This window comes from Polynucleobacter finlandensis, assembly GCF_018881755.1.
GTDB classification, from domain to species: Bacteria; Pseudomonadota; Gammaproteobacteria; order Burkholderiales; family Burkholderiaceae; genus Polynucleobacter; species Polynucleobacter finlandensis.
This window is the reverse complement of record NZ_JACVPS010000003.1, coordinates 1-57,671: the sequence shown is the minus strand read 5'-3', so window position 1 is coordinate 57,671 and position 57,671 is coordinate 1. Positions and strand designations below refer to the sequence as shown.

Here is a 57,671-nt window from a genome sequence, read left to right as displayed (position 1 = left end):
ATATCCAGAACCATTACTTCAACCTCGGTTCCTAATGCGGTGGCTTTGCTTGGAGCAACGTTCTTGTTAGTCCAGTCCATTTCGGATACGTGTACCAAACCTTCAATGCCAGACTCGATTTCAACGAACGCACCGTAGTCAGTCAAGTTGGTTACTTTGCCGAATAAACGGGTGTTTGGTGGGTAACGACGTGCGATACCAACCCATGGATCATCGCCAAGCTGTTTCACACCGAGTGAAACACGATTCTTCTCTTGGTCGAACTTCAAAATCTTAGCAGTAACTTCTTGACCAACAGTCAACATCTCGCTTGGGTGACGCACACGACGCCATGCCAAATCGGTAATGTGCAAGAGGCCATCGATACCACCGAGGTCCACGAATGCGCCGTAGTCAGTGATGTTCTTAACGATACCTTGAACAACGCTACCTTCTTTAAGGTTAGACATCAACTTAGCGCGCTCTTCACCTTGGCTAGCTTCAACAACCGCACGACGTGACAACACTACGTTGTTACGCTTACGATCAAGCTTAATAACCTTGAACTCCATGGTCTTGCCCTCGTAAGGGCTAGTGTCTTTGATTGGACGTGTGTCAACGAGTGAGCCAGGCAAGAATGCGCGGATACCGTTCACCATCACTGTCAAGCCGCCTTTAACCTTACCAGTAACAGTACCAGTAACGATCTCGGCTTGCTCGAGCGCTTTTTCCAAGTTCATCCATGATGCCAAGCGTTTCGCTTTATCACGGGAGAGGATGGTGTCGCCATAGCCATTTTCAAGGGCATCAATAGCAACAGAAACGAAATCGCCAGGAGCTACTTCAATCTCGCCAGCATCGTTATGGAATTCTTCCACAGGAATAAACGCTTCAGACTTTAAGCCAGCGTTAACAACGACGAAGTTATGGTCGATGCGAAGGACTTCAGCCGAAATAACTTGGCCGGTCTTCATATTCGATCGGGTTAATGATTCTTCAAATAATTCTGCAAATGATTCAGACATTTATATATTCACTTTTTGCCGCCAGAAGACCTGACGGGTTAGGTTAAAAAAGTCTCAAGAAACACGCTAATTTGATCATCGCGTTGTAGAGTTCCTCAAAACACCAAAAACTACTGCTACTTCTACTGCTCTCAAGGTTTAAGCAATTTTTGATTGATACCAATCCAAAACCGTCTTAACTGCTTGATCTATCGATAAATCTGATGTTTCAAGCACTTGTGCGCCTTCTGCAACTAGCAAGGGTGCGGTGCCTCGACTACTATCGCGGGCATCGCGCTCCTGCAAATCTCGCAGTAAGTCGTCAAGTTTAGCAGGAATTCCCTTAGCTATCAATTGCTTATAACGACGCTCTGCCCTGGCAGCGGCAGTTGCAGTCAAAAAAACCTTCAAAACTGCGTCTGGGAATATGACGCTTGCCATATCTCTGCCATCAGCTACGAGGCCCGGAGCCTTGCGAAATCCACGCTGGAGGCCCACTAAAGCACGTCTTACCTCTGGATGAGCTGCTAAAGCCGAAGCCCTTAAACCAATCGCTTCAGTCCGAATACTTTCGGTTGCATCCTCCCCATTTAAGAGGATTTGCCCTTTTTCGAATGAAATCAATAACTTAGGCACTAAAAAACCTAACTCTGGACCATTTTTTACATCGATTCCCTCTTTCTCACTTGCCAGGGCTACCAGACGATAAAGTGCCCCGCTATCCAGATAATGAAAACCCAACTTCTCCGCCACTAAAGACGCAACCGTCCCTTTTCCAGAGGCGGTAGGTCCGTCAATCGCGATAACCGGGGCTAATGTCATTAAATTAACAAGTAAGTATTAACTGACTATCTTTGCAAATTCTGCAAAGTAAGTTGGGAAAGTTTTGGCAACACAGTTTGGATCATTAATCTTTAAAGTATTTGGGCCAAGGGCAGCCAAAGAAAAACACATTGCCATGCGATGGTCATCGTAGGTATCAATACCTTCAGAAGGCGAGCGCCAATCATCCAGCTTCTTGGGGGCGCTAACAACAATATAGTCCGCACCCTCCTCAACAATGGCTCCTACCTTCTTTAATTCTTTTGCCATCGCTGCAATACGATCGGTTTCTTTAACGCGCCAACTGGCAATGCCATTTAAGCGAGTCTCACCGTCAGCAAACAGAGCGGCGACTGCCAATGTCATTGCCGCATCCGGAATCTCTGTGCAATCAATCGTGATGCCATTCAGTTTGCCATCTGCATTCTTGACGCCTGACACTTCAATCCAATCTTCACCAGCGGTAATATCTGCACCCATCAGAGCGAGGGCATCTGCAAAAGCAACATCCCCCTGAATACTATCTTTACCAACGCCTAGAACGCGAACCGGTCCACCACCAATAGCGCCAAGCGCCAAGAAGTAGGATGCCGAAGACGCATCGCCTTCAACAGATAATTGACCAGGACTCTTATAGACTGCATCAGAAGTCTTCTTAGGAATCACGAAAGACTGCGCATCAGGACATGCAATATTCACGCCAAAGCGTGCCATTAATTTCAGTGTGATTTCAATATAAGGACGAGAAATGAGTTCGCCAATCACTTCAATACGCACTGGCTCTGTTGCGACTAAAGGCAAAGCCATTAACAATGCCGTGAGAAATTGACTAGATACATCTCCGCGGACCTTCACGACATCTTTAATCTGAATATTCGCTGAAGAAATTTGGATTGGTGGGTAGCCTTCTTGCAATTCGTAAGCAATATCGGCGCCAACCTGTCGCAAACCATCTACTAGGTCGCGAATGGGGCGTTCATGCATCCGCGCTACCCCTGATAAACGGTAGTTACCGCCCTGCATAGCTAATGCAGCCGTAAGGGGGCGAATAGCGGTACCAGCATTGCCCATAAAGAGATCAGCCTCGCGCACCGGGAACTGACCACCACAACCATTGACGATGCAAACATTATTTGGCTGGTCAATCACAGACAAGCCCAGGGTACGCAAAGCATTACGCATAACCTGCGTGTCATCAGCGTCCAATAAATTGGTGAGGGTAGTTTGACCTGATGAGAGTGCCGCCAAAAGTAGGGCACGATTAGAGATACTTTTAGATCCAGGTAAAACAATCGAGCCTTGAGCTCGAGTAAATGGTCCTATTTCAATACTGGGTAACGCACTGATTAAGACACTCATTAAAGTGCATCCAAATCTTGGCGCGCTTTACTCGCCTTATTGAATAATTTTTCTAAACCAGCACCATCGTTTTCAGAGATCAATTTGCGCATATGGTTCACGATCAAAATATACTGATCCAACTCTTTCAGAATAGCGGTGCGATTACCTAAGCAAATATCGCGCCACATCTCAGGGCTCGATGCAGCAATGCGTGTGAAATCTTTAAAGCCTGCACCCACATGACTGAGTTTTTGATCAACATCTTCTGAGTTAACTACGCTAGCCATTAAGGCATAAGAAAGAATATGGGGCAAATGAGAAACTGCCGCATAGATTGCATCATGTTGTACGTTTGAGATCTTTTTTACAACTGAGCCAACAGACTCCCAAAAACCAACAATCAGTGCAGTATCTTCTGGAGAGTTTTCTTGTATGGAGCAAACAATTGTTTGTTTACCCTGAAATAAATCCGCCTTAGCGGCACCAGCACCATGCTGAGCGCCACCAGCGATGGGATGGGCCGGCACAAACTGACACGCCTTCTTGCCCAACACTTCTTTAGCAGCCAAGATCACATCACCTTTGGTGCTGCCAGCGTCGGTAATCATGGTCTTCGATTCAAGATGCGGCTCAATAGCTTCAAATGCAGCTCGCATCTGAGCAACCGGCACACACAAAACAATCACATCGGATTGTTTAGCGGCGTCCACTAAATCCACTACGCCATCAATCGCGCCCATCTTTTGCGCTTGATCTAGATTTTCTTTACTACGGCCAACACCCAAGACCTTAGTCACTACACCAGCTTGTTTCAGAGCTAACCCCAAAGAGGCACCAATCAGTCCAACACCCACAATGGTGACGGTACCAAACTGAGCTTTAGTTGTAGTCATGATTTAGCCAAAATTTCACGGAAAGCATTGATGAAGGCAGCATTTTCTTCTGGCAGGCCAATGGAAATACGCAACCATTTTGGCAGGCCATAATTACCAACTGGCCGAACAATGATGCCGCGTTTGAGTAAGGCTAAATTGACTCTCACACCTGCCTCATCATCTTCGCCCACTTTAACCAAGACAAAGTTACCAGCCGATGGAAGATAAGTCAGCCCCATCTCAGTAAATGCCTGAGTTAACTGCAGATAACCAGCGCGATTGACCTCATAACCTTGTTGTAAAAACGCGCTGTCTTGAAATGCAGCAATTGCTGCAGCTTGAGCAAGGCTGTTGACATTAAAGGGTTGGCGAATGCGATTGAGTAAATCCGTTAACGCAGGTTGCGCAACGCCATAGCCTATCCGTAAACCGGCTAAACCGTAGGCCTTAGAAAAGCTACGCGACAAAATCATATTGGGGAAACGCTTCACCCAGGCAATGGCGTCATAGCGTTGCTCAGGCGCAAGATACTCGTTATAAGCCTCATCCAACACGACCACAACATTGGCTGGCACAGCTTGTAAGAATGATTCAATCTCGGCTGGCTGCAAATAACTGCCAGTAGGATTATTCGGGTTTGCCACAAAAACCAACTTCGCTTTATCACCAGAGGACTGAACCGCTTTGAGCATTGCTGGCAAATCGTGGCCGTAGCTTGCAGTAGGTGCTACTTCTATAGCGCGCGCACCAACTGCTTGCGAAGCTAGTGGGTATACGGCAAACGCATGGCGTGAAAAAATAATATCGTCACCCAGTTGCGCAACCGCACGAGCAGCTAACTCCAAAATGTCATTGCTGCCATTACCTAAAGTAATCCAATCAGCAGGGACATCTAGACGCTCAGACAATACCTTTTTTAGTTCAAAGCCATTGGAGTCTGGGTAGCGCCCTAAATCACCTGCGGCAGCCAGCATGGCGTCTTGCGCTGACTTTGGCATGCCTAGCGGATTTTCATTGGAAGCGAGCTTCACAATTTTGCTTTCATCCAAACCATACTCACGCGCCACCTCACTAATAGGGCGTCCACCGACATACGGTGCAATTGCTTGAATATGTTTTAAACCCAGTTTTGAAGTCATTACCAATAACGTACGTTATAAATTCGTTAAACCGCTGAGCGAGGATAAGAGCCCAACTTCTTATAGAAAGCAGCTGTATTTTTTAATTCTTCTAAAGCCTTGACCACCTTTGCATCATCAGCATGACCAGCAATATCAATATAAAAGTGATACTCCCAAGTGCCTTTACGAGCTGGGCGTGATTCAAAGCGATTCATGGATACACCATGCTTCGCTAAAGGCGCTAATAAACTATGTACCGCACCTGGTTGGTTATCCACTGATAACACCAAAGAGGTTTGGTCGTCACCTGTAGGCTGACATAAATAATCGCCAATCACCACAAAGCGTGTGCGATTGTGTGGGTCATCCTGAATCTGCAAGGCAACCGCTTGCAAACCGTAAGCTATTTGAGCGGGATCGCCGGCAATCGCGGCCAAACTAGGATCTGCTGCAGCCATGCGAGCAGCTTCAGCATTACTACTGACCGCTTGACGCTTTAACTGAGGCGCGTGCTGACTCAACCATTGCTGACATTGCGCCAAAGCTTGAGCGTGCGCACAAACAGTCGTAACACCATCTAAGTTGCCGCTCTTACTGAGTAAATGATGATGAATCGGCAATACAACCTCACCACTAATTTGCATTGGAGAATCCAAGAGCAAATCTAATGTACGCGAGATGGCACCTTCACTGGAGTTCTCTACAGGAACTACGCCAAATTGTGCGGCACCTTTTTCTACTGCCTTGAATACCTCATCAAGACTGACGCAAGGCAAGCCAGCAATGGAAGTTCCAAAATAGGTTTGGGCAGCTTGCTCGGAAAAGGTCCCAACTGGGCCTAAATAGGCAATCGTTTGGCGAGCTTCAAGCGCTCTACATGCCGACATAATCTCGCGCCAGATAGCAGCAATGCCATCAGGCAATAAAGGGCCCACATTAATGTCCTGCAGTCTTGTCACAACCTGACGCTCACGCTCAGGCCGAAATACTGGTGATGAGAACCCGCCTTTGACATGTCCAACGTCTTGAGCAGCTTTTGCCCGCTGACTTAAAAGCTCCAGAATCTGGGCATCTAAGGCATCAATTTTTTCTCGTAAGGGTGCGAGACGCTGTTCTTCCGTACTCATTAAGCCCGCCTTTCAAAGTCGCGCATAAATTCAATCAAGGCTTGTACGCCTTCTAAGGGCATTGCATTGTAAATACTGGCTCGCATTCCGCCAGCAGCCTTATGACCGCGCAAAGCAGCCAAACCAGCAGCATTCGATTGAGCCAAGAACTCTGCGTTTAAATTCTCATCCTTCAAGAAGAAGGTGACATTCATTCTAGAGCGATATTGCTTTGTCACGCGATTCTCATACAAGCTACTTTGATCAAGGAAGTTATAGAGCAAATCTGCTTTTGCTTGATTGCGCTTCTCAATCGCCTTGACGCCACCCTGCTTCAGTAGCCACTTGAATCCCAGCCCAGCCATATAGATCGAGAAAGTTGGCGGGGTATTAATCATGGACTGGGTATTTGCCTGTACGGACCAATCCCAAATTGTCGGAGTGATACCCATACTGTGGCCCAGCAAATCTTTGCGAACGATTACTATCGTCACGCCTGAGGGGCCAATATTTTTTTGGGCGCCCCCAAACCAAACGCCGCACTTCGTAATATCCATCTCTTTAGAGAGAATGTTGCTAGAGATATCGGCAACCAATGTTGTATTGCCAACATTGGGCACATCAGGAAACTCCACGCCACCAATCGTTTCATTGGCGCAGTAATGCACATACGCTGCATCATCAGAGAGTTGCCATGTTGATCGGGCGGGAATGGTGTTGAATTTTTCAGCGGCAGATGAAGCAGCAAGATTTGCTGTACCGTATTTCTGTGCCTCTTTAAAAGATTTCTCAGACCAAACGCCCGTCACAATGAAATCCGCTTTAGGGCCCTTCTTAGCCAAGGGCATTAAATTCATTGGAATAGCTGCATTCTGACCAATACCACCACCTTGTAGCAACAAGATCTCGTAAGTATCAGGAATGTTCATTAAAGTGCGCAGGTCTTGCAACACTTCTTCATAGACCGCCATGAACTCTTTGCTACGGTGACTAATCTCCATCACACTAGTGCCGAGCCCTTGCCAGTTGAGCATTTCATCGGCAGCCTGCTTCAACACCTCTTCAGGCAAGGTAGCAGGCCCCGCTGCGAAATTAAAGATGCGGCGGTCAAACGTCATGATGGCTTACTAGTCTTTAATCGATGCTAGCTTAGGCATCACCAGCAGCATCGGAATCAGAATCAAGCGCTGGATCAGCAGATACATCACCCTCTTCCGCATCATCACCTTCTTCATCCGAATCGCTTTCAGCAATACGCTGCAAACCGGATAAACGAGTGCCCTCATCAACGTTAATTAAAGTCACACCTTGTGTGGCGCGACCCATCTCACGAATCTCAGACACGCGTGTGCGCACTAATATTCCGCCAGTGGTGATCAACATAATTTGATCTTCAGGAGATACCAAAGCAGCAGCAACCACTTTACCGTTACGCTCAGATGTCTGAATCGCAATCATGCCTTTGGTACCACGTCCATGACGTGTGTATTCGCCAATTGGAGTACGTTTACCGAAGCCATTTTCAGTAGCCGTTAATACGCTCGTTGGAATTGGATTGCCTTCTGAATCCACAGTACTAGCCTCTGCGCCTTCAGTTGCTTCAGCAGGAGCGACCAACATAGCGATAACTTGTTGACCAGCGACCAAGTTCATACCGCGAACACCGCGGGCAGTACGACCCATAGGACGCACATCATTCTCATCAAAGCGAACTGCTTTACCAGCATCAGAGAACAGCATCACATCATGTTGACCGTCTGTTATCGCTGCGCCAACTAAGAAGTCATTCTCATTCAAGTCAACCGCAATGATGCCGGCTTTACGTGGATTAGAGAAATCAGACAAGCGCGTCTTCTTCACGGTACCTAAACTGGTTGCCATGAATACGTAATGATCATCTTGGTAGCCTTTAATTGGCAAAATCACAGTGATCTTTTCACCTTCAATTAGTGGGAACATATTGACGATCGGTTTGCCACGTGAGTTGCGACTACCTTGCGGCACTTCCCATACTTTCAACCAATACATGCGACCACGATCGGAGAAGCAAAGAATGATGTCGTGCGTATTGGCAACGAATAAAGTTTCAATCCAATCTTCATTCTTCGTTGCAGCAGCTTGCTTACCGCGGCCACCGCGTTTTTGCGCACGGTACTCACTCAATGGCTGGCTCTTCATATAGCCAGTATTGGAAAGTGTCACCACCATATCTTGCGGCGTGATCAAATCTTCAGTGAACAACTCAGTCGCATTCATTTCAATGAATGAACGGCGACCGCTATCACCACCTGCAATACCGAACTCAGCTTGCACTTCTTTAAGCTCAGTCTCAATCACAGAAGTAACGCGCTCTGGCTTGGCAAGTAAATCAAGCAGATCAAAAATCTCTGACATGACTTCTTTGTACTCATTCACAATCTTGTCTTGCTCAAGGCCAGTCAAGCGTTGCAGACGCATCTGCAGAATTTCTTGTGCTTGGCTATCGGATAAACGATACAAGCCAGTCGTCTGCATCCCGTACTCAGGCAACAAACCTTCAGGGCGATAGGCATTACGTCCACCAAGAGTATCCGTCTCAGCGCGCGCTAACATCTCACGCACCATTGAAGAATCCCATGGCTTGCCCATTAACTCTTGTTTAGCAACTACCGGATTAGCAGCAGCTTTAATAATGGCAATGAACTCATCAATATTGGCCAATGCAACTGCCAAACCTTCTAATACGTGACCACGCTCACGCGCTTTACGTAATTCAAAAATCGTACGACGCGTTACTACTTCGCGGCGATGCTGCAAGAAATACTCAAGCATCTGCTTCAAGTTCAGTAGGCGTGGTTGGTTATCAACCAGGGCCACCATATTCATACCGAAGTTATCTTGCAGTTGTGTGCTCTTATAGAGGTTGTTTAGAACCACCTCTGGAACTTCACCACGCTTGAGCTCAATCACAACGCGCATACCTGACTTGTCTGACTCGTCACGCAAATCAGAAATACCTTCTACTTTTTTCTCATTCACTAACTCAGCAATACGCTCAAGCAAGTTCTTTTTATTCACTTGATATGGCAGCTCATCAACGATGATGGCCTGGCGTGCACCTTTATCAAGATCTTCGAAGTGAGTCTTGGCACGCATCACCACACGGCCACGGCCAGTGCGATAGCCTTCGCGCACACCTTGAACGCCGTAAATGATTCCAGCCGTTGGAAAATCCGGTGCCGGAATGATTTCAATCAACTCATCGATCGTGCACTCTGGGTTATGCAGCACGTGTAAGCAGGCTGTAACCACCTCATCCAAGTTATGGGGGGGGATGTTGGTCGCCATACCCACCGCAATGCCTGAACTGCCGTTAATCAGCAAATTAGGCACTTTTGCAGGAAGAATCAGGGGCTCTTTCTCACTACCATCGTAATTTGGCCCAAAATCGACTGTTTCCTTGTCCAAATCAGCCAAAAGCTCATGGGCTATCTTGCGTAGGCGGATCTCGGTATACCGCATCGCAGCAGCGTTATCGCCGTCCACGGAGCCAAAGTTACCCTGTCCATCAACCAACATATAGCGCAAAGAGAAATCCTGTGCCATACGAACAATGGTGTCGTAGACCGCAGAATCGCCATGCGGATGGTATTTACCGATGACATCGCCAACTATACGGGCAGATTTTTTGTAAGCTCGGTTCCAATCGTTGTTTAATTCATACATCGCAAATAAGACCCTGCGATGAACCGGCTTCAGACCGTCACGCACGTCTGGCAGGGCTCTGCCGACGATGACGCTCATTGCGTAGTCCAAATAGGACCGCCGCATTTCGTCTTCGAGGGATATTGGTAGTGTTTCTTTAGCGGCTTGTTCCATTTGGAAATAATATCATTTTGATGACAGGTAGCCCCTATGCTAAGATTCTGTCAGTTTGTACGAAATTGAGATGTGTCGCTTTGCGGTCTTTTGCTTCAAAGTAGGGCGAATTACATTTAAGTTTGACTTTAATTAAAAAGAGATTTTTGAGGACTAAAAATGAACAAAACCCTAAAACTGTTGCTCGCTTCTGTTATTACCGTTTCTGCAACCGCAGCAATGGCATCTGATAACTGGCAAAACGGCGACGGCGCCCTAAACTGGAAAAATGGCGACGGCACATTGTGCTGGCGTGATAACAGCTGGACTCCAGCAACTGCTGCTAAAGGTTGTGACGGTGCATTGCAATCCGCTGCTCCTGCCGCTGCTGGTGTTAGCCAAAGCAAAATCACTTTGCAAGCTGACACACTCTATGACTTCAACAAGTCTGATTTGAAACCAGAAGGTAAAGCTACTCTGGACAAAATCGCTGCTGACTTGAGCAAGATCAAATTAGAAGTGATCATCGCTGTTGGTAACACTGATAGCGTTGGTACAGATGCATACAACATGGCTCTTGGCCAACGTCGTGCTCAGTCAGTTAAGTCTTACCTGACAAGCAAAGGTGTTGACGGTAGCCGTATTTACACAGAATCAAAAGGCAAGAGCAATCCAGTTGCAAGCAATGCAACTGCTGAAGGCCGCGCTAAAAACCGCCGTACCGACATCGAAGTTGTTGGTACAGCTGCTAAGTAATTCTTTTTACTTGTAAAAAAGCCCGCTTCTTGCGGGCTTTTTTATTTCCGCTATATTCGTAACAAGCCCAAAATACCAGTACTACCCGAGTAAACACATGAACGTCGACCAATCTGAAATTGATAAATTTAGCGCCCTAGCCCATCGCTGGTGGGATCCAGAGAGTGAATTTAAGCCACTACATGCCATCAATCCGCTGCGCCTATCTTGGATTAAATCCTTTGTAGATCTGAATGGCAAAAAAGTATTGGATGTGGGTTGTGGTGGCGGCATTCTCGCGGAATCTATTGCGCAATCAGGCGCAGATACCTGCGGCATTGATCTGTCTCAAAAAGCATTAAAAGTTGCTGAGCTACATGCTCTCGAGGTCGGAGCTACTCTGTCATACCGATCGATCGCAGTAGAAGCTTTAGCCGAAGAACAGCCAGAACAATATGACGTGGTCACTTGCATGGAAATGCTCGAACATGTTCCAGACCCAGCTTCTGTAGTACGTGCCTGCGCCAAACTCTGCAAACCAGGTGGCACGCTTTTCTTTAGCACTTTAAATCGCAGCCCGAAGTCCTACTTATTTGCCATTATTGGCGCTGAGTACCTACTTCGACTGCTCCCTAAAGGCACTCACGAATACGCAAAATTTATCAAGCCTTCTGAACTAGTGGGATTTACCCGTCAGGCTGCTCTAGAGATGATTGGCATGAAGGGTTTGAGCTACAACCCCTTAAGTCAGGTCTATAGCCTTGGTGATGATGTGGATGTGAACTACATGATTGCCGTAAGTAAATGAGTCAGAGTCAGCATCAAAGCCCTTATCACGGGGTCTTTTTTGATTTAGACGGCACATTAGCCGATACCGCACCTGATTTAGTGGCTGCCACCAATCAACTCCTGAGCGCTCGCAATCTTCCTTTGAAGCCTTATGAGCAATTGCGCCCTTGCGCCTCTGCAGGAGCCCGTGGATTGATTGGCGGTGCCTTTGGTATTGATACCAAGCATCCCGACTTCATTGCCTTGCGTGATGAATTTTTCGCCAACTATGAAAAAGCCTTATTTGTTCATAGCAAGTTATTTGAAGGTATGGAACACCTGCTAAATCAGCTCGAGAGCGCACAACTTCCTTGGGGAATTGTCACCAACAAAAGTGAGCGCTTTACGAACCCCTTGGTTGATCTCATGGGGCTGAGCCAAAGATCCATCTCAACTGTTTCTGGCGATACAACACCGCACTCAAAACCCCATCCAGAACCCATTCTGCATGCTGCCAGAATCGCCAATCTCGATCCAAACAAGTCCCTTTATGTTGGGGACGACATAAGAGACGTCATTGCTGGTAAGGCAGCGGGAATGAAGACTGTGGCAGCTGCATATGGCTACTGTGGATGTGAAGAGCCCCCAGAAGCCTGGGGAGCGGATTTCATCATCCACACCCCACAAGAATTACTCCAAATCATCTTCCCCAGTAGGGCTTAGTTAGCAATCCTCAAGATATTGAGCAATTTAAGGCCAGCGGCCTTAAAATAGACATTCCAGTGCATGAACTCCGGGGTCGACATGGTTTCGACGTGGATTACAAAGCATCAAGGGCATACCGAGGACCCGTTATCTCGTAAATCAATGGGAATGTAATAACTGCAAACGACGAACGTTTCGCACTAGCCGCTTAATTGCGGTTGCCCCTGAACTGATTCTCTCTTGGGTCAGCTAGCGAAAGCTAGATCAGGGTCATTTACAAGAGATAAGACCATTTCATGTCACGGGGAATGGTTCGAAAATTTAGTGAATCGCGAGCGTGGAACATGTCAGTCTGTGACTAGCTAGCTAAATTAAATGACACGACTAAGTATGTAGAACTTGCTGTAGAGGATTTGCGGACGCGGGTTCGATTCCCGCCGACTCCACCATTATTAGTAGTAGCATTACCTAGCAACAGCAACTAACCCCTTATAGAATAAAGACTTAAGGGGTTTTTTGTTGTCTATTGCAAACCTCAGTAAACCATGGGAAGAATACAAAATTAGGGGAATAAATAGGGGCATAAAGCAAATCTCTTTATAAATATTCCATATTGTTCCCCTAATGGACTATCCTGATGGGATGCTAACCGACCCGCTCTGTAAAAGCGCCTTATGCCCTGCCGATAAAAAACGTCATAGGCTTTATGACGCTGAGAACCTATACCTTGAGGTATTGCCTTCAGGTAACAAATCATGGTTCTGGAAGTACTGGTTTGAAGGTAAGGAAAAAAGAGCTGCTATTGGTAGCTATAGCAAAGTTTCCCTTAAAAATGCTCGAATCGAGAGGGATAGATTAAAGCAGCAACACCAAGCTGGACAGGACCCTAACTCAATAAAGAAACTCCTGAAACAGACCAGGAGCCTTCCCGATGACCCGACCTTCTCGACCGTGGCTCTCGCTTGGTATAAAAATAAAGAGGCAGGCTGGAGTATCGAGCACGCTAAACGAACGCTTAGGCAAATGGAGCGGGATTTATTCCCAGTGCTCGGCACTCGCCCTATAAAAGAGCTAACTGGGCTAGAAATACTTCAAGCGTTAAAGAAAGTGGAGGAACGCGGTGCAATTGAGACTGCAGACAGAGGATTAATGATTTGCAGGCAAGTCTATGACTTTGTTGCCCTTGATCAAATCCCTGATGTCACTCGTGGAATCAAAGCGAAATTACAAACTTATCGCGGTAAAAATTTTCCTGCAATAACTGACCCAAAGCGTTTTAGTGAACTACTAAAAGCAATCGACCTTTACCACGGTGGAATTGTTGTAAAGACTGCTTTGAAATTAGCGCCCATTCTTTTTCAGCGACCACAAAATCTACGCACCATGAGATGGTCACAAATTGATTTTGACGAACAACTCTGGACTATCCCAGCATCAGAGATGAAGCGCACACTAGAAGGTAAGGAAAATGGGCAGTCCCATTATGTTCCCCTCCCCACTCAAGCAATCAAATTGCTTAACGAACTAAAGCCCTATATCGGCAACAGCGAATATGTTTTCAGGGGCGAAAGGCAAGCAAGTAAGCCAATTAGTGACAACAGTGTTCGTAGCGCTCTTTACTCCTTGGGCTTTGGTGAATCGCAAAGCTGGCACGGGTTTAGGGCTAGCGCCAGAACAATGCTAGCCGAACAACTAAACGAGCCGATAGAGCACCTGGAAGCCCAATTAGCACATGCGGTAAAGGATGCCAATGGGACATCCTACAACCGTGCAATCTACATTAAACAAAGGGGTCCAATCATGCAGCGTTGGGCGGACTATCTTGACGAACTTAAAGGCAAATAAATACTGTGGATGATATTGCCACCCAATCACTGAAGCTGGCTCTCAAGCAAGTAGAGTTGCAGCCTAAGCTACCCAAGCTGAAGCTAGCAAATAATATCCTGCATTTTGGGGATGGGTTTAATGACATGTACGTAAAGAGTTACCACAAGTTACAAGCAATTGATGTCGTTGATCTAATAGTTAATATTGCATTAACAGAGCTTCAGATCACAGAGTTCCAATCCCGTATTTGGTGGGATCTCTCCCTTAAGGCTGGTGCTGTTGAAAATACCAAATCAACACAGGAATCAATCTCTGGAGCTAAGTGGTGGATTGATTCTGGCTCAAAGACCCAAGCCTTTTATGAGCATCTTGCCGATGGGATAACCACCAAGAGAATAAAAGACCAACTCCCTCAGATTAAAGATTCAGACATCATCGAGGTCATGCTCGATGCCTTTGCTCTATGCAATTTAGTGCAGATTGATCAGTCTATCGGCAGGGGGGAATCTAAATATTTGGTAGAGCAATTTTATGATGTGATGGAATCTCGCAGCTTAGCTAACTATTGCTTTGGGTGGGAATCAATGGTGCGCGAGAACAGCGAGTCAGCTAAGAGGAAAGCAAGCTTACGCTATCGTAAGGATCCCAAGCAATTAGACAAAGTAAATGTCAAAGAATGCTGGGATCTATGGCAAGCCGATCCAAGGCGCTACAAGAATAAAACTACTTTTGCTAATGACATGTTGGGGAAATTTGAGTCTCTTACTAGTGAAAAGGTCATCACCGATTGGTGTAGAGAATGGGGCAGGCAAATATAAGAATGTCAGTTTGCTAGCAGGGTGCGCATCTTGCTGGCACACACCTTCTCGCCAAGGCTCAATAGAAATAAATTACTTCTAAGCCTTGATTGCCCATCTTGAGCAACCGGCGCATTAGGAGTAATAAAAATGACTAGGATTAACAACGGATCACCAGTAATTCCTTTGCCAGAAACTTTACCAGCAGATGGATTGAGTCGCTGGAGTGATTTAAAAAATATCATTCCCGTTAGCCGAGAAAAATGGCGTCAACTAGAAAAGGTTGGCAAAGCCCCTAAGATTATTCGTATGGGTATTCGCTGTTCCTTTCAGAACAATCGTGAGATTCATCGCTGGTTAGCCGATCCTTTGAACTATCAAGTCGAGGGATAAATCATGAAGACCCACGATGCCACAAAACTACACCGCCAAGTCGCACTTAAGCCCGTTCCCTACTTCCCACTCTATGCAGCCAACATCATCGCCGATCGAAGTTATAGGCTCATGAGTTTGGTGGAAAGAGGTTTATTACTGAGCCTTTATCTTGAGTGCTGGGTTAATACCAATGCGCCCCGCAATTCCGCCAATCTAGCCAAAATTCTTGGTATTCAGGATAAGGAGGTTGAGAGTGGGTTAACTAACAATGTGCTGCACTATTTTAAGGAGACAAATAATCAGTTGCACAGCCTAGAGTTAGATGAATATCGCGCAGGCTTTCTAGCCAAGCGTGAAGCACAGTCCCTTGGTGGTATTGAAGGCGCATTACGTAAGGCAACAAAAGCTGAAGCTAAAGCGAAGGCTTTGGCTATAAAGGGTGAAGCGAGTATTGAACAGCAAAAACAATCCCAAGGTCTACCTAAAGGTGTACCTGAAGGTTCTTTAAATTCTATTAAGTCAACTTCTATTAATTCAAATTCTTTAAAGTCAAATGCACTTGTAGTAAAGGAAGTATCAGTGGATGAAGAGGATCCGTTTATCAAAGCATGTTTTAGTAGTGACGTATCAAGCGAATACTTACATCAATCTAAAGGACGCTAATGCATGAATGAGATTTCTTTGAAGACGTTCAGGAAGGATCATTTGTCAACTAGTAATGCAAAAGGACATTCCAGAGTCTTATAAATAGACTCTGGAGCACTCTTAGTACGAGTCACTGATCGAGGTAGCCTAAATAATTAAAGAGCTCTCGATGAGTGCAAAGCCCTTTAGAATCGATTTAAATAATGATGCGAAATAGGGTTTAATAAACACATCGGTACGCGCGCGCACGAAATGATTTAATAAGTCTGTGGTGCATTTACTACTGCCGGGTATTGCCTTTTGGAAAATGCAAATCAAAGTAATGCAATACGTACTTAACAAACCTATATAGACAATGACTTAGCGGGCTTGCGAATGATGCGTGTAAGACGCGTTATGTAAAGTAAGAGCAGTAAATACTCTTAAAACAGGGGGTAACACGCGAGTCACACCCCCATGCGGACCAAAAAACAAAAGACCCCGGGGGCATGAGGACTCCATACACATACCTACTCACGCGCACTAGCTTACTTTAGGTATCTCATACTGACGCAGGAGCTTCTGAAGCTCTGATTTCTTTAGCGCATGCAATACCAAGATGAGCTCAGCCATCTCATCATCTTCACAGTACAGGTAGCACAGGGGTAAATTAAGTATCTCAGCTAATTTTTGAGCTGTTGCTAGTGCTGGCTCATGGATACCAGTCTCGTAGCGGCTGATTCGAGCGCTACTGGAGCCCTCATCTAAGCCAATGAGTACACCTAGCTTATCTTGAGGAAGATTCGCCCTCAACCTAGCCTCACGCAAGCGCGTGCCGATCAGGTTATTGGTAGTTTCAGTCTCTTTGCTGGGCATTCTACGAAGATCGCAGAATCACCTTGCTTAGTCTCTACGTAAAACGTAGTATTGAAAAGTGAGCCTTTAATTCAAGGCGATAGCTAGGCGACCAGTAATACCTGTTAGCGCAAAAGTTAAGCGTCAAAGCGGGATTCTTATGCAATAGCTCTAAATAGATAGGACTTCATAGTGCCCAATCCAGTTGATGAGAAAGTTGTTGTAATAAGAAATATCCCTATGCAAGGTTCTTATCTTTGGGTTTATATTTTTGCTATCGCAATGATCTTTCTGACATTTGTATCTAGCATAGCCACACAATCGAAAGTGCTCATTGGACCCGTTATTTGGGGCTATGTTGCGTATTTGATGCATAAGCAGAAAAATGCGAGTCTTGTTACATTCTTTAAAGCCCTGCTAATAATTACCGGAGTTGGTGGGGCTGCCTTCATTCTTATATTTTTCAACAAATATGGCTTTGAAGAAAATAGCGCTGGTGATCTTCCCACAATTGAATATATTTTGATGACGATATTCGGTCTAGCGGTCTTTTATTCATTCATGAAATTCTTTCAGAGACAAATAAAGTCCGCGGAAGATGGGCATAAGAAGCGCGAAGAGATAACATCGAACGCTAATTACTCAAAGCCATTAATACTAACAAGACAGTGGTCTCAGCGTCTGAAGAAGTTGATCACTGGGAAACCACTGCTTGCATGCGTAACTATGGTTTGCATAACAGTAGCATTCATTTCCTGGCTGCAAATCTATATGACACCATTACAGATCTGTTTGAGAGGTGAAGAGGAGCGCAATATAGCCAAGGAAAAGATGCATCCCTTAGGTAATACAGAAAAGTGGGCGGTTCGGGAAGGCTTCATTGAAGGACCCTCAAAAATAAGCCTTAGAAAATGTCTTGAATTAACATCTTCTTATAAACAGGGCAACTAACATTCTGTACGATCTTATAAATGCCCTTCTCTGAAAAATTAAACCAATCCTCCATCTATCCATTTAATGGGATCTGGGAAGCCATCTTGGCTATGCAGAACCCTCGCTACAGAAATGATCATCTTGATAGACAAAAGGTAAAGGCTAGACTTGAAATAACTAGTCCCTATAAACTGAGATGAAGTCTATGAATAATCCATTTGAAGAGCAACCAACTCAAAAGCAAATCAATGCTTCACATATTGATTACGGTAATAAGGGGATAACTATTGTTTGTGGTGCTAACTGTGGCTGCAGAGAGCCTCGTAGCGAGACTTCTAACGTCAAGCCAATCCTATGGCTAAAGTTATTCAAGAGGCTCGCCAAGCCCTTCTCTAGGAGCTTGGCTAGTAGACTCAATGATTAGATTAATTAATTAGTGCTTCATAAAATCTCTTGATTTCAGGCTCACAACGTACATCATTTTGCTTGATGGGTCGCTTCAATCTAATTCCATTCAAAGTTCTGCATCTGCTTAAAGCAACATATACCTGCCCAGAAGCAAATGCACCAGCAGATAGATCTACATTTACTTGATCCATCGTTTTACCTTGGCTTTTATGGATGGTGACAGCCCAAGCAAGCATCAAGGGGATTTGCTGATAACTACCTATGACTACTGGACTAATTTTCCCAGTAGTAGCATCCAACTCATATTTGTAAGACTCCCACTTATGGCTAGTTACATCAACAATATGCGACCCAGACTGAGTCTTAATTTCAACCCGCACCATTTCACCAATAAATTCCCTAACAAACCCAATCGTTCCATTAACCCAACGTTTTGGCATCGCTTTATCGTTAGCTGTAAACATGACATGAGCACCTACCTTTAATGTCAAATTCATCGGTGATGGTAGATTTCGCTCATCTACATTAAATTTACCGTCTAGTAAGCCAATAAACATAGTCGGCGAACCTGAAATCGCCTCTAGCTCAGACTCATTGATTGAGTCGGCTTTAGCATTGGTAGTCGTCAGCGTTATTGCATACGAGCTGTCGGAGGCGTATTTTTCATAACACTCCCTATTTAGAATCTCAATTGCTTCATCAATATCTTCATTAACTCGAATATGGTTAAGAATGTCTACAAATTGCTTATCCTTTTGACGAAAGATCTTTTGCAGCTCAATCATCGTCATTTCTTTGCCAGTTAAAGCCATAGCATTAAAGAAATGGGCTTGTTCATAGCCTCTATCTCTTAGCAATGCCATCTCGATGGTGTTGATTACAGGCGGTAACTGGAAGAGATCGCCCACAAACATGACCTGAACACCACCAAAAGGCTTTCCTTGCTGAGGACCGTTGATACGAAGAAACAAATCAATGGCATCTACGATGTCAGCCCTCACCATTGATATCTCATCAATAATAAGTAGGCGTATGCCTTCATACATTCGCCTATCTTTAACGGTCTTGATGTCCTCCTCAGGGAAAATGATTCTTGGTGGCAAGCGAAAAAAGGAATGGATTGTTACTCCCCTCACCTGCAGTGCGGCAACTCCAGTAGGAGCAACTACTACTACGTTACCCGCAACTTTTTCCCTTAAATACCCAATTAAAGTAGTTTTTCCTGTTCCAGCTTTACCACTGACAAAGATAAACGGATCATGCGCATCTATAGCCTTGATTACCTCTAAGTAATCAGGCGTAACCTCTATCTCTTCATAGTTTTGAGCGGGAAATACGCTGCTAGCAACATAAGACTTAGTCGGAGTCCTCGCTGACGCCTTCCTCAACTCATCTACATTAGCCTTCTTTGAGCCAACAAATTCCTCAAGTTTCTTTAGGAAGCTCATTGCTTATAAGGGGCTATATATTCAGCCTAGGAAGGCTATTAACAATCTTCATTGTTTCCAAGCTAACCGTAATTACACGTTGAAATAGTTTTAATGGATAAGCTGGATCGTGAATTGTTTCATTAGCCCATTCATTAGCATCATTGACGATACCGCTATCTTTATTTGTAGAGATAGATTGACGTTCCATTACCCACTCCAATGCAGGCTTGCCATTAACTACATAGTCATAAGCCTCAAGTGGTATATCTAAAATGGTGATTTTTGGGTTATATGCAACACGAGACTTATCACCCCTTACTAGAAACTTCATCTGTGTAACTCGATAGTCTGACTCAGTCAATCCGTCCATTTGATTTTCAAAGCGGACCGGGTAGAGTGAAGCAGTCTCATAGTTAAGATGCAAGTCAGAAAGCCTCCTTCCAGCGTTACTGAGCAACCAAAAATCACTTGGGGATTTAACTGCAGGAATTCGTGGCAATTCCTTGCTTAAATTATCAGAATATTTTTCACGATAATCAGTGCTGTGCAAAATTCCATAAATGTAATAAAACAGATCTTCCTTGCTGATATTTTGATCGGGGTATCTTTCTAAAAAATGGTTTAAACCCGAATCACTAACGCCATCTCGAAGAGAAAACCTTCCATCTTCAGAAATCTCGCCCAACGTAGTTGATGAGAACAAATCACCATCAGTTGAAATATTATCTGGCAGGGGTTCGTATAACTTCAAAGGGAAGCACTGCCCATTAAATAAAACCTGTAGATCGGGAATTGAATTAGAAACTAGTGCACTAAATTGCTTAGCACCCTGACCCGTAACACAAATCACTAAATTTTTAGCATGAGAGTTTGGAAAAATCTTAGGAATTTGACCCATTCTGCTATTAAACAAATTATTAAAATATAGCCATTGCTTTTGAAATGGTCGATAAGTACTTAAGACAATATTTTGGGCAGTAAAATTACCGAGCTTATTTCTAGTTAAATCAGCAATCAAATTGCTTGACCAACTTATTTTAGTTTTGTCGGTATTAATAAAAGACTCCACAATTGGATAGCTCGCTTTATTCAACCCATTACATGCATCCTTATATCTCTCGACTTCAGAATTATAAAAATCGATCATCCGACCCATATTTTTTGAAAGCTGATTCTTCGAAAAGTTATATACCCAGGCATCACGATTTGTAGCCACACCAAGAGAGAAATTATCAAATATCGTTATAGAATTTTTATCTTTCTTGTCTCCCAAGCTGATATGCTCACTAAAACTATCATCTCTCTGACCTATCCAATCGCAGTGTTTATCGGGCGTGATTTGGACCCATTTATTAGCTTCAGATATTCCAGCTGTACTTTTAAATAAATCAATTTTCTCCAGCTTTTCTTCACGACTTAGATAGTCTCCAATGTCATGAAAGTATATTTTTCCATGCTCATTAGCTTCGGAGTTCTTGATTAAGATGGAGATTGAGATTGGCGTCCTACTACCACCACCAAAAATCTTTCCACCTTCTTTTCTTGAGAGCTCCCCAGATGTTCTTTGATTCCCTCTCAAATGAAATACGTAAATACTACTAAATTCTTCGGCTAAGCATTTTCTCAGCCCATCGCATGCATTAGCATCTAGCCATCCTGCATTACTTACAAATCCAATGACGCCACAATCACCAATCCGATCGCTAGCCCAACGCAATGCTCGGATGTAGCTGTCATATAACCCTTTCTGCAAAGTAGCACTTGAGCAATGTGCATAAGTATCCTTAATGCGCCCATCTAGTGACGGGTATTCAATATTTGCATTTCCATCATTCTCGCTGCGCTGACCGATAGAGTAAGGGGGATTCCCCATGATCACGCGAATATCTAATGCCTTCTGCTTTTTCAGACGTTCATTGTTATCACGTAATGATTCTGAGACTAGATCTTCTTTTTCATATAAAGCAAAAGTATCAGTCAAACAAATACCATCAAATGGAACGTAGTCACCCCCTTCGATAGAGTGGTATACCTGCTCAATGTTGATAGCTGCAATGTAATAAGCCAGTAGAACAATTTCATTTGCATGTATCTCGTTTTTATACTTATAGGCTAACTGCTCTCTATCAATTAGCCCACTTTGCAATAAGCGGGTAATAAAAGTTCCGGTTCCGGTAAATGGATCAAGAATATGTACATTCCTATCTCCAAGGGTTTGACCAAACTCATTCCTTAATGCGTCATTAATACTATGAATAATAAAATCAACCACTTCCACTGGGGTATAGACAATTCCCAACTTCTCTGTCATTTTGGGGAATGCATTTCTGAAAAACTTATCGTATAACTCAACTATGATTTTTTGCTTAGCTCCAAGATCATCAATGCCTTGTGCTCGCATCTTCACGCTGGCATAGAACTTCTCTAAGGTATCAACCTCTTTATCTAAATTATGTTCATTGAGTGCATTAAGAACATCCTGCATAGCCTTCGAGACTGGATTGTTTTGAGCAAAACTATAACCCTCAAATAAAGCATCAAACACCGGCTTAGTAATAATATGTTGTGCCAGCATTTCTATAGCCTCTTCGCGGCTGATGCTGTCATTAAGATCTTCTTTAAGATCCTTTAGGAACTTATTAAATGCTTTTATTTCTGCCTTATGCTCCGTATTCTCTAATATGGCAGTAATCCGGCTGACATGGGTCTGAGCAATCCTTGCTATATCCGATGCCCACTCATCCCAATACAACCTATTTCCACATTTTTTAACCACCTTAGCCATGATGGCTCGCTCTATTTCGGTAATTTCGATGGGGAGCTCTGCCTGCTTAGGATCTTCGTAATCCTTGGGAACGCCACCAATTACACCGCCCTTACCCTTCTTAAGCTTCGGTTTACCCTTACCAATATCGGCGCCAGGTTCAGTTATTTTCCTGGGAGGGATCTTGTCAGTGATGGCGATTACTTCCATCTTTGTTTTGTCTTGACCAGCAAGATCTAACTTATTAATCATTGCATCAAAGCGATCATCATGGGAACGCAAGGCTTGCAATACCTCCCAAACTACCTTGTAACTCTTGTTATCGTTTAAGGCTTCCTCAGGGGTCATGCCTCCGGGAATAACTACTGGAAGGATGACATAGCCAAGCTGCTTCTTACTATCTTTTGGCTTACGCATTACACGACCAACAGACTGCACTACATCAACCTGTGAATTTCTTGGAGTGAGAAACAAAACTGCATCCAAAGCTGGGACATCAACACCTTCAGATAGGCAGCGAACATTACTGAGAACACGGCAAGTATTTTCTGGAATCTCGGCTTTTAACCAATCGAGCTTTTCTTCTTTTTGAGAGGCATTCATACTGCCGTCTACGTGTGCAGCTTCGCAAATTAATTGACTAACTGCATCCTCATGGTCCGGGTTTTCTTTCATCAAAGCAGCGCGATATTCATCAACTACTTTTTGAAACATGCTTGCAATATTTTTACTACTAACTTTATGAGTTTTAGCGCCTTTATTGATTTCAATAACTTGGCAGAAAGCAACTGCTCTCTTCATGGGCTCTGGATCGAGCTCTAAATCTACCTTAGTATCCTGCTTAGAGAGCGCCCTCCAGCATCCAACGATCTTTGCTGCATCATCTACACGCAGGCTATTGTTTTCATCTGCTAATACCTTTTGTAGATTTTTACTAATGTGATCTTCGCTAATAGTAAGAACAATGACCTTGTAATCTACTAATATTCCACGCTTAACAGCCTCAGAGAACGAGAGTGTATGCAATGTCTTGCCATATTGATCTTCATTGTCCATGTCATACAGAACAACGCTGTCATTCTCAGCCTTAGCCTTTGCAGCAACGCCGTATACCCTTGGTGTAGCGGTCATATAGACACGCTTCCTAGACTTAATGAAGTCGGCGTTATGAATTTTTACAAACGCCGACTCATCATCACCGTCATATACAGCGCCAGTTGTTCTATGCGCCTCATCGCAAATGATTAAATCAAAGTCTGGTAAATCTTGCTTCTTTTGGGCGTCTGAAATGACTTGGATTGAATGATAGGTAGAGAAGATTACGTTTAGATGATCGCCATCTTTACGTTTATTAAATTCATGAGATAACGCTTTTGGGTTGGTAGTGGCTGGATAGCGTAGTTCGTGAACCAACATTTGGTAGTCATCGTCTTTATCGCGCTTTTTACCTACTTCACTATCAGAGCAAACGGCAAAGCTATGCATCGGCAAGGTAGATTCCTGGGTCCACTCAGTTAGAGTCTGTGACAGTAACGAAAGTGATGGAACAAGAAATAGGACATTTCCGCCTTTGCCAGCCACCTCTTCCGCCAGGCGTAAAGCAGTAAAAGTTTTACCAGTACCGCAAGCCATAATCAGCTTGCCCCTATCAGCAGTTTCTAATCCATAACTAACATTACTAATGGCGTTACGCTGGTAGTCTCTAAGCGTTTTTGCCTCTGTTAAGACAACTTCTTTTTTATTAAAAGTTTCAGCCCAGTCAATCTTGCTGTTTTCTAGATCACTAAGGGTTATCTTCTGCGTAGGAGTGTTTTGACCCTGCATGGCATCATCTACGTGATGACTGACATTATCTGTAGTCAAAATCAATAAACGCTGCGTAAAAGGCTTCTTACCGGATGCTGTAAAAAATGAATCTATGTGTCGCTTATAAAGCGTAGATTCAGAGTCGTAAAACTTTGCCTGAATAGCGTGATACTCATCGGTCTGTTTTGTTCTTGCAACCAAATCAATTCCGGTATCTGTGCCAGGATCAGGATTACCTTGCTCTATCCAATACTTGCGCCATTCTTCCCATAGCCAGACATTTTCATAAAGATCCTTGTATTTGGGCTCATTTTGAAAATAAAGCTTACTGAGGTTTTCAAAATAATTTCCCTTTTCACGCTCAGACTGCGAGGTGACACGGAATGAGTCTAAAACGTCTCTTAAAGCTGTCATATGTGGGTTTTTTGGTAATTTTTGTATTTCATTAGATTACCATGCGTACCAACCTAACTAGACGATGGAATTAAGAGATTTAAGGACTTTAAAACCTTAACTTCACCGCCTCTTTTATAGTTAGCGACCATGCAGTGCGGCATACAAGACTGGATTAACTTTTTGAAGTGCCATGTCATCTCCGTAAAGATCGCCCTGCCGTTGCATTTCTACACAAGCTTGTTTTGGTGATGAGAGCTTCATCATCCTTGTAACATCGAGCATGTCTTGCTCTAGTGCTGGCATTAAAATTGGTGAGCCAAACTTTATCCTCTCCTCAGCCGTTCCAAGTCTTGGCGTGTCTTTAATCCACTGAGCAGAGGCAATTTGGTATTCATCATCATTAACTTTTTTAAATGCCATTACAAAAGCTGGAATTGGCACACCCAACTTCTCACAATAACGAGCCCTAAAAATAGCATTCATTGAATAAAATCCAAGGAATTGGTCTGACGCTTTTTCAATTCTTGTTCTAACGCCATTGCCACTCTGTAGATCCTCACCGCCAGCCCTTATAGCGGCTGTAGCTGACGCTTCGCTCTTGGTTTGATTGGGGTTCTGCTTTAATTCTTTAGCGGTTTCGCCCTCAATACGAGCGTTAATGGAATTCAACATTTCTACTTTATTAGCGGTAGAGGGGTTTTGCTCTGAACCCTCGGCAGAAAAAGTTGACACTTGAGACTTGTAGGAGCTCTCTGTACCTCCCACTTTAAATTTGTCCCCAACCAATTCGAAGGCTAAAAATATGCCAAGGATTGCAATAATCCAAACTGCACGCTTAATAAGTTTATTGTCCATTTTTAGCTTTCTTTATTCTTATTCTATCGACTATATCCTCATGTGTTGGCTACAAACTCTATTCCTCAAAAGGCTCACGGGTGTAATGAACCACAGTCTTATCGGGATCTGTTTGGATCTTCGTCCTACGATGAGATAACTCCGACCTTACCGCCTCCTCAAGATCTTTAGCAAGCCTCACGGCATCTTCCTTTTGTTTAGCTAACTCAGATGCAGGAAGTACTTGCCCTGACCTTAGAAGAGTCCTGAGGTCTTGTTTATCAATTACTTCATGGGAAAGTCTTTCTCGAGTAACTTCAGGCTCAGGTACTTTGCCCGCCCTTCTTAGCCCCCTATCTTTTTCATCCTTACGGAACTCTTCTTGGGACTGCTTAAAATCCTCCGCTAACGAAGTAAGTCTTTTGGGGATTACTTTGGCAAAGAACTCTGCGTCACTCATCTTGGTCTTTGGATCTATTCTTATGCTGATGCATTGGGGAAGACTGAGTCTACCCCTTGATTTCGCTGTTAATGAGTTATTCATGGAAATGGATCTATTTTTTATAATAAATAGGTATATGCTTTCCTTAATAAACAGTAACTAGATTCAATCCTTTATTAATAAAAAGAGACGCTATGAATACATTTAAAAAGGTAGTTTTGATCTTTGGTGTGCTAATAAGCTCAATGAATGTCTATGCGGGCTGCGTAGGCTATTCCGGTCCTGGAGGACCCTGTTCCACTGGACCCGGTGGTGGTCTCTCTACTGGTCCTGGTGGCGGTTTATCAACCGGACCTGGTGGTGGCATGTCTACTGGTCCCGGCGGTGGCATGTCTACTGGACCCGGCGGTGGACTCTCTACAGGTCCTGGCGGTGGTCTCTCCACCGGACCTGGTGGTGGCATGTCTACTGGACCTGGTGGTGGCATGTCTACTGGACCTGGTGGTGGCATGTCTACTGGACCCGGCGGTGGATGCTCAAATGGTCCTAGCAACTGGAGAAACCCAAACTGTCAATAATATTTAGCTTGCACCAAAAAGAGCGCTAAACATCCTACTTACTTATCAAGAGAGTAAGTAGGTACATAAAGCACTTAGGGGAACAAATAGGGGAACATTGTAATTTAAGTAACGAATTTATTTCAATAAAATCATATAGTTACAATTTAGATTCAATTGACGCCGACTCCACCATTTTGAAGTATGTAACAGTCCAACGCCACCCACCAGGGTGGCGTTTTTCTTTACAAATAGTCACACTGATAGCCATCACATCAATTAAATTGGTAACTCATCCCTGCCTGAAAGTTTAACGGGGCACCGGGGAAGATTCCATCTGGACTTCTACTAGCAATGTATCTCTTATCAAATACATTATTCACAACCCCAAATACTTTCCAGTCTTTATTAATGGCATAGTTTGCACTCCAATTCACGGTAGCAAAAGCAGGTATCTGACCCAATGTGCCAATAGTATTTTGTGCTGCTGTATTAGCTGAATCTGCATATTGAGCTGAGACGTAATTTAGACTCAACAGAGTATTGAAATGATTCTTTTGGTAATTAATTCCAAAGTTTGAAGTAAGGTCAGGGGTATAAGGAATGCGATTCCCATCTCTACCCAAAGAGCTGGCACCAATAAATTTCGCTACTGGAATATAGGTAGCATTACCCTTAAGACTCCAGTTGGAGCTAAGCTCATAGCCCAAGGCCAACTCCATACCTTGGTGCAAGCTTTTACCTCCATTCGCTTTTGTAATTCCCGCCGCCAAACTTTGGTTCACAATCTGATTGCTAAAGTTCATACTAAAAACTGCGGTGTCGAATGAAAATTGGCCAGACCGGCCGCGTAAACCTAATTCCATATTGGTTGAACGCTCTGGATCTAATTGCTGATCAACCCCCTTATCATCAATTGCCGTCGATAGCTGTGCAGGTGCAAAGCCTTTATAAATGCTGCCATAGATCTGAGCCTGTGGCATCAACTGCCAAGTTGCGCCAATTTGCGGGACAGTTTCTATATTTTTAGCATTACCAGCCTTGCCGGTAATCACATTCGAGCGATTTTGGTTATAGCTCTCAACGCGTACTCCAGGGATCAAGTTGAAATTTTCACTCAGTAAGAATCGGTTTTCGGCATACATGGCAACCGAGTTTGCCTTGTTTTCCTCATGAAGGGAGAGGCGGCCGGAATGCGCAAAGGTTTGAGATGTCACCACTTGATTGGATTGAGATTCGGTATGTAAGCGAATGCCAAAATCAATCTCGTTTTCAACGCCAAGCGCATTGTAAGCGTGTGACAATCGAGAGTCTAATCCGAGCATTTGATACTCTCGATTGCGACCAGCTAAACAATCTACACCCGCATTACAAGCCCTATAAATAGTGGCATCTTGCGTGCGATTAACAATCGATTGCCTCCAATAGTCTCTTGTTATTCTGCTCCAATACACCAATGTATTCATCTTGGTATCGGCGCTGATCTCTAATGCATGATTTACATCTACTGCATTTCTTTGTGTGATGAAATCATCATTCGGAGCCGGATTACTGCTTGACTTATTGGCATATTGATTGGGTCGCAAGCCAACATAAGAGGTATTGATATTGTTATCGTAATGAGTGTATTTGAGGCTTAGCCACTGATCTCGAGAAATCTCAATACCGCCTTTGAGTAATATGTCGTACATCTTAAAGCCATTGTTTTGATATCCATTTGATTCCGATTGAATAATATTTAACCCACCTACCGCACCATTTGAGTCAGACCTTCCCCCAGCCTCAATTTCAGCCAAGTGATAACCATAGTTGCCAGCTTTCCCAGTGAGCTTAAAGCCCTGGGTTGGTGTTTTTGTCAGGTAATTAACCACGCCTCCAATATTTGCAGGGCCATACTTCAATCCCGACGCACCCTTTAAGACTTCAATCCCACTCATTCTCTCCGCTGGAGGGCTGTAATAAGCTGCATTCGAAATAAATAAACTGGGCTGTATCGGAGCGCCATCCTCCAACAATAAAACCTTCGAACTACGACTTGGATTTAATCCTCTAATACCAATATTCGGGATGGAGCCAAGCCCACCCTCATCGCCGCGAATATTAATACCTGGAATAGTTTTCAAAGCATCCTGTAATGATTGCGGCTGCAATATATCCAGCTGTTTTTGATCAATAACATCGACTGTGCCGGGAATTTTTGAAAGCGCATTGTCTTCACGCCCGACAATATCTATTCTTGGTAGCTCTATATCTTGCGCATTTGTTAAATTTGAAAAAGATACCCCATATAACAGCGCAGCTAATGAAACTGAGGCTAGCTTATTTTGACCATGCCAAACATCTTGATGCTTCATATACCATCTCCAGTGATAACAACAAAAAATCGCTGGCTATATGCATATGAAAATGCTCTTGCTGGCTAACAATTACTTAAAATTCATTTCGTCAAAATTAACTTTCTTAATTTAGTCACGCGCAATTGATATCGGTGACCATCATGCAATATAAATACCAATTTTCCGGGGCCTAAAAGGGTATCGCTCAAAACTGTCTTGGGCATTTCTGGGGCTGATTGATTCAATTTAGATTCAGAGCTCGAAATATTTTTCTCAATCATTCCTTAGCCTTGTAATGTAAATTGCACGGGAACTTGGAAACAGTCATTGGTAACTCGATTGCCATACCCAGAAATGGGCAAGAATTTCCACTGTGCAAGAGTATGAAGAGTTGATTCATCTAAACTCTTATGCCCTGAACCATGGAGAATGCTGAGCTTATCGACCGCCCCTGTTTGATTGATGCAAAGCTTGGCAGTCACGACACCTTCCTCTTTTAAGCGCCTACTGCTTAAGGGGTATTTTGGTCTTGGGTTATAAATTTGCTGCCTAGGATATTTACTGGAAGAACTAGAGCTCTTACTGGCGATCTCTAAAGACTGCTCAGAAGCAGTCTGTGCTGATGTAGTGGCTTGTAATTGTTTTTCAGGCCCTGAAATCGAAGGTTTTTGTACTCTTATGGATTTGCTAGCTCCTGCATCTATGATATTTGCAATCATGACCTCCTCAAAGATGGGGGTTCTCTCCTTGCTAAATGATGCCATGCCAAGCAACACAAGAATGTGCACACCAACTACCAAACTAACAATGGATGAATTACCAAGCTCTAAGCGAAAGCGCAAAATTTACCCTAAATGAAAATGGTTCTCATTTATTTTAAGGAAGGTGCTTTGTATTAACAACCCTTCTAGACTTACGTGTAGAAGGTATAGGGATATTCAGACGAATACTATTTCGAGCACAATCGCCAAAGTGATGTGACCTCGGCAGATCTAGCAGCATGCAAAGCATCTGTTTGATCAAAGACTTTTTTGTGTTGCGGCTTGGTATCTTCTCGCTTTTGAACTCGCAGTCCTGCTTGCTCAATCCATTCCAGTAACTCCACTCTTGTGCGTAGGCCAAGATGCTCTGCAAGATCTGACAGAATTAACCAGCCCTCACCATCGGGTAATAGATGCTCTTTAAGCCCCGCTAAAAAACCTTTCAGCATGCGGCTCTCTGGATCATAGACGGCGTGCTCTAGCGGTGAACTCGGTCTTGCTGGCAGCCAAGGTGGATTGCACACAATCAATGCAGCCCTACCCTCTGGAAACAAATCGGTTTTCTGGATTTCAATTTGCGAAGAGAGATCCAGTCTGTCGATATTGTCTTGGGCACAAGCAATCGCACGATCATCCACATCAGTGGCAATAATTTTTTGGATATCGCGCATTGCCAAAACAACCGATAGAGCACCGGTCCCCGTACCAATATCGAACGCAAGAGAATTTGTACTGACTGCTTTTGGCCAAGATGCATTGCAAACCAATTGAATGTATTCACCGCGCACGGGAGAAAAGACGCCGTAATGCGGATGCACACAGATTGGCTCATCTCCTCTTGCCAGAATCGGCACACCATTCTTACGCCACTCATGCGCACTAATGACCCCAAGTAATTCACGCAAGGAAATCACATAAGAATCGGCTTGCTCTCCATAAACATCAAGACAGGCTTGCTGGACATCTGGCGCCCGACGCAAGGAAATGGAATGATCCGTATTGACTTGAATCAGCAGCATTCCCAAAATGCGAGCACGCTGCGACTGGGCTAAACGATGCAGATTGAAAGTATCCAGCGGACTCTTAGTTTTCTCTTTATTCAGCTTATCAACCCTTTTAGATTTCTTAGTAGGTTTATCTACCCGCCTTACTAAGGCCTGCAAAAGTTGGCGGGCATTCTGAAAGTCGCCGCGATACAGTATTGCCGTACCCTCACACGCCAGACGGTAAGCGATATCAGCCGTTAAGGTGTCATCAGCAATCTGAATTTTTTTATGAGGGGCAATCCCATTTTCGGAGTGCCACTTGGCGGAACAGGCTTGTCCACCTTCATCCCAGTGAATCATTAAGAGACCACGAAGCGGTTGTTTTGATAATCGTGAATCGCCTGCTCTATCTCGGCACGGGTATTCATGACAAAAGGGCCATGTTGAACAATCGGTTCATGCAAAGGCAGCGCTGCCAACACAATCAATTGCGCGCCAGTAGCGCCAGCCTTCACCTTTAATTGATCGCCCTTACCAAGCACTATAGCAGCTTGCTTAGGAACGCTTTTTAGGGGCTCGCCCACTTCCAACTCGCCTTCGTAGACATAGAGAAACGCATTATGTGCCTCGGGCACAACATGCTCAAACTCTTCACCTGGGGGTAAATGCACATCTAAAAATAATGGGGCGGTAGTAATTCCCTGAATGGGACCTTGAATGATTTCGCCCTTACTTTCATAAGAGCCAGCAATCACTTTGACAGACCCGCCATTAGCCAAAGATAGCTTGGGAATATCTTCCACTTGAATATCTTGATAACCCGCTGCCTTCATCTTTTCTTTTGCAGGCAAATTAATCCACAGCTGAAAGCCACGCATCGCTCCGCTCACCTGCTGAGGCATCTCCGAGTGAATAATGCCGCGCCCTGCGGTCATCCACTGCACTCCACCCGTTTTTAAATGCCCTTGATTACCGAGGTGATCTTCATGCAACATGTGGCCTTCTAACATGTAGGTCACAGTTTCAAAGCCACGATGAGGGTGAGCTGGAAAGCCAGCAACATAGTCATTTGGATCATTAGATGAAAACTCATCCAACATTAAAAACGGATCTAATCGGACTTGCTGTTGCCCACCCAAACTTCGACGCAACTTAACTCCAGCGCCATCAGATGTAGCAATTCCAGGAATAACGGTTTGAACATTACGAATCATGTCTTGCTGACTATTTACCCTTAGGCTGGCGGATGATCTTCTGGATTAACATCCAAAGCGATCAAGAAACGCGACACCATGTTGTAAGCAGCAATTACCGTAACCAATTCAACCGTATCGGTACTTCCCAATGCTTTTTGTAAGCGCTTCATTAACTCTGGATCAACTTTGATACTGCGGGTCATCTGGAAGGTTAAATCTGCCGCATCATTTTCCACTTGTGAAAATAGATTTTTCGGGAAACTGGCTTGTCCAATTAAACGCAGGCCTTGAACTTGCTCTTCGGTACCGCCAGCCTTTTTAAAAGGAGGAGCATGGTGGAAGAACTCGTACTCGGCACCATTGAGAACGGCCACACCACACATAGCTAACTCACGCAGCTTAGGATCCAAGGATAAGTTATTGCGAATCTCACCAATAAAATGATTCCAGCCTTCTGCGATTGGCACACTATGCAAAAGCATGCGATCTAAATTAATAAACTGACCGCCACGACGTTGACGAATGGCGGCGACCAAATCAGCAGGCTCAGCCAAATCCATTGGCTGGTAAGGAATTAAACGTTCAGTCATAAATACTTTCTCAATGTCTCAGTGCGATAACTTGCTTATTGCGCTGTTTCTTTAATATTGTTCTCAATCACAAACTTACCCCACACAGCAATCTGTTTGCCAATGAAATCGCGCAATGCCTCAGGATTACCAGCAACAATTTCAATGCCTTGCGCCTTGAATTTATCAGCTACAGCCGGAGTCTTCAGGGCTTTTGTGATAGCGGCATTCATGGCATTCACGATAGCTGGGGGAGTCTTACCTGGTGCCAATACTGCCCACCATGCCGGCGCATTGAAACCCGGAAAACCACTTTCCGCAACCGTTGGGACATTAGGCAATCCTGGTGCTCTTTTGGTCGTGGTGACTGCCAAAGGAATAATGCTGCCGCTCTCAATATGCGGCTTCACCAAAAACTCTGAGCCAATAGCCAGCTCAACTTGTCCACCTAATGCATCCTGCATTAAAGGACCGCCGCCACGATACGGAATATGGTTCCAATCAAAACCTGCCTGCTTTGCTAAACGAGCCATTGCAAGATGTCCTAGGCTGCCAATACCAATCGAACCATAGCTAAACTGCTTACCGGTCTTAGATAGGTCTACTAACTGCTTAAAACTCGTAATTCCCGATTTTTTGCTAGCAACGAGCACCATTGGGGATGTACCAATTAAAGTCACAGGTGCAATATCTTTAATGGTGTCGTAGGGCAGTTTATCTTTGAGGCTTGGATTAACGCCGTGAGTATCAAACACTACTGCAAAGGTATAACCATCAGGATCGGACCGAGTCATTGCTGAAGTCCCGATCACGCCAGAAGCACCGCCAATGTTTTCCACAATGACGTTTTGCTTTAGCTCAGCTTGCAGAGTTGGGGCCAAAATGCGCGCCACCTGATCCACTGATCCACCGGGTGGGAATACAGCGATCAATCGTATGGGTTTTTGGGTGGGCCAAGTGCCGACTCCAGCAGTCTGGGCGCTTGCCACTCCAGATGCTCCAATCAGCAATAAACTAAACAATATGGCTTTTTTAGCCATTTTCAAGAAAATCTGCATGCCACGTCTCCTCTAGGTAAGACGACAAGATTACCACCCCTCGCAGACTGATGTTTGATAATAGAGGGTGTAGCCAATAGAGACTTAGCATGAAACCCATTTTGAACATCGCCGCGTATTTATTTGTCAGCCTTGATGGCTTAGCAGAGCTTCGCGCGAAGATGTTGGATCACTGCAATGCCCTCGAACTCAAGGGAACGATTTTGCTCACCGGCGAAGGAATCAATATGTTCCTGGCGGGCAAAGAAAAAGAGATGCGCAGCTTTTTAGAATGGCTTCGTGCAGATACTCGCTTCAAAATCATCGAAGTTAAAGAAAGTTGGTCCGATGAGCAGCCCTTTAAGAAAATGCTCATCAAACTCAAGAATGAAATTATTCGAATGAATCACCCTGCCATTCGTCCTGAAGAAGGACGTGCGAACTTCATTACCCCAAAGAAATTACAAGAGTGGCTGGATCGAGGTACTGATGACCTAGGTCGCCCGGTTGTCATGGTGGATACACGCAACGCCTTTGAGGTGGATTACGGCACCTTCGAAAACGCCCTGCACTTCAATATTGAAAAATTTACACAATTTCCTGAGGCGATTAAGGCTAAAAAAGAGGAGCTTGCAGGTAAGACCTTAGTTAGCTTCTGTACCGGCGGTATTCGTTGTGAAAAGTCCGGCCTGTATATGCGGGAAATTGGTATGCAACATAGCTACCAATTAGAAGGTGGAATCTTGAAGTACTTTGAAGAGGTTGGCTCCGCGCATTACCAAGGCAGTTGCTTTGTCTTTGATGAGCGCGAAGCCTTAGAGCCCACCCTAGACTCCATACCGATAGAGCACTCTATTCGTAAGAAGCTCAAAACCGGCTAAGGGAGTTAGGGCCGCATTAAATCGACTTACCGACCAAGGTAAAGTGCTCCACAAATGGCGGTTTAGCGAAGAATGGCCCTACAATGGCGCGCCAGTCTGCAAAGGCTGCAGAGCCCCGAAAGTCAACAGTGTGATTTTCCAGAGTATCCCAGTAAATAAATAGTAGGTAACGGGCCGGGCTTTCAATGCTGTGATTAACCTTAAAACCCTGAAACCCCTTGGATTTAGCTATCACCGTCTCCACCCCACGCAAAATAGCCTCTTCAAACTCCTTCTGCTTGCTAGGGTCGATCTCAATATCGCAATGTTCCAAAATCATGGGTTTTCCTTTATCAAAAAAAATCTGTCATAAATAGTAAAATTCACCTGTATTACAAGATTAATCTAAAAACAATAACCCGGGCCAGAGACATGTCTAATACCCCCAATCGGCAAACGCCGATTTTTTTGTCCTATTTCCTTGCCGTAAGCCTGAGCCTGATGACTGGCCTTGTTAGCGCACAATCTTCGTCCAATTATCCTAGCAAACCCATTAAGTTAATTGCTCCCGTCGCTGCTGGCGGAGGCTTAGATAACCTTGCTCGCAAAGTAGCTGACCGGCTATCCAAAAACTTAGGTCAAACGATTATTGTGGATAACATGGGTGGTGGCGGTGGTGCCATAGCGTCCCAAGTAACCGCCAAATCTGCGCCCGATGGCTATACCCTGATGATTGCCTATGTTGGCACGCATGGCACTAACCCGGCGGTTCGTAAACTGACTTACGACGCTATCAAAGACTTCACGCCCGTCGGTATGATCGGTGCAACGCCAAATGTCTTAATCATCAATCCAGCCTTACCCATTAAAAATCTTAAAGAATTTATTGATTACGCTAAGAAGAATCCTGCCAAGTTAACTTATGGAACCTCAGGTCCTGGCACACTCACCCATCTAGGTATGGAGCAGTTCAAGATGGCCTCTGGAATCTTCATGGTTCATGTTCCCTATCGTGGTATCGCACCAGCATTTACCGATCTCCTTGGAGGACAAACTGATGCCATGCTTCCAACTTTATTTGCTGCCATCCCTTATTTGAAAACAGGTCGCGTGCATGCATTAGCGGTTACCGGTCAGAAACGCAGTTCTGCTGAACCCAATATCCCTACTTTTAAAGAATTGGGATATGCCGGTTTTGATGGGCAACAGTGGTATGGTATTTCAGGCCCTGCAAATATGCCAGAGGCCATTGTGACTAAGCTCAATACCGAACTCAATAAAGTGCTAGCCAGTCCAGAGTTCAGCCAAGAAATGTCAAGTGAAGCAATGACCTTGATGCCGATGACGCCTCAACAATTTGGGACCTACATCAAAGAAGATATTGCACGCTGGACTAAGGTCGCGAAAAGCCGCCAAATTGAAATCGAATAAAACATTCACTTACTAGAAACAGGAAATCACATGTCTCAAGCTATTGCCGCAGCAGCAGATCTTAATGCCCCTCCCGTTACCAAGATCTTGGCTGAATTCGTTACCTTGCACCCAAGTCAAGGGTGGACCCCTGAAGTTGACCATGAGGCGCACCGCACCTTCTTAAACTGGCTCGGCTGTGCAATTGGCGCCGCGAATCATGAGAGCGTGGAATCTTCTTTGGCAGCCATTCGTGAATTCCAGCCAGCACCTCAAGCCAGCATTCTCGGCCGCAAAGATCGTGTTGATATGGGTGGCGCAGCTCTGATTAACGGCATCAGCTCACACACTTTTGACTTTGATGACACTCACCTTAAAACCGTGATTCATCCTGCCGGACCTGTAGCTTCAGCTATTTTGGCTTTAGGCGAACATCTCAATGCCAACGGTCGTCAAATCATCGACTCACTGATTCTGGGTATTGATGTAGCTTGCCGCGTTGGCAATGCTATGTACCCAGACCACTACCATCGCGGTTGGCATATTACTGGCTCTACCGGCATGCTCGGTTCAGCCGCCGCCTGTTCTCGCCTGATGGGTCTTGATCTACAAAAAACCACGATGGCTCTGGGTATTGCTGCATCTCAACCCGTCGGCATGCGCGAGCAATTTGGCACGATGACAAAACCATTTCACCCAGGTGGCGCAGCCCGTGCAGGACAACTCTCTGCACTCTTAGCCAAGCACGGCTTTACTGCCAGCCCTAAAGCATTAGAGGCAGGTCGGGGTTATATGCAAACGGTTTCCACCAAGTGTGACTGGTCAGAAATTGATCGCGCCCTGGGTAAATCATTTGAGATTTCATTAAACACCTACAAGCCATTTGCTTGCGGTATTGTGATTCACCCTGCGATCGATGCTTGCGCCCAATTACGCGCCCAAGGCGTTAAGGCAGATGATGTTGAGCGCATCGAATTACGCGTACATCCACTCGTACTCGAGTTAACCGGGAAGAAAACGCCTAAAGATGGTCTGGAAGGTAAGTTCAGCGTGTATCACGGCTGTGCTGTTGGTTTGATTTTTGGTCAAGCAGGTGAAGGCGAATACGCTGATGACATCGTCAATCGTGCTGATGTTGTGGCTTTGCGTGCCAAAGTCAACGCAACTACCGATACTGCAATTAGCGAAGCTTCAGTCGATGTAAAAGCAATTCTCAAGGATGGTAAAGAAGTGCATGTGTTCGTGAAGAATGCCATTGGCTCCGTTGAGAACCCAATGAGTGACACAAACTTAGAACAAAAGTTCACCAGCCTAGCCGAACCCATCATTGGCACAGAAAAAACCCGTCAACTGATTTCTGCTTTGTGGAAATTGGGTAGCGCCTCGGATCTTAAACACATTTTGAGCCTTTGCACTCCAGACTAATTTCACTAGAAAGTATTCAGTACCATGGCCCAATTACCAAACATCGTCATCCTTGGTGACTACGAACGCGCCCTGCGTCGTTTCTCCAAATGGGAAAAGCTCGAGCAACAAGCCAATCTCAAGATTCATCATGAGCCCTTGCGTGACGAGGCTTTATACGAAGCCGTAAAAGATGCGGATGCTATCGCCATCGTGCGTGATCGCTCACCATTTAACGAGGCCATGATTGCGCGCTTACCTAAATTGAAGTTCTTGATGTTTACCGGCGAACGCAATGGCACATTAGAAGCCAGTGCACTCGTCTCTAGAAATATCCCTATGGCGTGCACCCATGGTGGCCCATCAAAAGAAACCACTGCCGAGTTAACGTGGGCATTGATTCTGGGTGCATCAAAGCGCTTGATAGAAGAAAATAAACTCATTGCATCTGGTGGCTGGCGCGATGAGCTATCCCTCCTGCCGATGCTCTCTGGGCAACGCCTTGGCGTAATGGGTCTAGGTGCTATTGGAAGTCGCGTTGCCCGTGTTGGTAACGCCTTTGGCATGGAAGTAGTCACCTGGAGTCCACGCATGACTCCAGAGCGGGCCGCTCTTGAAAATGCAAAGTCCGTTAGCCTAGATGAATTACTCAGCACATCTAAAGTAGTCACCATGCATTTGGTAGCCGGACCAGGGACCAAAGGAATCATTAGTGCAGATCAACTGGCTTTAATGCGCCCCGACTCTATCCTTGTGAATACCTCACGTGCAGCGCTGATCGATATGCCAGATCTTCGCAAAGCACTCATCGCCGGACGTCCAGCCCAAGCAGCAGTAGACGTCTTTGATGTTGAACCACTGCCAGTAGACGATCCTTTACGCAATACGCCGAACTTATTAGTCACACCTCATTTAGGCTTTATTGCTGAACCGATTTTTGAGGCTTTCTCAAATGGCATTACTGAAACTTTAGAGGCGTGGCTCGATCAAAAGCCTGTCCCCCATCCATTTAAGCCGCAATAAGTAACTCTCTTGAGAACACTCACACCAAGTCAACTCTTTATTGCTTTTAGCAAAATCGGTATCTCTGGTTTCGGAGGCGTCTTACCATGGGCTAGGCGCACTATTGTTGAACAAGAGAAGTGGTTAAGCTCAGAAGAATTTAGTGCCATGCTTGGGATCTGCCAAGTTGTTCCAGGGCCAAACATTGTGAATCTAGCAATTTGTATTGGCACGCGATTTTCTGGAATACCTGGCGCCATCTGTGCGGCGCTAGGGCTCTTAATAGCTCCAAGCGCTGTTGTGATCTTGCTGGGAATACTTTATGAACACTATAGCTACATGCCAATAGTGCAAGGTATGCTGCGCGGGGTTTCAGCCGTGGGGATTGGACTCATTGCTGGAACGGGCTTCAAAATGATGCGTTCGGAATTTAGCTACCCACCTATGCTGGTTGTAGTGGTATTGACAATAGTTTCAGCAGGCTTTTTTCATCTAGGTCTAGGCTGGGTTGTTTTAATTGCTTCCCCATTCGCTTTGTATCTAGCGTGGCGAAAGGCCAATCTTTCATGAGCGCGCTGATCAGTCTTTTTCTAAAGCTCATGGCATTCTCAGCAGTTGCCTTTGGAGGAATCAACGCTTTATTGCCGGCTCTATACGATCTTTCTGTAAGCCAAGAGCATTGGTTAGATACCCAAACATTTGCAGACTACTTCGCCATTGCCCAAGCTGCTCCAGGACCTAACCTCATGACAATCACGCTGATAGGATGGCACGTCAGTGGGGTCATTGGAGCTGTGGTCGCAACTATCGCCATTTGCCTGCCATCCTCAATCATGATTTATTTTCTTCAGGGGTATATCGCAAATATCCGCAGCCCTCAAAAGAAAATGATGATTCAATTTGCAGCAGGTGCATTGGCTGTAGGCTTAGTACTCGGATCGGCCTGGCAAATTGCAATGCAAATTAATCACACATATGCAGCATATGCTTTAACATTTTTCACCATTACGATTATCTTGTTTACAAAATGGCATCCTTTGTATTTAATTGCCTTGGGTGCCCTATTGGGCTTACTAGGTTTTATTTAAGACGGAGTGTAGTTATGAATTTCAAATGGATTGCAGGTCACCTAGCCGTTTTCTGTATCACTCTATTAGGGATATCCAACGCTCACGCTCAAGCTAGCTATCCCAACAAACCGATTAATTTTATTGTTCCTTATGGCGCAGGTGGCGGAGCAGATTCGCGTAGTCGGCAGATTGCTCAAAAGATGAGTGTGATCTTGAATCAACCCATCATTGTGGATAACAAACCTGGGGCTGGCGGGAATATCGGTACAGAATTTATCTCCAGAGCGGCGCCAGATGGCTACACCATTGGCATGGGCAACTTTGCCCCGATGGCTGTAAATAAAACCCTCTTTGGTAATTTACGTTACGACCCAGAGGTCGACCTCACACCGATCGTTTTAATTGAAAAGGGTCCGCTAGTTTTGGTTGTCAATCCAGCATCGTCATACAAGACGGTGAAAGAGATTGTGGATGCCGCTAAGGCGAAGCCTGGTGTACTCACTTTCTCTTCTGGCGGCATTGGTGGCAGTCATCAACTCTCTGCAGAGTTATTCAAACAAAGTGCAGGGATCGATATGATTCATGTGCCATACAAGAGTGGTTCAGCAGGCCTGACAGATTTGATGGCGGGCAATGTCACGATGATGTTTGATCAAATGTACTCTGCAATGCCCAGCATTAAGGCTGACAAACTCCGCGCTATTGCCATCACTAGCAAGAAACGTTCGCCACTACTCCCCAATATTCCAAGTTTTGCTGAAGTGGGCTATCCCAAGGTAGAAGTGCTGAACTGGCAGGGATTAATTGCCCCTAAAGGGACGCCTAAAGCAATTATTGATAAGCTCAATGCCGCAGCAAATGAAGCGCTGAAAGATCCACAACTGCGAGAGCTCATGCTGTCTCAAGGCAATGAAATTGGTGGTGGCACGCCGGCTGATTTCGCAACACTCATCAAATCAGAATCTGCCAAGTGGAGTGCTGTTGTGAAGACAGCCAATATCAAGCCAGAATAATTTCTGGCATTGGTTTTTCTTACTTCAGGGCTTGGTAAGTCAAAATACCTAAAAAAGTAAGCGCCAGGGACCCAATCAGGTGAACCAGTGCTGTACCAAGCGCCCAAGTAATCTCACCACGCTGCATAAACGCAACTACCTCAGCAGAAAAACTTGAGAAGGTGGTGAGTCCCCCAAGAAATCCCGTAATCACCAATAAGCGCCACTCCGGAGAGAGGGTAGGATTATTGCCAAAGTACGCTACCGCAATACCAATCAAGTAACCGCCAACTAAATTTGATAGCAAAGTACCCATCGGAATCACTGATGCAAAACCCACAGTCAAGAGATTAAAGCCGGCACGCAGAAGTGCCCCTAAGCCGGCGCCAAAAAAGATTGCAAGGATAGATAGCCACATATGAATCACTCTATTGAATAGAAAAGCTCAACATGCCAATGGAACTCATTTCGATTCCGTCAACCAATACCTTGGCATGCTCACCCTCAGACTGTAAAGCAAGCATATACAAAGCGGGCCAGTAATGCTCTGGAGTAGGTATAGACAAATGCGCCGCATCACCAACCAACTCCCAATCAATCAATGTCTCATGGTGATTGGCATTCATTTCAGATACAAAAAAATCGTTGAACTCTGTAGCCCATGGAAAAGGCTGAGCGCCGTCTTGCCAATGAATGGTTCGCAGATTGTGTACAACATTGCCACTGGCTAATATCAGGATATTTTCATCGCGCAATGGGCGCAATTGTTTGGCTAATTCGTAGTGCTCGCGAGCAGACATGGAGCCATCTAAACTTAACTGCACAACAGGGACATCAGCATCAGGGTAAAGGTATTTGAGTACGGACCAAGCACCATGGTCGATACCCCACTCGTTCTCCTCCATCACCACTGGAACACTTAATAATTCTTTTACGCGCTCAGCTAACGCAGGACTCCCTGGCGCGGGGTACTCAATATCAAACAGGGCTTGTGGGAAGCCGCCAAAGTCATGAATTGTTTTTGGTTTGGGCATGGCGGTAACCCAAACGCCTCGGGTAACCCAATGCGCCGAGATAACCAAAATAGCATCTGGGCGCTTGAGCGATTTACCTAAATGAGTCCAAGCCGCTGTATAGCGATTGGGCTCGAGGGCATACATAGGACTGCCATGGCCAGCAAATACTGCAGGTTGGCGATGGCTAGTCATGAATAACTGGTATTAGCCGAATACGTAACCAGTGTGCGCTGCAACTAATGCAAACAAAATAGCTAAGCTAGTAGCAGCCGCCAACATCACGATCAATGTAATGATCTTTTTGTTGATTTCTGATTTCGGTTCGTTGTGCCATTCATTCATGCTAAATCCTCGTTAAACGCATTAATTAATCCCTGAATTATCCACTATCGGCCGCGGCCAGCCTTGCGCATCATGGCTTTTCCACCGCCAAAGCCTGCTTGAGGGCGTCCCCCTGGGCCTGAAGGGCCTTTTGGTGCTGCTGGACGTGCTGGCGGCTTAGCCACAACAGGTTTAGCCGGGTTTTTTGATTCAGGTTTCTTTTCGTCAGTCACAATTTGCTCCTATAGATATCATATTGCCATGATTACTGACTATTCTATCCAAGCTGTCGCCATTAATGCGATTCCCCTGATTTTTGCCATCACGATCCATGAGGCGGCCCACGGCTATGCGGCCCGTAAGTTTGGGGATAACACGGCCTATGCCCTAGGCAGGGTTAGCCTTAACCCCGCCAAACATATTGATCCGGTGGGGACCATTCTGATTCCGCTAGCACTCATTCTGACGGGATCCCCCTTTCTGGTCGGCTATGCCAAACCAGTACCAGTGAACTTTGGGCGCCTGCGTAATCCCAGAATCGACTCCATCTGGGTGGCACTTGCTGGACCAGGCTCCAATTTCGTGCAGGCACTTATTTGGCTCATTTTGCTGATCGTCCTAGTAGGCCTAGGAATAAACGAAAAATTTCTTATTTCCATGTCGCAAGCGGGTATTTCTTGGAATCTTGGCTTACTAGTCTTCAACCTATTCCCATTGCCCCCGCTAGATGGCGGACGCATTCTTGCAGGCTTATTACCTGCCCGCCAGTCCATTGCTTTAGGCAGACTAGAGCCCTGGGGATTCTTTATCGTGCTGGGCTTAGTCTTTACCGGTGTTATTGGGAGTTTGTGGATGACACCTTTGATGGCTTTCTTTGAATGGCTCATCTTGCTTCTGACCAGCCCTTTGCGCATGATTTTCTAGCGCCTGCAAGAAAGTTTGTTCTGGGATATGCTGACTCTAAGTAGCCCAAACAAACCCACGGAGACCATTCATGAAATTACGAAGCATCGTTTTAAGCGCAGCAGCATTGATCACTATGAGCGGCGCTGCATTTGCCCAATTTCAAAATGCAGAAAAAGCAACAGATTATCGTCAGAGCGTCATGACCGTCATTGGCACCCACTTTGGACGCATCGGCGCCGTAGTAAAAGGTGAGGCTCCATACAATAAAGATGAGGTTGCTAAGAACGCGGCCATCGTTGCGATGATGTCTACTTTGCCATGGCAAGCTTTTGGTCCAGGTACAGAAGGTGGCAAAGCAAAATCAGAAGTCTGGTCAGAGAGCGACAAATTCAAAAGTGCTGCAGAAAAAATGCAGTTAGCTGCAGCTAATCTCAATACAGCCGCGCAATCAGGCGACTTAGAGAGCATTAAAAAAGCATTTGGGGCTACTGGGCAAACCTGTAAGGGCTGCCATGATGACTTTAAGAAGAAGTAATCAAGTAACCAACCACTACCGCAATCACGCTTAGCAAGAACAAAGCTAAGCCACGTTGCAAACCTCCATCTTTGGAAGCTTGGCCCAAGTCAGTAGGTGAGTATTTAGCCTCCTCGCTTGGGTCAATTTCTTTATCGCCTACCAACATTGGCTTAATTAAATTTTCGCCTTTGATTTTTTGATAATAAAAAATAGCTGCGAGATGAAGTGCAATCAATCCATAAATCAAACCTGAATTCGCTTCGTGAATTTCAGAGAAAATGCTCACAGCAGCTTCCGATAGATATTTAGCTAGCGGACCCTGGAAGGCAATTTCATCATCAGAAAATAAACCCGTGATCGTCTGAATCAATAAGGCCAATATTAGCGCCAATACCGATAAAGCACCTAAGGGGTTATGCCCCAAGACGGCCTTAGATTTACCACTCAAATGATTTAATAAAGTCGTTTTGCTGGGAATGAAGTTTGCAAAACGCGCATGGGTCGATCCTACTAAGCCCCACACAATTCTGAAGAGCACTAAAGTAAAAATAGAGTAACCAAAATAGCCATGCCATTGCATTGCGTTTCCGCCAATATTGACGCTGATAATGCTGCCAATGATGCAGATGACCAAGAGCCAATGAAAGAGGCGGATGGGCAAGTCCCAGATTCGAATGATTTTCTTCATACCAATAGAATAAAACACAATCCCTTAAACTGAAGGGAATTCATGAAAACCAGCAAAGCCTTTCGAACCCTGTTGCTCTACCGCATTGGCGCAACTCTGAGCTATCAAATCATGATGGTCGCAGTTGGGTGGCATCTTTACGAGATTACTCACAGTGTTATTTCGCTTGGCCTCATTGGGCTTGCTGAGCTTGTTCCTTACTTTGCCTTGGCGCTTTACTCAGGGCATGCGGTTGATCACTACTCGCGCAAGCTGATTTCCGCAATTGCATCGACCATCCACATTCTGGTGGCTTTGTTTTTGACTGCGATTGCATTGGGCTGGCTATCTCCGCCAGTACCGTTGATCTACACAGCTGTTGGCTTGATTGGCGTCGCAAGAGCCCTACTGCGCCCCTCCTATCAAGCGCTCTTTGGGCAAATTATTCCGCGCGATCAGCTCACCAAATACATGGGTTATGCAAATGCCTCTTTTCAAATCTGTGTAGTTGCAGGCCCTGGACTGGGTGGCCTCATGATTGGCTTTACTAGTCTAACTTGGACCTATGCCCTAGCCGCCGTGTGCGGCCTCGTCAGCCTTTATGGCGTAACACTGATCAAAGCGCAGCAAGAGAAATCCTCAGATCAACCCACCCATTTCTTAAAAAGTTTCATGGAGGGATTTGACTACGTTAAAAAACATGATTTGATCCTGAGCACTATGGCGCTCGATATGTTTGCAGTGCTGTTCGGAGGTGCGGTATCCATTCTGCCCGCCTTTGTTAGCGAGGTCTTGCATGCCGGACCGGAAGTGCTGGGGATTCTGAGGGCTGCACCTGCTGCTGGATCGGTATTGATGGGTCTTTACTTGGCTAGTCACCCAATCCTCAGCGACTCAGGCAAATATCTCCTTCTGTCCGTTGCTGGGTTTGGTTTGGCGATAGTGGGATTTGGCTTATCCACAAACCTCTGGATTTGTGCATTCTTCCTGTTTATCTCGGGCTGCTGCGATTCGATCTCCGTAGTGGTTCGCAGCAGCATTGTGCAATTGACCACTCCAAATCACATGCGCGGTCGCATTAGCGCCATCAATGGGATTTTTATTGGCTCATCAAATGAATTGGGCGCCCTAGAGTCTGGCATTGCTGCCAGCCTCATGGGTCTTGTGCCATCCATTATTTTTGGTGGGATTGCAACCGTAGGTATCGTTTTGATTACCTATAAGTTGGCGCCTCATCTACGCAAATTTCACATCCAAGACATTACTTAATTTCTGGCAACTCTTTCTGAATGAGTTTCAAACCAGCGCGCAACAAACTGTCATAACGCTTACGCTCTGCCTTGATCGTCTCGGATGTCCAAGGGAAAAATCCTTCTCCGGTTTTCATACCCAGCTTACCGCTAGCCACTCTCTCACTCAAACACTTAGCAATATTAGGAGAGTTATTCAGTGATGGGTAAATACTTGCGCCCGCAGCGCCATGGACCTCAAGTCCCGCATGATCACGCTGCATCACAGGACCGGCAGCTAAGTATCGGAAGCCAAAACCAAAGCGCACCGCCTTATCAATATCTTCAAGACTTGCTATGCCAGCATCAACCATGGCAAATGCTTCACGAGATAAGGCATGTTGTAAGCGATTAGCCAAGAAACCTGGCAAGTCTTTCTTTACAGTGACGGGCACCATGCCGCACGCCGTCATCAAACGTGACAAGCTCTCACCGACCATGGGAGAGGTCTTCTCGCCATAAACTACTTCAACGCAAGGCACCAAATGCGCTGGCATAAAAAAGTGTAGGCCAATCATTCGTGCAGATGTTTTTAACCCCTTGGCAATTTCGCTGATCGGAAAGCTAGAGCTGTTGCTTGCTAACACAGTCTCAGGTTTAGCAAGCTGCTCGAGTTTTGCAAAGAGTTGTTGCTTGATATCGACCCGCTCAGGCACGCACTCAATTACTAAGTCAACATCAGACCAATCCACCTCTTCAAGCGTACCGGCAACCGATAACAAATGCGTACGATGTTCATACCCCAAATCGGCCAAGGTATTGGCAAAATAATCCGGTAACAGGGCACGTCGCTCCGTTGTGAGTTCAACCACTTGAACAGCACAGCCACCACGAGCGCATACAGCTGCCACGTCAGCACCCATGGTGCCGCCTCCTACAATCACTACCTTAGTTTCAGCTGGGGTAAACAACATCTCGATTTCTCCTAAAAGTGTAAAAGTGGATTACAAATCCACTTACAATGTGAACATTATTTCAATAAAAAAGTAAGTGAGACATGATCCCAGTCAATTCGGTACTGCAGGTCGGATATTTCCCCGACCTCATGCAGGCGGAAATTAATCGCCGCTTTAGCCCTACCTGCCTCTTAGATCCTAATGCACCGGCACCAGTAGGTAATTTCCAAGCCATTTTGGTACGCTCTAACACCAAGCTACCTGAAGCCCTGGTCAAACAAATCCCCAGCATGCGTCTGGTGACGACCTGCGGAGTAGGTTACGACAACCTACCCTTGGGCTACCTTAAGGAAGCAGGCATTAAAGCCACCAATACCCCTGGCGTCTTAAATGATGCAGTCTGCGAACTGGCTATTGGCATGATGTTCAGCCTCATACGTCGCCTACCCCAATCCCAAGAATTTCTGAAAAGCGGGGAGTGGTCTAAAGGACTCTTTCCCTTAACCACCACTTTGGCCGGCAAAAAGGTCGGTATTTTAGGCATGGGTCGTATCGGGCAAGATCTTGCAAAACGGCTCGAGCCCTTTAAGGTAGAAATCATCTACAGCGGCCCCTCTAAAAAACCAGTGCCATACCGCTTCATCGCCAATGTGAAAGATCTGGCAAAAGAATCTGACATTCTGTTCTTAGCTTGTCCTGCCAGCTCAGCCACCGACAAAATCATGAACACGGAAATTTTGGAGGCGCTTGGCCCCAGCTCTTTCTTGATTAATATTGCCCGCGGAAGTGTCGTAGATGAGCAGGCACTTTTATATGCACTGCAGCATAAAAGAATTGCTGGTGCTGCGCTTGATGTGTTCGACAATGAACCCAACCCGAATCCAGCCTTCCTAAGTCTAGATAATGTTCTACTAACGCCACATATTGGCAGCGCCACTTCGGAAACCCGAATAGCCATGACCAACTTAGCCGTAGATAATTTAGAAGCCTTCTTTAACCAACAGCCACTTCTTACTGAAGTACCAAATTAACCTGGAGTTAGCATGACCATCACTTTGCACCCTTCTACATTGCCAGCAGTTCTTTCCCCTGTACTGACGCCTTTTAATGCAGACGGCAGCCCTGATAACAAGGCTCTACTAAAACAATGTCAGTGGCTGGAAGCAAATGGCGTTGGCCAAGCAGTGTTTGGCACAAACTCAGAAGCGAACTCGATGTCTGCTCGCCAAAAAATCAGCACATTAACAGCGCTGATTGAGGGCGGACTCAATCCTGCTCATATGATGCCTGGCACTGGAGCGACATCAATCGATGGCACGGTCAACATGACCAGTCACGCAGTTAACCTCAAATGCGCTGGCGTATTAATGTTGCCGCCCTTCTATTACAAAGATATTACCGATGATGGTCTCTTTGCCTATTACTCTGAAGTCATTCAAAAAGTGGGTAATGCGGCATTACAGGTCTACATTTACAACATTCCGCCTGTTACCAAAATTACTTTGAGCCTCTCTTTGTTAGAGCGCTTGGTAAAAGAGTATCCAAATACAGTAGTAGGCATGAAAGATAGCTCCGGTGATTGGGCTTACACCGAATCCGTTATTAAACTCTTGGCTCCATCTGGCTTCCGTGTCTATGCTGGCAGTGAAACTTTCTTGATGCGCACTTTACGCGCTGGCGGTGTTGGTTGCATCTCTGCAACAGCAAACGTTAATCCAAAGGCTATTGCAGATCTAGCAGCAAATTGGCAGGCAGCTGATGCCGATCAAAAACAGGCTGACTTAGACAAAGTGCGCGCCGTGTTTGCCCAGTACCAAATGATTGCCGGCATGAAAACTGCTGTTGCGCATTTCAGCAAGAATTCTGAATGGCTTAGAGTGCGTCCGCCGCTCATGCAGTTGAATGCAGATCAACAAGCTAAATTATTAAGCGAACTTCAAAAAATCAACTTCAGCATGCCCGGCCTTTAATTAAGACTCAATCCAATAGGAGACACGAAAATGAAATTTATAAAAATGATTGCTCTATCGCTTGCCCTGCTGTGTGGTGGCGCGCAAGCCCAAAATATTTCTATTGCGACGGGTGGTACAGGCGGCGTTTACTACCCAATGGGCGGCGGCCTTGCATCAGTACTCTCCAGTAAAGTTCCTGGCATGTCTGCAACCGCCGAAGTGACTGGTGGTTCAGTGGACAACCTCAACCTCATTGGCACTGGAAAACCTTACGTTGGCTTTGTCATGGCTGATGCAGCAAAAGATGCTCAAGACGGACAAGATAAGTTTGCAGGTAGAAAGGTGGATCTTCGTACGCTGTTAGTACTCTATCCAAACCTCATGCACGTTGTTAGCGTTGAGGGTGCTGGCGTAAAAACAATGGCAGATCTCAAGGGCAAACGCATTAGTACTGGTGCTCCCGGTAGTGCAACTGAAGTAATGGCATTTCGTCTACTTGAGGCAGCTGGGCTCGATAAAGATAAAGATGTAAAGCGTGAGCGCTTAAGTGTTGCTGAATCTGTTAACGCTATTAAAGATCGCAAGATTGATGCGTTCTTCTGGGTAGGTGGATTACCAACAGCCGGCGTTACAGACTTAGCCAATACGCCCGGCACCAAAATTATTATGATCGACACCAATGAACAAGTTGCCAGCATGAATAAGAAGTACGGCAACCTCTACTTCACTACGGTGATTCCGAAGGCCACTTATAGCGGCATGACTAAAGATAACAAGGTATCTGCCGTAGCAAATATTTTGGTAGTAAGCGCGAGCATGCCTGATGACCAGGCCTACAAAATTGTGAAAGCTATTTTTGAGAATCAAGCAGAACTGGTTCGCACCCATCAGGAATACAGAAACGTTCACCTTGAGAATCAAAAGCAGCAATCAACACCGATTATCTTTCACCCTGGAGCCTTGAAATACTTCAAGGAAAAGAACATAAAAGTAAATTAACAAGGCTCGTAAGGGCTATGCAGCATCACCATAAAAAATAGAAAATTGGGCTGAGACATGAGTGAAAATGTAATTGATAACGAAACGCAAGCGCAATTAGACGCTTTCATTAAGCAGGAGGAGGGTGACTCTAATGACTACAAGGGAATGCTCGCTAAGTTCATTACTCTGGTGGCAGTTGGGATGTCTCTCTTTCATTTATATGCGGCTTATTCGATTGTCCCCACCCAAGAACTCAGAGTGATACACGTAGCGCTAGTGCTATTCCTCGTGTTCCTCAGCTTCCCGATTGCTGCCAGTTTCAAAAACCGCCTCATGTGGTGGGATGTATTGATTGCCATCGGCTCTGTTGCCATTGCGTATTACATTCTCAATGCTGGGGATGCATTATTTGATAGAAATACCTTTCCAAATCACATGGATGTCTTTGTAGGCATCTGCCTCATCCTCATGATTCTTGAAGCCGTGAGAAGAACAAATGGCATGATTTTGGTAGGTGTTACTGTTTTATTTCTGCTCTACGCCCTCTTCGGCAATTACCTGCCGGCACCCTGGACACATAAAGGTTATGACCTTGACCGTCTAGTTGGCTATATGTACATGACACTTGAGGGCATCTACGGTACCGCGGTAGATGTGTCTGCTACCTTGATCATTTTATTTACAATCTTTGGCGCCTTCTTGCAATTTACTGGTGCAGGTAAATTCTTTATCGACTTCTCTTTCGCTGCTATGGGTGGCAAGTCTTCTGGGGTTGGCAGAACCATCGTGCTGTCATCATTCTTATTGGGCGGCCCATCAGGATCCGGGGTAGCCACTACGGTTACCGTGGGTTCTGTGGCGGCTCCCATGCTTGAAAAAGTCGGTTACGAAAGAAATGCAGCAGGTGGCTTGTTGGCTGCAGGCGGCTTAGGTGCGATTATTTCACCTCCAGTACTTGGGGCGGCTGCATTCCTGATTGCAGACTTCTTGAAGATTTCGTATTTAGATGTACTTTTGATGGCCACCATTCCAACCATCCTTTTCTACCTCGGTTTATTTGTCATGGTTGAAATCGATGTTCGTAAATATGGGATGAAAAACATTCACTTCAAGGCAACCGAAACTGCATGGCAGCTCACTAAAAAATACTGGTTCCACTTTTTCTCATTGATCTCGATTGTGATTTTCATGTTGATGGGATTCTCTCCAACCATGTCTGTATTTTGGGCAACGATGGTTTCAGCTGCCTCCAGCATGTTGCGCGAAGATACGGCGATCATTCCTTGGGTATGGTTCAAGGGCAAGGAACCTCTTATCTCAGGTCTCTATAATTCTAACCTCACAAAAGCCTTGGCCAATGGTTCGACCAGCGTTCTCGCCATTGCAGCAACTTGTGCAGGTGCCGGCCTAATTGTGGGAACAGTAACCTTAACCGGTCTGGGTCTGAAGTTCAGCTCAATAGTTATTCAGTACGCAGGTGGCTCGCTCTTATTGACAACTATCTTTACAGCTCTAGTTGTGTGGGTTGTAGGTCTTGCGGTACCAGTCACTGCCTCTTACATTATTTGCGCAGTGATCGCAGCTCCAGCCCTCATTAATTTAGGTGTGCCAGCATTTGCAGCTCATATGTTCATCTTCTATTACGCTGTTCTTTCTGAGGTATCCCCTCCAACAGCACTCTCTCCGTTTGCGGCGGCGGCAATATGTAAAGGCAATCCCTATAAGACGACCTTGCAGACGTGGAAATATGTTGCACCCGCAATCTTGGTGCCATTCATGTTTGTGTTGGATCAATCGGGCACAGGACTCCTATTGATGGGCTCAATGGATGCCCTAGCTCAAGCAGATTGGATGCAAATTGCCTGGACTTCATTTACAGCGGTAGTTGGCATTATCTGTTTGGCAGGCGGGCTTCAGGGATGGTTTATTGAAAAAACCAAACTCTTTGAACGCGTCATCATGGTGATCGCCGGAGTAGCATTGGCTTATCCATCAACTGAAGCAGATCTACTTGGATTTATTGGGTTTGGCCTGGTGCTGATTACCCAAACCATTACTCACTTAAAGTCAAAACAAACTACTGCATAAGAATTAAGCAGTAGTTTGTTAGCCTCAATCAGTCCAACTTAATATTTGATTTCTCCATCACTCGCTTCCAGCGAGTGATGTCTGAGAAATATAAATCACTAAAGCGCGCTTGATTTAGTGGCGCAATTTGTACGCCGGCTTTAATGAAGCGGTCTTTCATTTCTGGGGTATCCAATACCTTAAGCACTCCAGCAGTTAGGGTGCTCATTACATCCTTAGGCGTTCCTGCAGGCACAAAAACGCCTTGCCACAAAGCCATATCGTATTCAGTAACCCCAGACTCCAAGATTGTTGGTAACTCAGGCGTACCACTAAAGCGATGCTTGCTAGTCACTGCCAGCGCGCGAACTTTGTCAGCCTTGTACAACGGATAACCCACTGGCATTCCAGCGAAATAGAAATCGATTTGACCGCCAAGTACATCAGTCGCCGCAGGAGAGCCGCCTTTGTAGGGCACATGAATAGCCTGGGTATTGGTCAAGGATAGAAATAGTTCACCAGCCATATGGTCCGAATTACTAATCCCTGAAGAAGCAAAACTCCGCTTACCTGGATTGGCTCTTAAATCAGCAAGTAATTCAGCAACATTTTTGATGGGCGAATTATTATTCACAATCAGAATATGCGGTGTAGCAGAAACACCTACCACTGGAATCAAATCCTTCATGCCATTGAATGGTAGTTTAGGATTAGCAGCAACGTTAATCGCTAAGCCATTTTGCGCAAACAGTATGGTGTAGCCATCAGGTGTGGCTTTGGCAACCGCATCAGCCGCTATGCTGCCGGCAGCCCCTCCGCGATTTTCAACAATGATGGGCTGCTTCAATAGCAGGCTGAGGTCCTGTGCAACCATGCGGCCAACAATATCGGTTGAGCTTCCAGGCGCATAACCAATTAACATCTTGATCGGCTTATCGGGATATGCGGCGAAGCTTGAGCTTGCAGCAACTGTGAAAGCGGTGGCAATAATGATTCGACGACTCAGCGCCGCAAGGGATGACAACTTCATTTAAGTCTCCTATTACTTTTTTATAATGTGTTGTTGCAACTTTATAGAACTAGCTTATCAGCTTCTCGAGTCTTTACAAAGCCAAAGCTGGGATGCCCCACTCAGTAGCGCAGGCATTGAGACTAGCAAGTAATTCAGGGGAGATCGGAATGCCCTCTTTAGTACGTTTAGCAGAACTAGCTGCAGCACCCTCACCAGGTATATGAATGCGCTCAACCCCCGGCAACTTAGTCGAATTGGCAATATCTTCGACCACCTTAGTCACCCGCTCTAAAAATAAATCGACATCTCCAAAAGCAGATGGGTCTACTGCAATTACAACTTGTCCTGTATTGGTTATCAGGTCGTGATGCGCATTGAAATCAATCGTATCCTTGCCGGCAGCAGCACCATTTAAAGAACCCGCCAGCAAGCTCACCATCAAAGCTAAACCGTAGCCCTTGTAATCCCCAATCGGCAACAAGGAGCCTTCACTAGAGCGCTGTGGATCCGTCAAGGGCTTGCCCTGCTTATCCATCATCCAGCCTTCGGGCATTTGCTCACCCCGTTGAGCGGCTAGTTTCACCTTCCCGTAAGCAGCAACCGTCGTCGCCATATCCAACAAAACAATCGGGCGATTTTTGGCAGGCACCGCAATCGCAATAGGATTGGTCGATAGAAGTAAATCGATACCACCCCAAGGGGCCATATGATTCGCATTGCCAACCGCCATATATATCCCGACCAGACCGGCTTCGGCGATCATGCGTACATAAACAGAGGCAGCGCCTGAGTGGTTGCCATGGTGACTACCAATCCAAGCCACTCCGAATTGGCGTGCACGTTCTACAGCAAGTTCTACTGATTTGGCCATGACTAAATGACCGAGTGCGTTATCTCCATTGAGCAAACCTGATGCACCACGATCTTTTTCTAACTCAATCTTAGGATGTAGGTTGGCCCCACCAGCTTTAATCCGTTTCATATAAGCAGGCAAGCGGAAGATGCCGTGGCCATCTGCACCAGCCAGATCGGAGCGCACCATTAACTTACTCACTTGCTGTGCGTCGCCTGCAGGAACGCCTGCTGCACAAAGTACTTGGGCAATAAATGCTTCTGCTTTTGCTACAGAAATGGTTTTGACTGTACTCATCTTATTTATGCAATCTTGGTCCAGGCCGCTTTACCGGCATATTTTTTAATGGCGGCTTCATCAAACTCAAAGCCCAGGCCAGGGGTTTTGTGCAAAATCAAATCACCATTTTTAAAGGTTAACTGCTTGTTAATCAGTCTACGGAAATTGAGCACTTGATCGTCCAAGAAGAACTCTACAAAACGCGCATTAGGTGTCGCTGCCACCAATGGTGCGTGCAAATCATGCATCCAGTGTGGGCAAACCGTAATGCCCTTGAGGTCTGCATAAGCAGAGATACGACGCCACTCAGTAATGCCGCCGCATACCGCTGCATCTGATTGCAAAATTGCTACGCCGCCAGCATCAATCAATTCTCTAAAACGCCAACGCCCTGCTTCCATCTCACCAGTTGCCACATTAATTTTGGTTTGGCGAGCTAAGGCAGCATGTAAATCAATCGCATCTGGAGAAAACGGTTCTTCAATCCAGTAAGGGTTATAAGCTTCAAAGCGTCGAACATACTCAAGAGCAGTCGGTAAATCTCGCCATGCATTATTTGCATCTAGAGTGAGCAGAACATCTTCACCAACCGCCTGACGAGCAGCTTTCACGCGCGCTTCTTCTTCGCGAGGAGATAAACGGCCCACTTTCATTTTGACAGCCTTAAAACCTTGCTTCACATAAGACTCCATCTCCTTACCTAACTTCGCAGGAGTCTTACCTTCTAGGTAATAGCCACCACTCGCATAAGCAGGTACGCGATCATCCACGACAGAACCCAGGTAGTGATGCAAGGGCAGTTTTGCGGAGCGCGCATTAAGATCCCACAGTGCCGTATCTAAAATAGAGATGCCACGCATGACAGCGCCTGTTCTACCTTGCAAAATGGATTCGTTGTACATATCCATCCACAAGCCTTCACTGCGATGACTATTTTGGCCAATTAGTTTTGGCGCTAGCAGTTGCTCAACAGCAACTTTGGCAATATCGCCACCTGCACTGCCAACATAGCAAAATCCAATACCTTCATTGCCATCTTTGCCGCGCACCTTCACAAGACAATAATGGCGCTCAGAGACGGTCCGAGTTGAGAATGAAGTGACCTTATCCAAAGGCACTGCAACTGAGGCAACTTGTATGGACTCGATGATAGGCATGTGGGCTCCTTAATCAAAAAATGATTGTATCTAGAATTTAAATCATCGGAGCATTCCTAAATAAGGAATAATTCAGGTTCAAACTAATTTGGTTAATGGAATAGATATGAGCAAAGTCGTCGTAATTGGCACAGGCACAATGGGCGTTGGTATCGCAGCTGGATTTTTGGCATATGGCGCAAAGACGATTATTCTCGGCCGCGATCAAGCTAAGGCTGATGGTACCTTTAAAGCAGTTGAAGCATGTGCTGATGCGATTGATCTCAAATGGCGCGATCTTGGTGGGCAGTTGATTGGCGGAACCATCGCGGGATGGAGTGATTGGGCTGATACTGACTTTGTCATTGAAACTGTTTCAGAGCGCATGGATCTTAAAAAGGAATTATTTGCGGATTTAGATAAACGCGTTCCAGCTCATGTGCCGATTGGTAGCAATAGCTCAGGCTTCCCGATTAGCGATATTGCAAAAGGACTTACTACCGCGAATCGCATGTTCAATGCGCATTACTTTATGCCAGCCCACGTAGTTCCACTCGTAGAAGTGGTACTAGGTGAAAAGTCTGATCCAGCCTTGGCCGAGAAGGTGTGCGAGTTCTATCGCGCCCACGGCAAAAAACCTGTTTTGGTTAAAAAAGATATTCCTGGATTTTTAGCAAATCGCATTCAGCATGCCCTCATGCGTGAGGCGCTTTCGCTCGTTCAAGAAGGCATCGCCACTCCTGATGACATTGATACTGCTGTTCGCTATAGCTTTGGTTTTCGCTATGCCGCAGTTGGTCCGATGACTCAAAAAGAAATTTCTGGCTGGGAAGGCATGACATTAGCTGCCGAGGTTATCTACCCATCCCTTTCGAACATCACGGCCCCTCCTGCTTGTGTGATGGATTTAGTAAAGGCTGGTAAGAGCGGCATCGCCAAAGGCGAAGGCTTTAAGAAGTGGCCAGCTGACGAAGCTGCGAAGGTGAAGCAGAACTACGAAATTCGTCTAAAAGCAGCCTTCGAAGTTCTCAAACTGGCTCCAGACGAAAGTTAATAAAGTACCAAGCTAATACACCTAAGGGGTGTAGGTCATATTGTTGCGATACAGCATAAATATCTGGGGCGGGGCTCACATTATTAGATAATTACCCAGTGAAATTACATGTGAACCACTTCAAACTCCTCACTAGAGGAAAGTTGATCTTTGTCAGCGCCTCTTTTTGCATCTCTTTGTTTGCGGCAGTTCAATTTCCAAATCTAGGACTAATTGGCGAAAGCCAAGCTCAAACAAGTAAAACGGCCGAGAAAAAAGCTCCCCAGATTCGTCAAAAGGCCACCATATCTAGCAATAAATCCGTGGGCTTTAAAGATCCCACTGCTGGCAAGTCATCGAAGTCCAATAGCCTGAACCCCGAACTCTTTAAGCGCAAAGATGCTAATGAGTTTGTTGGCGATACTGCCGGCAATCTAGATTACCGCGTGCAACGGGGTTGCTATCGCCGCAGCTTTAGCGAAAGTAATTTGCCAGCTAATTTGGGTATCGATAACCCCCAGTTTTCAGAGTTCTTTAAAAATCAAACCAGCAGTTTCTTTGATCGCATGCGTGGGAATTGCATTCCATATGCACTTGCTTTAGGAAGCCGCAATCGCTTTGATTCTCTGAGCATCATGAATGGCCAAACTCAGGATGGCAAAACAGAGATTTGGACTTTTACTCCATCTTCCGCTGGCGGCTTCTTGGTGCAACAAGACTATCTAAGAGATGAATCTAAACGCTACACCGAAATTGAACTTTCCTTAAGAGATATTCTTTATGATCCTCGCAAAGTCGGCGACAAGTTACCAGTAGAGCTTGTATGGGAACTGAATTCACTGATTAAACAAATCTACCCAGAAGACAGCAACTCACTAGAAAATACCAACAGCGTCGTTCGCCTACTGGTCGACTTCGGAGATCGTGATCATTGGGCTCAAATTTGGGCCGCTGAAATTCTAGATCCAAGTAATAAGGAAGTATTTGCTAGTGCGTTCTGGCTCGAGCGAGATGACATTCCCGGTGGCTTCTTTACTGGTAGCGGGGAAGCCATTGAGCGCGCTTTCTGGACTAACCCTCTGAGCTATCGACGCATCTCGCGCGGAGTTGGTAATGTTCCAGTCTCTCGCAAGAAGCCGACTAAGATTGCTGCCAATACCAATGCCACAACCCCTGTAGCCGTACCCCAGCAACGCTACCGCGCCCATATGGGAATTGACTATGCAGCGCCTATTGGCACACCTGTATTTAGCGTAGCAAATGGCAAAGTGGTTCATCTTGGCTTTAACGGCGCCTTTGGCAACCTCATCATTCTTGAGCACGACGGAGGCTACCGAACGTATTACGCCCACTTAAGTAATTACAACGTTGAATTGGATTTAGGTAACGAAGTTCGACGTGGTCTTGAGATTGGTTATGTTGGATCTACTGGCAGATCTACTGGACCACACCTTCACTTTGAACTTAGAAAAGATGGTGTATACGTAGACCCATACTCTCCGCGCATGCAATTGGATTTGTGGTCAATGCGCGATAACGAAAGTGGTCAGCTCACCCGAGAAATTTTGCTACTGGGAAGCCCGCCGAAGCTTTGATTAAGTGCAAAATTCAGTAATGGCTAGATAAAAAAATAGGGTCCTCATGGACCCTATTCTATTGAGACACGACAGCAATCATCCCAGCACTAAAACAGGCAACTTGGAGTGCACAATAACTTCGTGAGTTTCGCTACCTAAGAGCATGCTCTTAATGCCAGTACGCTTATGTGAAGCCATCACGATAACATCCACTTTTGCTTTTTTGGCGCCATCCAAAATACCTTCAGCCAAATTTGAAGTCTTGATATGCAGTGTCTTCGCTTTTACTGAACCGAGTTGCGTTTGTGATTTTTTAAATACATCTGCCGCAAATGCATCACAGGCCTTGGTATGTTCTTTTGCACTGATACCATAAGCCATAGTGCTATCAGAGTAGACCATTGGAGGCAATGGATCAGATACATAAACCAAAGTCACTGCAGCACCATCAGCCTTAGCAAGCTCGGCAACCTTTTTTAAAGATTTCTTGCTGACGTCAGAACCATCTACAGGCACTAATAAATGCTTAAACATATCAACTCCCTTTAAATTGGACTACTTAATCATTCTTTACATCATAATACTGAATATCAAGCTATAAAAGTACAAAGGGTAAAAATTGCTCCGGTATTTATTGGTCTACCTCACGTTTCTATTTAGCCTTCTTGCGATTGATTTAATCTGGCTACTAGGAGTCGCTAAAAACCTCTATCGCGACGATATGGGCGATCTGATGGCGAATGAGCCTAAACTTTGGGCTGGCCTGTGCTTCTATATTTTGTATGCACTTGGCGCGTGTATTTTTGTTGTCATTCCAGCCTTGTCAAAACAATCCTGGCTTTACGCATTACAGTACGGCGCACTGTTTGGTCTGTTTTGCTATATGACTTACGATCTCACTAACTTAGCCGTGATTCGTGATTTTCCAACGCGCCTAGCATTCGTTGATATTGCTTGGGGAAGCTTGGTTACCGCTGTAGCCTCTAGCCTTGCCTATTGGATAGGTAATCGAGCCTCCTAAATCGGCAGACAATCCCTAGATGATCTTTGAGCCAAAAATTCTCAGTTGCTTTAAGGGTTATAACCGCACCCTGTTTACTAAGGATGTCTTTGCGGGCCTTACGGTTGGTGTAGTTGCTCTGCCACTGGCTATGGCGTTTGCAATCGCCAGTGGACTCAAACCAGAGGCGGGTATTTTCACCGCC

Annotated in this window: 58 protein-coding genes and 1 other RNA gene (1 of these 59 running past the window's edge); 28 read left to right on the top strand and 31 right to left on the bottom strand. The window is 45.4% G+C overall.

What is annotated here, in order from left to right:
- From rpsA to gyrA, 8 genes are all read right to left on the bottom strand, one after another.
- On the bottom strand, positions 1 to 1,004 hold the 5' portion of the coding sequence (rpsA, locus tag ICN49_RS02495) for a 30S ribosomal protein S1 (protein WP_216165478.1). The gene continues 670 nt to the left of window position 1, outside the view; the window shows 1,004 of its 1,674 coding nt (coding positions 1-1,004); its start codon is at positions 1,002 to 1,004; the stop codon falls past the left edge of the window.
- Between the two features lie 138 nt (positions 1,005 to 1,142).
- A complete protein-coding gene (gene cmk, locus ICN49_RS02490) occupies positions 1,143 to 1,805 on the bottom strand; it encodes a (d)CMP kinase (protein ID WP_216165476.1) in 663 nt (220 codons plus the stop codon).
- 18 nt (positions 1,806 to 1,823) lie between these two features.
- The gene (aroA, locus tag ICN49_RS02485; RefSeq protein ID WP_216165474.1) at positions 1,824 to 3,164 is read right to left on the bottom strand and encodes a 3-phosphoshikimate 1-carboxyvinyltransferase; all 1,341 of its coding nucleotides are present in this window, start codon (positions 3,162 to 3,164) and stop codon (positions 1,824 to 1,826) included.
- A complete protein-coding gene (locus tag ICN49_RS02480) occupies positions 3,164 to 4,039 on the bottom strand; it encodes a prephenate dehydrogenase (RefSeq protein ID WP_216165471.1) in 876 nt (291 codons plus the stop codon). The genes aroA and ICN49_RS02480 overlap by 1 nt, the downstream gene beginning before the upstream one ends.
- The gene (gene hisC / locus ICN49_RS02475; RefSeq protein WP_216165468.1) at positions 4,036 to 5,160 is read right to left on the bottom strand and encodes a histidinol-phosphate transaminase; all 1,125 of its coding nucleotides are present in this window, start codon (positions 5,158 to 5,160) and stop codon (positions 4,036 to 4,038) included. The genes ICN49_RS02480 and hisC overlap by 4 nt, the downstream gene beginning before the upstream one ends.
- 26 nt (positions 5,161 to 5,186) lie before the next feature.
- Positions 5,187 to 6,269, bottom strand: coding sequence for a prephenate dehydratase (pheA, locus tag ICN49_RS02470; protein ID WP_216165467.1), 1,083 nt, complete (start codon positions 6,267 to 6,269; stop codon positions 5,187 to 5,189).
- Positions 6,269 to 7,366, bottom strand: a complete 1,098-nt coding sequence (gene serC / locus ICN49_RS02465; RefSeq protein ID WP_216165464.1) for a 3-phosphoserine/phosphohydroxythreonine transaminase — start codon at positions 7,364 to 7,366, stop codon at positions 6,269 to 6,271. The genes pheA and serC overlap by 1 nt, the downstream gene beginning before the upstream one ends.
- 31 nt (positions 7,367 to 7,397) lie before the next feature.
- The gene (gene gyrA / locus ICN49_RS02460; RefSeq protein ID WP_216165461.1) at positions 7,398 to 10,106 is read right to left on the bottom strand and encodes a DNA gyrase subunit A; all 2,709 of its coding nucleotides are present in this window, start codon (positions 10,104 to 10,106) and stop codon (positions 7,398 to 7,400) included.
- Positions 10,107 to 10,265: 159 nt separating this feature from the next.
- Here gyrA and ompA point away from each other — a divergent pair, with 159 nt between their 5' ends.
- The 8 genes from ompA to ICN49_RS02420 all read left to right on the top strand — a co-directional run bounded on the left by ompA (position 10,266) and on the right by ICN49_RS02420 (position 15,955).
- Complete coding sequence (gene ompA / locus ICN49_RS02455) at positions 10,266 to 10,841, top strand: outer membrane protein OmpA (RefSeq protein WP_216165458.1); 576 nt, start codon at positions 10,266 to 10,268, stop codon at positions 10,839 to 10,841.
- Positions 10,842 to 10,938: 97 nt separating this feature from the next.
- Positions 10,939 to 11,628 (top strand): bifunctional 2-polyprenyl-6-hydroxyphenol methylase/3-demethylubiquinol 3-O-methyltransferase UbiG, encoded by a 690-nt coding sequence (gene ubiG / locus ICN49_RS02450; RefSeq protein WP_216165455.1) that lies wholly within the window; start codon positions 10,939 to 10,941, stop codon positions 11,626 to 11,628.
- Positions 11,625 to 12,311, top strand: a complete 687-nt coding sequence (locus ICN49_RS02445) for an HAD family hydrolase (protein ID WP_216165453.1) — start codon at positions 11,625 to 11,627, stop codon at positions 12,309 to 12,311. Before ubiG ends, ICN49_RS02445 begins: the two co-directional genes overlap by 4 nt.
- A gap of 72 nt (positions 12,312 to 12,383) precedes the next feature.
- Positions 12,384 to 12,742: a transfer-messenger RNA gene (ssrA, locus tag ICN49_RS02440) on the top strand.
- Positions 12,743 to 12,917: 175 nt separating this feature from the next.
- Positions 12,918 to 14,138: a tyrosine-type recombinase/integrase gene (locus tag ICN49_RS02435; protein WP_255535369.1), complete on the top strand. Its 1,221-nt coding sequence runs from the start codon at positions 12,918 to 12,920 to the stop codon at positions 14,136 to 14,138.
- 5 nt (positions 14,139 to 14,143) lie between these two features.
- The gene (locus ICN49_RS02430; protein ID WP_216165450.1) at positions 14,144 to 14,938 is read left to right on the top strand and encodes a hypothetical protein; all 795 of its coding nucleotides are present in this window, start codon (positions 14,144 to 14,146) and stop codon (positions 14,936 to 14,938) included.
- A gap of 129 nt (positions 14,939 to 15,067) precedes the next feature.
- The gene (locus tag ICN49_RS02425) at positions 15,068 to 15,310 is read left to right on the top strand and encodes a helix-turn-helix transcriptional regulator (protein WP_216165447.1); all 243 of its coding nucleotides are present in this window, start codon (positions 15,068 to 15,070) and stop codon (positions 15,308 to 15,310) included.
- Positions 15,311 to 15,313: 3 nt separating this feature from the next.
- Entirely contained in the window at positions 15,314 to 15,955 is a 642-nt protein-coding gene (locus ICN49_RS02420; protein WP_216165445.1) for a hypothetical protein, read from the top strand.
- Positions 15,956 to 16,459: 504 nt separating this feature from the next.
- Here ICN49_RS02420 and ICN49_RS02415 read toward each other — a convergent pair.
- On the bottom strand, positions 16,460 to 16,792 hold the full coding sequence (locus tag ICN49_RS02415; protein ID WP_216165443.1) for a helix-turn-helix domain-containing protein: 333 nt from the start codon (positions 16,790 to 16,792) through the stop codon (positions 16,460 to 16,462).
- A gap of 171 nt (positions 16,793 to 16,963) precedes the next feature.
- On the opposite strand from ICN49_RS02415, the gene ICN49_RS02410 reads away from it, so the two are divergent.
- Positions 16,964 to 17,722 carry a hypothetical protein gene (locus ICN49_RS02410; protein ID WP_216165440.1) on the top strand — a complete coding sequence of 253 codons (759 nt, stop codon included), beginning with the start codon at positions 16,964 to 16,966 and terminating at the stop codon, positions 17,720 to 17,722.
- 407 nt (positions 17,723 to 18,129) lie between these two features.
- On the opposite strand, the gene ICN49_RS02405 is transcribed toward ICN49_RS02410, so the two are convergent.
- The 4 genes from ICN49_RS02405 to ICN49_RS02390 form a co-directional block, all read right to left on the bottom strand.
- Positions 18,130 to 19,560, bottom strand: a complete 1,431-nt coding sequence (locus tag ICN49_RS02405) for an ATP-dependent DNA helicase (protein WP_216165437.1) — start codon at positions 19,558 to 19,560, stop codon at positions 18,130 to 18,132.
- A gap of 13 nt (positions 19,561 to 19,573) precedes the next feature.
- Complete coding sequence (locus tag ICN49_RS02400; RefSeq protein WP_216165434.1) at positions 19,574 to 24,526, bottom strand: DEAD/DEAH box helicase; 4,953 nt, start codon at positions 24,524 to 24,526, stop codon at positions 19,574 to 19,576.
- A 120-nt stretch (positions 24,527 to 24,646) separates the two neighbouring features.
- The gene (locus ICN49_RS02395) at positions 24,647 to 25,363 is read right to left on the bottom strand and encodes a hypothetical protein (RefSeq protein ID WP_216165428.1); all 717 of its coding nucleotides are present in this window, start codon (positions 25,361 to 25,363) and stop codon (positions 24,647 to 24,649) included.
- 58 nt (positions 25,364 to 25,421) lie between these two features.
- Complete coding sequence (locus ICN49_RS02390; protein WP_216165423.1) at positions 25,422 to 25,802, bottom strand: hypothetical protein; 381 nt, start codon at positions 25,800 to 25,802, stop codon at positions 25,422 to 25,424.
- Between the two features lie 176 nt (positions 25,803 to 25,978).
- On the opposite strand from ICN49_RS02390, the gene ICN49_RS02385 reads away from it, so the two are divergent.
- A complete protein-coding gene (locus ICN49_RS02385) occupies positions 25,979 to 26,362 on the top strand; it encodes a hypothetical protein (protein WP_216165419.1) in 384 nt (127 codons plus the stop codon).
- A 254-nt stretch (positions 26,363 to 26,616) separates the two neighbouring features.
- On the opposite strand, the gene ICN49_RS02380 is transcribed toward ICN49_RS02385, so the two are convergent.
- The 7 genes from ICN49_RS02380 to ICN49_RS02350 form a co-directional block, all read right to left on the bottom strand.
- Positions 26,617 to 28,695: a TonB-dependent receptor family protein gene (locus ICN49_RS02380; protein ID WP_216165416.1), complete on the bottom strand. Its 2,079-nt coding sequence runs from the start codon at positions 28,693 to 28,695 to the stop codon at positions 26,617 to 26,619.
- 83 nt (positions 28,696 to 28,778) lie between these two features.
- Entirely contained in the window at positions 28,779 to 28,901 is a 123-nt protein-coding gene (gene hemP / locus ICN49_RS11715) for a hemin uptake protein HemP (RefSeq protein ID WP_369411500.1), read from the bottom strand.
- 60 nt (positions 28,902 to 28,961) lie between these two features.
- Complete coding sequence (locus tag ICN49_RS02370; RefSeq protein WP_216165409.1) at positions 28,962 to 29,519, bottom strand: energy transducer TonB; 558 nt, start codon at positions 29,517 to 29,519, stop codon at positions 28,962 to 28,964.
- Between the two features lie 107 nt (positions 29,520 to 29,626).
- Positions 29,627 to 30,784 carry a 50S ribosomal protein L11 methyltransferase gene (locus ICN49_RS02365; RefSeq protein WP_216165406.1) on the bottom strand — a complete coding sequence of 386 codons (1,158 nt, stop codon included), beginning with the start codon at positions 30,782 to 30,784 and terminating at the stop codon, positions 29,627 to 29,629.
- Positions 30,784 to 31,638, bottom strand: coding sequence for a pirin family protein (locus tag ICN49_RS02360; RefSeq protein WP_216165403.1), 855 nt, complete (start codon positions 31,636 to 31,638; stop codon positions 30,784 to 30,786). The genes ICN49_RS02365 and ICN49_RS02360 overlap by 1 nt, the downstream gene beginning before the upstream one ends.
- Positions 31,639 to 31,658: 20 nt before the next feature.
- Positions 31,659 to 32,210, bottom strand: coding sequence for a carboxymuconolactone decarboxylase family protein (locus ICN49_RS02355; RefSeq protein WP_216165401.1), 552 nt, complete (start codon positions 32,208 to 32,210; stop codon positions 31,659 to 31,661).
- A 35-nt stretch (positions 32,211 to 32,245) separates the two neighbouring features.
- A complete protein-coding gene (locus ICN49_RS02350) occupies positions 32,246 to 33,247 on the bottom strand; it encodes a tripartite tricarboxylate transporter substrate binding protein (RefSeq protein ID WP_216165399.1) in 1,002 nt (333 codons plus the stop codon).
- Between the two features lie 89 nt (positions 33,248 to 33,336).
- Here ICN49_RS02350 and ICN49_RS02345 point away from each other — a divergent pair, with 89 nt between their 5' ends.
- Positions 33,337 to 34,107: a sulfurtransferase gene (locus ICN49_RS02345; RefSeq protein WP_216165396.1), complete on the top strand. Its 771-nt coding sequence runs from the start codon at positions 33,337 to 33,339 to the stop codon at positions 34,105 to 34,107.
- Between the two features lie 16 nt (positions 34,108 to 34,123).
- On the opposite strand, the gene ICN49_RS02340 is transcribed toward ICN49_RS02345, so the two are convergent.
- A complete protein-coding gene (locus ICN49_RS02340; protein WP_216165393.1) occupies positions 34,124 to 34,426 on the bottom strand; it encodes an antibiotic biosynthesis monooxygenase family protein in 303 nt (100 codons plus the stop codon).
- 92 nt (positions 34,427 to 34,518) lie between these two features.
- On the opposite strand from ICN49_RS02340, the gene ICN49_RS02335 reads away from it, so the two are divergent.
- The 6 genes from ICN49_RS02335 to ICN49_RS02310 are packed head-to-tail and all read left to right on the top strand — an operon-like array spanning position 34,519 to position 39,985.
- The gene (locus tag ICN49_RS02335; protein WP_255535368.1) at positions 34,519 to 35,517 is read left to right on the top strand and encodes a Bug family tripartite tricarboxylate transporter substrate binding protein; all 999 of its coding nucleotides are present in this window, start codon (positions 34,519 to 34,521) and stop codon (positions 35,515 to 35,517) included.
- A gap of 30 nt (positions 35,518 to 35,547) precedes the next feature.
- On the top strand, positions 35,548 to 36,921 hold the full coding sequence (locus ICN49_RS02330) for an MmgE/PrpD family protein (protein WP_216165390.1): 1,374 nt from the start codon (positions 35,548 to 35,550) through the stop codon (positions 36,919 to 36,921).
- Between the two features lie 24 nt (positions 36,922 to 36,945).
- Complete coding sequence (locus tag ICN49_RS02325; RefSeq protein WP_216165386.1) at positions 36,946 to 37,923, top strand: D-2-hydroxyacid dehydrogenase family protein; 978 nt, start codon at positions 36,946 to 36,948, stop codon at positions 37,921 to 37,923.
- Positions 37,924 to 37,932: 9 nt separating this feature from the next.
- A complete protein-coding gene (locus ICN49_RS02320) occupies positions 37,933 to 38,472 on the top strand; it encodes a chromate transporter (RefSeq protein ID WP_216165383.1) in 540 nt (179 codons plus the stop codon).
- Positions 38,469 to 38,990 carry a chromate transporter gene (locus ICN49_RS02315; RefSeq protein ID WP_216165380.1) on the top strand — a complete coding sequence of 174 codons (522 nt, stop codon included), beginning with the start codon at positions 38,469 to 38,471 and terminating at the stop codon, positions 38,988 to 38,990. The genes ICN49_RS02320 and ICN49_RS02315 overlap by 4 nt, the downstream gene beginning before the upstream one ends.
- A 14-nt stretch (positions 38,991 to 39,004) precedes the next feature.
- Positions 39,005 to 39,985, top strand: coding sequence for a Bug family tripartite tricarboxylate transporter substrate binding protein (locus tag ICN49_RS02310; protein ID WP_216165377.1), 981 nt, complete (start codon positions 39,005 to 39,007; stop codon positions 39,983 to 39,985).
- Between the two features lie 19 nt (positions 39,986 to 40,004).
- On the opposite strand, the gene crcB is transcribed toward ICN49_RS02310, so the two are convergent.
- Genes crcB through ICN49_RS02290 form a run of 4 tightly spaced genes read right to left on the bottom strand, consistent with a single transcriptional unit; the run spans position 40,005 to position 41,534 of the window.
- Positions 40,005 to 40,382, bottom strand: a complete 378-nt coding sequence (gene crcB, locus ICN49_RS02305; RefSeq protein WP_216165374.1) for a fluoride efflux transporter CrcB — start codon at positions 40,380 to 40,382, stop codon at positions 40,005 to 40,007.
- A gap of 10 nt (positions 40,383 to 40,392) precedes the next feature.
- Complete coding sequence (gene ygiD / locus ICN49_RS02300; protein ID WP_216165371.1) at positions 40,393 to 41,172, bottom strand: 4,5-DOPA-extradiol-dioxygenase; 780 nt, start codon at positions 41,170 to 41,172, stop codon at positions 40,393 to 40,395.
- Between the two features lie 12 nt (positions 41,173 to 41,184).
- Positions 41,185 to 41,322 carry a hypothetical protein gene (locus ICN49_RS02295; RefSeq protein ID WP_216165368.1) on the bottom strand — a complete coding sequence of 46 codons (138 nt, stop codon included), beginning with the start codon at positions 41,320 to 41,322 and terminating at the stop codon, positions 41,185 to 41,187.
- A gap of 44 nt (positions 41,323 to 41,366) precedes the next feature.
- Complete coding sequence (locus ICN49_RS02290; RefSeq protein ID WP_216165366.1) at positions 41,367 to 41,534, bottom strand: hypothetical protein; 168 nt, start codon at positions 41,532 to 41,534, stop codon at positions 41,367 to 41,369.
- A 28-nt stretch (positions 41,535 to 41,562) separates the two neighbouring features.
- Between ICN49_RS02290 and ICN49_RS02285 the strand changes: the two genes are divergently transcribed.
- Positions 41,563 to 42,225, top strand: coding sequence for a site-2 protease family protein (locus ICN49_RS02285; RefSeq protein WP_216165363.1), 663 nt, complete (start codon positions 41,563 to 41,565; stop codon positions 42,223 to 42,225).
- 70 nt (positions 42,226 to 42,295) lie between these two features.
- Positions 42,296 to 42,742 (top strand): c-type cytochrome, encoded by a 447-nt coding sequence (locus tag ICN49_RS02280; RefSeq protein WP_216165360.1) that lies wholly within the window; start codon positions 42,296 to 42,298, stop codon positions 42,740 to 42,742.
- On the opposite strand, the gene ICN49_RS02275 is transcribed toward ICN49_RS02280, so the two are convergent.
- Positions 42,729 to 43,412, bottom strand: a complete 684-nt coding sequence (locus ICN49_RS02275) for a cytochrome b/b6 domain-containing protein (RefSeq protein ID WP_216165357.1) — start codon at positions 43,410 to 43,412, stop codon at positions 42,729 to 42,731. The two genes, ICN49_RS02280 and ICN49_RS02275, sit on opposite strands and share 14 nt — an antisense overlap.
- Before the next feature lie 42 nt (positions 43,413 to 43,454).
- Between ICN49_RS02275 and ICN49_RS02270 the strand changes: the two genes are divergently transcribed.
- Positions 43,455 to 44,660 (top strand): MFS transporter, encoded by a 1,206-nt coding sequence (locus ICN49_RS02270; RefSeq protein WP_216165354.1) that lies wholly within the window; start codon positions 43,455 to 43,457, stop codon positions 44,658 to 44,660.
- On the opposite strand, the gene ICN49_RS02265 is transcribed toward ICN49_RS02270, so the two are convergent.
- Positions 44,653 to 45,594 (bottom strand): 3-hydroxyacyl-CoA dehydrogenase family protein, encoded by a 942-nt coding sequence (locus ICN49_RS02265; protein ID WP_216165351.1) that lies wholly within the window; start codon positions 45,592 to 45,594, stop codon positions 44,653 to 44,655. The genes ICN49_RS02270 and ICN49_RS02265 overlap by 8 nt on opposite strands.
- An 83-nt stretch (positions 45,595 to 45,677) precedes the next feature.
- On the opposite strand from ICN49_RS02265, the gene ICN49_RS02260 reads away from it, so the two are divergent.
- The 4 genes from ICN49_RS02260 to ICN49_RS02245 are packed head-to-tail and all read left to right on the top strand — an operon-like array spanning position 45,678 to position 50,597.
- Complete coding sequence (locus ICN49_RS02260) at positions 45,678 to 46,607, top strand: 2-hydroxyacid dehydrogenase (RefSeq protein ID WP_216165348.1); 930 nt, start codon at positions 45,678 to 45,680, stop codon at positions 46,605 to 46,607.
- Between the two features lie 12 nt (positions 46,608 to 46,619).
- Positions 46,620 to 47,546, top strand: coding sequence for a dihydrodipicolinate synthase family protein (locus ICN49_RS02255; RefSeq protein ID WP_216165345.1), 927 nt, complete (start codon positions 46,620 to 46,622; stop codon positions 47,544 to 47,546).
- Positions 47,547 to 47,576: 30 nt separating this feature from the next.
- Positions 47,577 to 48,527, top strand: a complete 951-nt coding sequence (locus ICN49_RS02250) for a TAXI family TRAP transporter solute-binding subunit (RefSeq protein WP_216165343.1) — start codon at positions 47,577 to 47,579, stop codon at positions 48,525 to 48,527.
- A gap of 57 nt (positions 48,528 to 48,584) precedes the next feature.
- Positions 48,585 to 50,597, top strand: a complete 2,013-nt coding sequence (locus ICN49_RS02245; RefSeq protein WP_216165340.1) for a TRAP transporter permease — start codon at positions 48,585 to 48,587, stop codon at positions 50,595 to 50,597.
- 28 nt (positions 50,598 to 50,625) lie between these two features.
- Here the strand turns inward: ICN49_RS02245 and ICN49_RS02240 are convergent, their stop codons facing one another.
- The 3 genes from ICN49_RS02240 to ICN49_RS02230 all read right to left on the bottom strand — a co-directional run bounded on the left by ICN49_RS02240 (position 50,626) and on the right by ICN49_RS02230 (position 53,877).
- Entirely contained in the window at positions 50,626 to 51,606 is a 981-nt protein-coding gene (locus tag ICN49_RS02240; RefSeq protein WP_216165337.1) for a Bug family tripartite tricarboxylate transporter substrate binding protein, read from the bottom strand.
- A gap of 73 nt (positions 51,607 to 51,679) precedes the next feature.
- On the bottom strand, positions 51,680 to 52,738 hold the full coding sequence (locus ICN49_RS02235) for an Ldh family oxidoreductase (protein WP_216165334.1): 1,059 nt from the start codon (positions 52,736 to 52,738) through the stop codon (positions 51,680 to 51,682).
- Positions 52,739 to 52,743: 5 nt separating this feature from the next.
- Entirely contained in the window at positions 52,744 to 53,877 is a 1,134-nt protein-coding gene (locus tag ICN49_RS02230) for a mandelate racemase/muconate lactonizing enzyme family protein (RefSeq protein WP_216165331.1), read from the bottom strand.
- Between the two features lie 106 nt (positions 53,878 to 53,983).
- On the opposite strand from ICN49_RS02230, the gene ICN49_RS02225 reads away from it, so the two are divergent.
- Together ICN49_RS02225 and ICN49_RS02220 are read left to right on the top strand one after the other, a co-directional pair.
- Positions 53,984 to 54,910, top strand: coding sequence for a 3-hydroxyacyl-CoA dehydrogenase family protein (locus ICN49_RS02225; RefSeq protein WP_216165328.1), 927 nt, complete (start codon positions 53,984 to 53,986; stop codon positions 54,908 to 54,910).
- A gap of 110 nt (positions 54,911 to 55,020) precedes the next feature.
- On the top strand, positions 55,021 to 56,484 hold the full coding sequence (locus ICN49_RS02220; protein WP_369411494.1) for a M23 family metallopeptidase: 1,464 nt from the start codon (positions 55,021 to 55,023) through the stop codon (positions 56,482 to 56,484).
- A gap of 78 nt (positions 56,485 to 56,562) precedes the next feature.
- Here the strand turns inward: ICN49_RS02220 and ICN49_RS02215 are convergent, their stop codons facing one another.
- The gene (locus ICN49_RS02215; RefSeq protein WP_216165323.1) at positions 56,563 to 57,000 is read right to left on the bottom strand and encodes a universal stress protein; all 438 of its coding nucleotides are present in this window, start codon (positions 56,998 to 57,000) and stop codon (positions 56,563 to 56,565) included.
- An 85-nt stretch (positions 57,001 to 57,085) separates the two neighbouring features.
- Here ICN49_RS02215 and ICN49_RS02210 point away from each other — a divergent pair, with 85 nt between their 5' ends.
- The gene (locus ICN49_RS02210; RefSeq protein ID WP_216165320.1) at positions 57,086 to 57,487 is read left to right on the top strand and encodes a DUF2177 family protein; all 402 of its coding nucleotides are present in this window, start codon (positions 57,086 to 57,088) and stop codon (positions 57,485 to 57,487) included.
- 19 nt (positions 57,488 to 57,506) lie between these two features.
- Positions 57,507 to 57,671 (top strand): SulP family inorganic anion transporter (locus ICN49_RS02205; RefSeq protein ID WP_255535379.1); only part of this gene is annotated, 165 nt, incomplete at its 3' end.

Coding starts and splice junctions, on each gene's coding strand:
- gyrA (WP_216165461.1), bottom strand. CDS start 10,106: ATGGAACAAGCCGCTAAAGAAACACTACCAATATCCCTCGAAGACGAA.
- ICN49_RS02330 (WP_216165390.1), top strand. CDS start 35,548: ATGTCTCAAGCTATTGCCGCAGCAGCAGATCTTAATGCCCCTCCCGTT.
- cmk (WP_216165476.1), bottom strand. CDS start 1,805: ATGACATTAGCCCCGGTTATCGCGATTGACGGACCTACCGCCTCTGGA.
- ICN49_RS02230 (WP_216165331.1), bottom strand. CDS start 53,877: ATGCCTATCATCGAGTCCATACAAGTTGCCTCAGTTGCAGTGCCTTTG.
- ICN49_RS02245 (WP_216165340.1), top strand. CDS start 48,585: ATGAGTGAAAATGTAATTGATAACGAAACGCAAGCGCAATTAGACGCT.
- ompA (WP_216165458.1), top strand. CDS start 10,266: ATGAACAAAACCCTAAAACTGTTGCTCGCTTCTGTTATTACCGTTTCT.
- ICN49_RS02435 (WP_255535369.1), top strand. CDS start 12,918: ATGGACTATCCTGATGGGATGCTAACCGACCCGCTCTGTAAAAGCGCC.
- ICN49_RS02335 (WP_255535368.1), top strand. CDS start 34,519: ATGTCTAATACCCCCAATCGGCAAACGCCGATTTTTTTGTCCTATTTC.
- aroA (WP_216165474.1), bottom strand. CDS start 3,164: ATGAGTGTCTTAATCAGTGCGTTACCCAGTATTGAAATAGGACCATTT.
- ICN49_RS02250 (WP_216165343.1), top strand. CDS start 47,577: ATGAAATTTATAAAAATGATTGCTCTATCGCTTGCCCTGCTGTGTGGT.
- ICN49_RS02480 (WP_216165471.1), bottom strand. CDS start 4,039: ATGACTACAACTAAAGCTCAGTTTGGTACCGTCACCATTGTGGGTGTT.
- ygiD (WP_216165371.1), bottom strand. CDS start 41,172: ATGACTAGCCATCGCCAACCTGCAGTATTTGCTGGCCATGGCAGTCCT.
- ICN49_RS02345 (WP_216165396.1), top strand. CDS start 33,337: ATGAAACCCATTTTGAACATCGCCGCGTATTTATTTGTCAGCCTTGAT.
- ICN49_RS02280 (WP_216165360.1), top strand. CDS start 42,296: ATGAAATTACGAAGCATCGTTTTAAGCGCAGCAGCATTGATCACTATG.
- ICN49_RS02215 (WP_216165323.1), bottom strand. CDS start 57,000: ATGTTTAAGCATTTATTAGTGCCTGTAGATGGTTCTGACGTCAGCAAG.
- ubiG (WP_216165455.1), top strand. CDS start 10,939: ATGAACGTCGACCAATCTGAAATTGATAAATTTAGCGCCCTAGCCCAT.
- ICN49_RS02400 (WP_216165434.1), bottom strand. CDS start 24,526: ATGACAGCTTTAAGAGACGTTTTAGACTCATTCCGTGTCACCTCGCAG.
- crcB (WP_216165374.1), bottom strand. CDS start 40,382: ATGTGGCTATCTATCCTTGCAATCTTTTTTGGCGCCGGCTTAGGGGCA.
- ICN49_RS02365 (WP_216165406.1), bottom strand. CDS start 30,784: ATGATTCACTGGGATGAAGGTGGACAAGCCTGTTCCGCCAAGTGGCAC.
- serC (WP_216165464.1), bottom strand. CDS start 7,366: ATGACGTTTGACCGCCGCATCTTTAATTTCGCAGCGGGGCCTGCTACC.
- ICN49_RS02380 (WP_216165416.1), bottom strand. CDS start 28,695: ATGAAGCATCAAGATGTTTGGCATGGTCAAAATAAGCTAGCCTCAGTT.
- ICN49_RS02315 (WP_216165380.1), top strand. CDS start 38,469: ATGAGCGCGCTGATCAGTCTTTTTCTAAAGCTCATGGCATTCTCAGCA.
- ICN49_RS02355 (WP_216165401.1), bottom strand. CDS start 32,210: ATGACTGAACGTTTAATTCCTTACCAGCCAATGGATTTGGCTGAGCCT.
- ICN49_RS02265 (WP_216165351.1), bottom strand. CDS start 45,594: ATGTTGTTTACCCCAGCTGAAACTAAGGTAGTGATTGTAGGAGGCGGC.
- ICN49_RS02385 (WP_216165419.1), top strand. CDS start 25,979: ATGAATACATTTAAAAAGGTAGTTTTGATCTTTGGTGTGCTAATAAGC.
- ICN49_RS02415 (WP_216165443.1), bottom strand. CDS start 16,792: ATGCCCAGCAAAGAGACTGAAACTACCAATAACCTGATCGGCACGCGC.
- ICN49_RS02340 (WP_216165393.1), bottom strand. CDS start 34,426: ATGATTTTGGAACATTGCGATATTGAGATCGACCCTAGCAAGCAGAAG.
- hemP (WP_369411500.1), bottom strand. CDS start 28,901: ATGCCCAAGACAGTTTTGAGCGATACCCTTTTAGGCCCCGGAAAATTG.
- ICN49_RS02445 (WP_216165453.1), top strand. CDS start 11,625: ATGAGTCAGAGTCAGCATCAAAGCCCTTATCACGGGGTCTTTTTTGAT.
- ICN49_RS02275 (WP_216165357.1), bottom strand. CDS start 43,412: ATGAAGAAAATCATTCGAATCTGGGACTTGCCCATCCGCCTCTTTCAT.
- ICN49_RS02425 (WP_216165447.1), top strand. CDS start 15,068: ATGACTAGGATTAACAACGGATCACCAGTAATTCCTTTGCCAGAAACT.
- ICN49_RS02350 (WP_216165399.1), bottom strand. CDS start 33,247: ATGCAGATTTTCTTGAAAATGGCTAAAAAAGCCATATTGTTTAGTTTA.
- ICN49_RS02395 (WP_216165428.1), bottom strand. CDS start 25,363: ATGGACAATAAACTTATTAAGCGTGCAGTTTGGATTATTGCAATCCTT.
- ICN49_RS02360 (WP_216165403.1), bottom strand. CDS start 31,638: ATGATTCGTAATGTTCAAACCGTTATTCCTGGAATTGCTACATCTGAT.
- ICN49_RS02285 (WP_216165363.1), top strand. CDS start 41,563: ATGATTACTGACTATTCTATCCAAGCTGTCGCCATTAATGCGATTCCC.
- ICN49_RS02260 (WP_216165348.1), top strand. CDS start 45,678: ATGATCCCAGTCAATTCGGTACTGCAGGTCGGATATTTCCCCGACCTC.
- ICN49_RS02405 (WP_216165437.1), bottom strand. CDS start 19,560: ATGAGCTTCCTAAAGAAACTTGAGGAATTTGTTGGCTCAAAGAAGGCT.
- ICN49_RS02390 (WP_216165423.1), bottom strand. CDS start 25,802: ATGAGTGACGCAGAGTTCTTTGCCAAAGTAATCCCCAAAAGACTTACT.
- ICN49_RS02225 (WP_216165328.1), top strand. CDS start 53,984: ATGAGCAAAGTCGTCGTAATTGGCACAGGCACAATGGGCGTTGGTATC.
- ICN49_RS02240 (WP_216165337.1), bottom strand. CDS start 51,606: ATGAAGTTGTCATCCCTTGCGGCGCTGAGTCGTCGAATCATTATTGCC.
- hisC (WP_216165468.1), bottom strand. CDS start 5,160: ATGACTTCAAAACTGGGTTTAAAACATATTCAAGCAATTGCACCGTAT.
- ICN49_RS02325 (WP_216165386.1), top strand. CDS start 36,946: ATGGCCCAATTACCAAACATCGTCATCCTTGGTGACTACGAACGCGCC.
- ICN49_RS02255 (WP_216165345.1), top strand. CDS start 46,620: ATGACCATCACTTTGCACCCTTCTACATTGCCAGCAGTTCTTTCCCCT.
- pheA (WP_216165467.1), bottom strand. CDS start 6,269: ATGAGTACGGAAGAACAGCGTCTCGCACCCTTACGAGAAAAAATTGAT.
- ICN49_RS02310 (WP_216165377.1), top strand. CDS start 39,005: ATGAATTTCAAATGGATTGCAGGTCACCTAGCCGTTTTCTGTATCACT.
- ICN49_RS02270 (WP_216165354.1), top strand. CDS start 43,455: ATGAAAACCAGCAAAGCCTTTCGAACCCTGTTGCTCTACCGCATTGGC.
- ICN49_RS02420 (WP_216165445.1), top strand. CDS start 15,314: ATGAAGACCCACGATGCCACAAAACTACACCGCCAAGTCGCACTTAAG.
- ICN49_RS02235 (WP_216165334.1), bottom strand. CDS start 52,738: ATGAGTACAGTCAAAACCATTTCTGTAGCAAAAGCAGAAGCATTTATT.
- ICN49_RS02295 (WP_216165368.1), bottom strand. CDS start 41,322: ATGAATGAATGGCACAACGAACCGAAATCAGAAATCAACAAAAAGATC.